This window comes from Paenibacillus sp. (assembly GCF_031177825.1).
Lineage (GTDB): Bacteria > Bacillota > Bacilli > Paenibacillales > YIM-B00363 > Paenibacillus_AE.
This window is the reverse complement of sequence record NZ_JAPSKE010000001.1, coordinates 401,204-445,138: the sequence shown is the minus strand read 5'-3', so window position 1 is coordinate 445,138 and position 43,935 is coordinate 401,204. Positions and strand designations below refer to the sequence as shown.

Genomic DNA, 43,935 nt, shown 5'->3' with positions numbered 1-43,935 from the left:
GCCCCCCTCAAGATGAGATTTCCCTGCTTGAAGACCCCATGTAGACGACGTGGTTGATAGGTTCGGGGTGGAAGCGCAGCAATGCGTGCAGCTGACGAATACTAATCGGTCGAGGACTTATCCAAATGTACCCCACAAAGTGAAGCGAGGCGCTGTAGCGTATTCCGATTACTTTGCGGGGACCCCAAAACATGCTTCGGACATGTATCATCGTTTCGCATCCAGTTTTCAGGGAGCAACCGCACCGTATGCGGACGTGGCTCAGTGGTAGAGCATCGCCTTGCCAAGGCGAGGGTCGTGGGTTCGAATCCCATCGTCCGCTTCAATCCGAAATAATCGAAACCTTGAATGGAGACATTCAAGGTTTTTTTGTTGTTTGGAGGACGAGCCTCTGTTACAATGAGCCGAGCGATAAGAACGGAGGGAACCAAATCATGGATTTCGTCAGGTGGGGCATCATCGGCTGCGGGAACGTAACGGAGGTCAAGAGCGGCCCCGCGCTGCAGAAGGCCGAAGGCTCCGCGTTGGTCGCAGTCATGCGCCGGAACGGCGACTTGGCGCGCGATTACGCCGAACGGCACGGCGTGCCGAGATGGTACGACGACGCGGACCGGCTGATCGAAGATCCGGAGGTCGATGCCGTATATGTGGCTACGCCTCCTTCGTCCCATATGGAATATGTATTGAAAGCCGCCAGCGCCGGCAAACCGGTATATGTCGAGAAGCCTATGGCGATGAACGAAGCGGAATGCAGAACGATGGTCGAAGCGTGCGAAGCGGCGAACGTTCCTTTATTCGTGGCATACTATCGGAGGAAGCAGCCCCGTTTTCTCAAAGTGAAGGAACTAATCGAACAAGGGGCGATCGGAGAAGTTCGCTCCGTGGCGACGGTCCAATTCGCGCCGCCTCCGACGTCGGACGCAAGAGAATCTTGGAGACTGCAGCCGGAGATCGGGGGCGGGGGGCTTTTTCCCGACTTGGCCAGTCATTCGCTCGATTTGCTCGATTATTTGCTCGGTCCCATCGGGAGCGTCTCCGGACATGCGACGAACCAAGGCGGACGTTATGCGGCAGAGGATACGGTAACGGCTTCCTATGTGTTCGAATCCGGAGCGCACGGCGTAGGCTCTTGGTGCTTCGAGGCGGGAGTCGCGGAAGACCGAAACGAGATCGTCGGCACTCGCGGGAAGATCGAGTATGCCACGTTCCGCAACGATCCCGTTCGATTGACGACGTCGGCCGGAACGGAGGAGTGGAGGATCGAACAACCGATGCATGTTCAGCAGCCTCTTATCCAAAGCATCGTAGACGAGTTGAGAGGAACGGGAGGACCTTGCCCCAGCACGGGACGCACGGCCCTGCGCACGAATCGCGTGATGGATGCGATTCTAGAAACCTATTATCGAAAATAGGAGAAAACCGGGATTTTTCGGTCTATGGCAACTGGTTGCTGCAGGAATAAATTGATATACTAATACTTGGTTACCTACTATTTCATAAAGGACGACTTTCTTTGCCAATGGACAAGCCATTAATACTATTGGTGGATGACGACCGCGCGGTTAAACATCTGCTGTCGGAGACGCTGGAAATCGAAGGCTACCTTGTGATGACGGCCGGGAACGGCATCGATGCGCTTACATTAATCGGTGAGTATACATTCGATCTCATTCTCCTCGATATTATGATGCCCGGGATGGACGGTCTCGAGGTGTGCCAACGAATCCGAGATCAATATCCAGGGCCGATCGTGCTGATTAGCGGCCGCGATCGGAACGCGGATAAGGTGATCGGACTCAGCGTCGGCGCCGACGATTACATCACGAAGCCGTTCGAAATCGAAGAAGTCGTCTCTCGCGTGAAGGCGCATCTTCGCAGAGAGCAGCGTTCCCGATCGGCACGGAAGTCGACGGAAGCCGTCATGTCTTTCGACAACGGCGCCTTACTCATTCACAAAGATACCTATGAGGTGTACTTGAATCAAGAACGCGTGGAGCTCTCCACGAAGGAATTCCAGATATTGTCGTATTTGGCCGAGCAGGAAGGCCGCGTCGTCTCGAGAGAAGAAGTGTATGAATCGATCTGGGGCGAGCAGGATTCTGGGGATATTCACACGGTAACGGTTCATATTAAGAACCTAAGGTCGAAAATCGATACCCAGAACCGGTACATTAAGACAGTGTGGGGATCCGGTTACAAGTTCGCCGGCGATAAAGACTAATATTCACCTCGTTCTCTATTCTTTAGTCGAGGATAGGGAATGGGGTGTCTTTATGTTCGGGAGACGTTATGAGTAAGTATATCGAGATGTTCATTCAACAATTCGGCCAGCGCATCCGCGATTCGCTTCCGCGGGACGCTTCGGTTTCCGAGGCGGAGCTGTATCGGCTCGTTCACACGGCCAAGGGCACGGCCGGAACCGTCGGAGTGCCCGAGTGTCGGATATCGCGGGCGAATTGTTGGCATTGTTGAACGAAGACGGGAGTCGAACGTTCACCGTAACGGAAGCGGAGCTGTTGTTGGCGCCTCTCCTGCACGCGGCGAGCGGAAGCGTCGTCGCCGCGACGATGGAAGCTCGACTGATCAGCGATTTCAACGAAGTCAATATTTCGCTGTACGAGGATGGAGATGCGTTCTTGGCCACGACTGGCATAAGAACGAGGCGCCTTGTCTGGTCGTATTGGATTGGAATATGCCGCGGCTCAACGGAATGGAAGTGCTTCGCCAAATTCGGCGGCGAGACGAGAAGCATCGCTATAGCATTCTAATACTTACCGGCATCGAAGACGACTTGGAGGTCGCGAAGGCGCTGGAGGCCGGGGTCGACGACTACTTGACGAAACCGTTCGGTATGGCGGGCTGGAAGCCCGCGTTCGCAAGATTGCTGCAGAAACGATGAGCCTATCTCCTTTCTTTCGTCGAGACGCTTTGCGTCGTCGCAGCCGCGATCCTGCTTGGATTGTACGGTTACTTGGTGTACGCGAAGATGCGGTATGCCAAGGCGAGCCGGTTCGTCGCGGAGCGGCTGAGATGCGTTCGATTCGGAACAAAAATGGATCTGCAGGAAGGAGCGATTGAGATGAATAACATTACGGCGGAAGCGGAAGTTTGGGCGAAGGAGAAGCTCGGCGGGGACAGCAGCGGACATGACTGGTGGCATATCGAGCGGGTACGCCGCATGGCGCTGCGCCTCGCCGCGGCGACGGGGGCGAACGCGTTCGTCTGCGAGATGGCGGCGCTGCTGCATGATCTGGCGGACGAGAAGCTGTTCGGCGACGAGGAAAGCTGCTTGCGGGACATTCGAAGCTGGCTGGCGGAGCGGACCGTCGCCGAACCGGATGCGGAGCATATCGTCGACATCATCGCGAATCTGGGTTTTAAGGGCGGCGGACGGTCCGGCTTGACGACGCTCGAGGGGCGGGTCGTGCAGGACGCCGACAGGCTGGATGCGCTCGGCGCCGTGGGCATCGCTCGTACGTTCGCCTACTCCGGCTGGAAGGGGCAGCCGATGCACGATCCTTCGCTGCCGGTGCGAACGTCGATGACGGCGGAGGAATATCGGACGGGGAAGAGCAGCGCGTACAATCATTTTCACGAGAAGCTGTTGAAGTTGAAGGAACTTATGAATACGGACGAGGCCCGGCGGATCGCCGAGGATCGGCACCGGTATATGGAATCGTTCCTACTTCGGTTCGAAGCCGAATGGAACGGAACCGATGCGTGGTAAACTATAGACCTCTTCGCCGAAGGACGGCGGGGGGGTCTTTCGCTTGTTCCGGAGGAGGCTGTCAAGTGGAAATTGCTTCGGCAAGATGGTATGTTATGGGGGAGTACGGATTCGGGAAGGGGACCCTGACATAGATGAAAGCGAGTACGATGACGACGAGTACGGAGCTGGAGGATCGCGCGATTCTCGTCAGCCTCGTGACGGGCAACGAAACCGACGATCTTATCCGGTATTCGATGGAAGAGCTCGTTCGGCTGGCGGAGACGGCCGGGGTCGAGGTACTCGACACGGCGGTGCAGAAACGCGAGAAGGCGGACAGCAAATGGTTTATCGGTAAGGGGAAGGTCGAGGAGGTGCGCGATCGGCTCCGGGAATTGAACGGGACGACGGTCATCTTCAATCAGGAGCTCTCCGGCGGCCAAGTACGCAATCTGGAAGAATTCCTGGACGCGAAGATCGTCGATCGGACGCAGCTCATCCTCGATATCTTCGCGCAGCGGGCGAAGACGAGGGAGGGCATTCTTCAGGTCGAGCTGGCGCAGCTTAGTTATTTGCTCCCGCGGTTGTCCGGGCATGGGAAGAACTTGTCTCGACTCGGAGGAGGCATCGGCACGAGAGGTCCCGGCGAGACGAAGCTGGAGACCGATCGCCGTCATATCCGGAACCGGATCACGGATTTGCGCAGGCAGCTCGACGAGGTGACGCGGCACCGGAAGCTGCATCGCGAGCGCCGGAAGAAGAGCGGCGTGTACCAAGTGGCGCTTGTAGGCTATACGAATGCCGGGAAGTCGACGCTGCTCAATCGGATGACGAAGTCGGACGTCTACGCGGAAAACAAGCTGTTCGCGACGCTCGATCCGACGTCCCGCAGCATGCCGCTGCCGTCCGTCGGCGAAGTCGTATTGACGGATACGGTCGGTTTCATTCAGCAGCTGCCGCATGATCTCGTAGCCGCGTTCCGCGCGACGCTCGAAGAGGTGTTGGAGGCGGACCTGATCTTGCATGTCGTCGACGCTTCGTCTTCGATGCGCGAGGAGCATATCCGGGTCGTCGACGGCGTCTTGGAGGAGCTCGGCGCGCAAGGCAAAGAGACGGTCATGATTTACAACAAGATCGACTTGTGTACGCCGGCCGAGCGGGAGATGATTCCGACGGGCGAGGATACGCTCGCGATCTCGGCGATGAACGACGATCAACTCGAGGCGTTGAAGGACGTACTCGAACGTCGCTTGATGGGGGAGATCGTGACGATGCGATTCCCGATCGAGCGCGGCGACTTGATCGCGCTGGCCTATCGCGTCAGCGACGTCCTGGAATCGGTGACGGAGGACGAGGCGGTCGTATTGAAGGCCAAGCTGCAATCGAAGGCCTATGCGTTGTACGCGTCACGTTTGGAGCCTTATATCGTAAAATAAGTCCTTTTACGGAATGTTGATGGGAGATTAACGTACATGATGGAGTTACATCCAAGGCTTCAAGACGCCGTCGCTTCGGCGGAACGGGTGGCGGAGCCGAGGTTACGGGAAATCGATCGATTGATCGATGCGAATCAATGGAAGACGATTCAAGCGTTTCAGAAATATAAGGTAAGCGATTTTCACTTCAGCGGTTCGACCGGCTACGGGTATAACGACCGCGGGCGGGAGACGTTGGACGAGGTGTACGCGGAGGTGTTCGGGGCGGAGGCCGGGTTGGTCCGGCCTCACTTCGCTACGGGGACGCATACGATCGCAACCGCGTTGTTCGGCGTTCTTCGTCCCGGAGACGAGCTTCTGTTCATTACAGGATCGCCGTACGACACGCTGCATAAGGTCATCGGCGCGGAAGGGGACGGGACGGGCAGTCTCCGCGATTGGGGCGTTCGCTGCACGATCGTGCCGCTCGGGGCGGACGGGCGCGTCGACTGGGATGCGGTGGAGGCGGCGTGGTCCCCTTCCGTGAAGGTCGTCGCGATGCAGCGTTCTAGAGGATACGAGTGGCGGGCTTCCTTCACGGTGGATGAGCTCGGGGAGATGACGCGCCGCGTCAAAGCGATGAACCCGAACGTGATCGCTTTCCTCGATAATTGTTACGGAGAGTTTACGGAAGAGCGGGAGCCGACCGAGGTCGGGGTCGATCTGATGGCAGGTTCTTTGATCAAGAACCCGGGGGGCGGTCTTGCGCCGACGGGCGGATATATCGTAGGACGGAAGCGTCTCGTCGAATTGGCGGCCTACCGGTTGACGGCGCCGGGCATCGGCGCGGAGGTCGGTTCGATGCTCGGCACGACGCGGGCGATATACCAAGGGCTGTTTCTCGCGCCTCACGCGGTCGGTCAGGCGCTTAAGGGCGCCGTGTTCGCGGCGGCGCTGTTCGAAGCGCTGGGCTTCGTCACGAACCCGAAGCGGGACGATCCGCGTTCGGACATCATCCAAGCGGTGCGGTTCGACAAGGCGTCGCAGCTGATCGCCTTCGTGCAAAGCGTGCAGCGGGCCTCCGCGGTAGACGCCCACGTCGTCCCGGAGCCGTGGGATATGCCGGGCTACGAGCATCCGGTCATCATGGCCGCGGGCACGTTTATCCAAGGCGGCAGCCTGGAATTAAGCGCGGACGCGCCGATTCGCGAACCTTACACGGCGTACATGCAAGGCGGGTTGACCTTCTCTCATGTGAAAATAGGTGTCGTTTCCGCTGTACAACGAATGATGGAAGAAAGAATCTTGTAAATTTTTATAACATATAACCTAACATTGATTGACAACTATCCGTCATTTCGTTTAAAATGTACAGTAGCACTTATAAACACTGGAAGGTTGATGTATAATGGGTGATGAAATTCGCCGAAATATGGCATTGTTTCCCATCGGAATCGTTATGAAGCTGACCGATTTGACGGCGAGACAAATCCGTTATTACGAACAGCATGAACTCATTATGCCGGCAAGAACTTCAGGGAACCAGCGCCTGTTTTCTTTTAACGATGTGGAACGTTTGTTGGAGATCAAGTCTCTTATCGAGAAGGGCGTCAATATCGCGGGAATCAAGCAGGTGCTGTCCCCGGTCAACAAGGAGTCGGACGACGCGACGGTGCTCAACGAGCATACGGAGGTCAAGCGGCGCGAGCTGACCGACAAGCAGCTTCATAAGATGCTCAAGCAGCAGCTGCTCGGCGGAAACCGAAGAGGGCAGGTGTCGCTCATCCAAGGCGAGCTGTCGCGGTTTTTCAATCCATAGAGGGAAGAAGACGTCGAAAGACGTTTTTCTTTTGACGATGCAAATCAGTTGGCGAATTATATTTGATGGGAGAGATCGCTTTGGGTTACACGAAAGACGATATTATGCGGATCGCGAAAGAAGAGAACGTGCGCTTCATCCGTTTGCAATTCACGGACTTGCTGGGCGTTATCAAAAACGTGGAAATTCCGGTCAGCCAGCTGGAGAAGGCGCTCGATAACAAGATGATGTTCGACGGTTCCTCCATCGAAGGATACGTGCGGATCGAAGAATCCGATATGTACTTGTACCCGGACTTGGACACATGGGTCATCTTCCCTTGGGTGACGGAAGATCGCGTCGCCCGTCTCATTTGCGATATTTACATGCCGGACGGCACGCCGTTCGCGGGCGACCCGCGCGGTATTCTGAAGCGCGCGCTTCGCGACGCCCAGGAGCTCGGATATACGGCGATGAACGTCGGTCCGGAGCCGGAGTTTTTCTTGTTCAAGACGGACGAGAAGGGCAATCCGACGCTCGAGACGAACGACCAGGGCGGATACTTCGACCTCGCGCCTACGGATCTCGGCGAGAACTGCCGCCGCGAAATCGTCCTGGTGCTCGAGAAGATGGGCTTCGAAATCGAAGCGTCCCACCATGAAGTCGCTCCGGGGCAACACGAAATCGACTTCAAATATTCCGACGCGGTTCATGCGGCCGACCAAATCCAGACGTTCAAGCTCGTCGTCAAGACGATCGCGCGCAAGTACAACTTGCACGCCTCGTTCATGCCGAAGCCGCTGTTCGGGATGAATGGATCGGGCATGCACTGCCACCAGTCGTTGTTCCAGGGGGACACGAACGCGTTCTACGACGAGAGCGACCGCTTGGGCCTCAGCGCTACGGCTCGCCACTACATGGCCGGCGTATTGCGTCACGCGCGAGGCTTCGCGGCGATCACGAATCCGACCGTCAACTCGTATAAGCGACTCGTTCCGGGATACGAAGCGCCGGTGTACGTGGCTTGGTCGGCGAGCAACCGCTCCCCGATGATCCGCATTCCGGCGTCGCGCGGTCTCAGCACGCGGGTCGAGGTGCGCAACCCGGATCCGGCGGCGAACCCGTATCTGGCGATGGCGGTCATGTTGGCGTCCGGTCTCGACGGCATTCGCAACAAGCTGTCGCTGCCTGCGCCGGTCGATCGGAACATCTACGTCATGAGCGAAGACGAACGGGAATCCGCGGGCATTCCGAGCCTGCCGGAAAACCTGAAGGAGGCGCTCGACGAGCTGCTCGGCGACGAAGTCGTGTGCGACGCGCTCGGCGATCACGCGCTTGCGCACTTCGTGGAGTTGAAGGAGATCGAGTGGGATATGTACCGCACCCAGGTGCATCAGTGGGAGCGGGATCAGTACTTGACTTTGTATTAAGTTTGACGAAACCGACCGCGAACGATCGCGGTCGGTCTTTTTGTGTTTGGGTCGAAATGTAGATATGCAGGTTCGGGCGGTACTGCCCCTTCGGAAGCGAACAATAGATGTATTTTCGCAGGTTATGCGAAGTTCGGGGGATGCCGAGGAGGAAATAACTGCAGATTGCAGGCGGTGAGCCGCCAATATGCCACTAGGCTTCTAGGGGGCCTGAAAGAAAGAAAGAACCCGGCGCATGCTGCGCCGGGTTCTTGGTCTTAGTGTAGCTCGCGGAAGATGCCGATGACCTTGCCGAGAACGGTCACGTGATTGTAGCGAAGCGGCTCCATCGTCGGATTCTCCGGTTGGAGGCGAATATGGTCTCGCTCCTTGTAGAACGTCTTGACGGTAGCTTCGTCGTCTTCGGTCATCGCTACGACGATGTCGCCGTTGGAAGCCGTCTGCTGTTGACGCACGATCACGTAGTCGCCGTCGAAGATGCCGACGTCGATCATGCTTTCGCCGACGACGGAGAGCATGAACACTTCATCGTCGCGAACCATGTGCGACGGAAGAGGGAAATATTCTTCGACGTTCTCGACGGCGGTAATCGGCAGGCCGGCGGTCACCTTGCCGACGAGCGGCACGCGGGATACCGCGAGGCGAACCATCTGACGTTCGTCTTCGTCGCCGAGCAGCTCGATCGCGCGAGGCTTCGTCGGGTCTCTGCGAATGAAGCCCTTCTTCTCGAGTCGGTCGAGATGGCCGTGAACGGTGGAACTGGACGCGAGGCCGACGGCTTCGCCGATCTCCCGTACGGAAGGCGGGTAACCCTTCTCGCGAACTTCGCTTCTAATGAATTCGAGAATTGCTTGTTGCCGGTTCGACAGCTTCGTCAAGTTCGATCACTCCAAGGAATGGTAATTAATTACGAGAAGTATAACACAGAACCGGAGTTCGTACAAACATAAGTTCGAATCGCTTCGCGAAGGAGCTAAGACTTCGGAATGTCGTTCGTTCGGCGGAGGAGGGGGAAGGAACGGAAGACGACGATCGACCGCTGGTAGAGCGCCGCGTTGACGAAGTAACGAAGCGCTTCATCTAAAGGTTAGGTACGGAGAGGAATCGGAAAGGCGACACGAAAAAAAAGGAGAACAAAAGTTCTTAGTTTCCGTTGACACAAACGAGTGTTCGTGTTATTTTGATATCAGAACAAATGTTTCGGAACAAACGTTTGGAGGACGATATCGATGAGAACGAACACATACAGACAGCGGAACGGCAAGCAACAAGCAAGGAAGAAGTTTTTCGTACGGTTGATGATGTTTCTCGCGTTGATCGGATTCAGCGCTACGTCGGGCGTCATGCTTCACGCCAGCGCCAACCAAGAAGACAACGCTGCCGCGGTAACGACGATTGCCGAATCGGCCGCTGAGGCTAGCGTTCTTGATACAGGTTCGATCCTGTGCGTAGAACCCGGGGACACGCTATGGAAGATCGCGAAGGCGTACGGTCCCGACGACGTTTCCGTGAAGTCGTACGTGCAGAGCATTATCGAAGCGAACGATCTGGATTCCGCCAGCCTTCAAGTGGGACAAGTGTTGAGACTCCCTTAATACGAAAATCGGAACGCCGCCCGCCGGATATTCGGCAGGCGGCGTTGTTCGTTTTGCGCCTTGACTTGCCTCTTCCTCCTATGTTTAAGTAATTGAAGAAAGGAGTAGGTCATCATGATATCCGCACGCGTGCAACGCATTAACGAGCTGGCGAGAAAGCAGAAATCCGTCGGACTGACGGCGGAGGAGAAACTGGAACAAGCCGAGTTGCGCAAACAATATATCGACAACTTGAAGGCCTCGCTCCGGCAGCAGCTGGATTCGATCGAATTCGTAGACGACGAAGAGAAGAAGGACTGAGACGTATGTCCCGAAAATGGGAACGCATGGTGGAGAAAAACTCCAAACGGATGAATCAAGACCGATTGAAAAAAGGGCAGGCGCCGATCGGCGCGAAAGACGGCCAAGAGCGAATCAAGGGGAGAAGCTGGGTGTTCCCGTTGGTGTTGGCTTCCGCCGGCATTCTCTTCGCGTTCACGATGCCGCAAGCGAACGCCGGAGACACGTTGTATCAGATCACCGTCGGGCTGTATTTGCTTCTGGCGTTGTTTCACTTCTTCGTGCGGCGGCCGTACCTTAAGGTCGGGAAGAACGAGCTCGGCTGGAGAACGTATGCCGGGGACCGGTCCGTCGCGGCGCAGGACATCGCATCGATTCACATCGGCGACCATCGCTCGACCGTGATGCTGAAGGACGGGAAGACGAAGCGCTCGTTCTCCAAAGCTTATCATTTGTATCCGATGAAACGAATCAACGAGGCGCTGACGCAATTCGCGGCCGCTCACCACATTCCGCTGAACGGAGCGGAGAAGGAGACCGTAGGAGCATGAAGAAGAAGGCCGTACTTTTCGATTTGGACGATACGTTGTTATGGGACGACCGATCGGTGCAAGAGGCGTTCGACGCGACGTGCCGCGAGGCGGCGGAAGCGGTCGGCGTAGACCCGAAGGCGCTCGAGTTGTCCGTGCGGAAGGAGGCCCGCGCGCTGTACGAGGGCTACGAGACGTTCCCGTTCACGCAGATGATCGGCATCAACCCGTTCGAAGGGCTGTGGGGCAACTTCCGCGAAGGCGAGGCTTCGGAGTTCCGGACGATGGAACGGCTCATGCCGAAATATCGCGCCGACGCGTGGACGCGCGGCTTGCTTGCGTTAGGCGTCGACGATCCGGAGCTCGGCGCCCGGTTGGGCGAACGGTTCCCGGCGATTCGCCGAAGTCTCGCTTACCTCTACGAAGAGACGTACGAGGTGTTGGACGAGCTCCGCGGGAACGCGAAGCTGCTGCTGCTGACGAACGGCTCGCCGGACCTGCAGAAGGAGAAGCTCGCCGGCGTCCCCGAATTGGCCCCCTACTTCGATCATATCGTCATCTCCGGCGATTTCGGCCGAGGGAAGCCGGATCCGGGCATCTTCCGCCATGCGCTGTCGCTGCTAGAGGTCGAACCGGAGGACGCGATCATGGTCGGCGACAAGCTGACGACGGATATTCTCGGTTCGAGCCGCGTCGGGATGGACAATATTTGGATCAACCATCACGGCGCTTCGATCGGCGAACATACGGCGCCGAAGCATACGGTCGCGAGATTGCGAGACATCCTTGCCATTATTCGATAACGTTCTTATCGGTGCCGCGGAGCGCATATCCGCGGCCTTTCTTATGAACCGAACGCCTCCGCCCGGCATACGCTGTAAGAACCACTAGGCGAAAGCGGAGGAGGTTCGCTCGGCATGAACGACGTATGGAAAGATCGGCGGTTCCGGAACGGGTGGAAGTCGTTCGAAGGCATGATCCGGCGCAAAATTCAGTCGGTGCGGAATACGCCGTCGGCAAGGAACGAATACGAGTGGGACCGGCTCATGGGGGAGGCGCTGGCGTACTTGGAACGGCACCGCGCCTCGGGGTACACGTGGGAATGCTTCGAGACGTTCAAGTCGGTCATCGTCCGGGTGACGCTGCCGTCGGACGGCGTAGACAAGCTGCCCCGGCTTCGCTTGGACGATCGAGCGCTGACGCTGACCGGCATTCCGGGGAAGCTGGACGAGACGATCGAGCTGCCGGCGGCGGTCGTGCCGAAGAAGCCGCGCGCCGGATATGCGAACGGCGTCGTGGAAATTCGGCTCCGCAAGAAGACGGCTGTGAAGCCGACGCGACGCGTGCGCTGCAGCGCGAAAAAATCCCCTTCCGGCCGATAAGCGGGAAGGGGATTGTTCCTTTTTCGCAGCGATATTATGCTTTCTGGAATGCGGGATCCGCGAACGGGTGGGCGATCCAGCCTTCCGTCTCGATGAACAAGCGAACGGCGACGATCTGGCGATTCTCCATCAACGTGAAGAAGTGCGGTTTATGCTCCGGCACCGAGATGACGTCGCCGGCCTCGAGCTCGACGTCGAAGTAGCCGACGTCGTCCGTGCCTTTGATAATGAAGATGCCCTTGCCCGCCGTAATCGCGCGCACTTCGTCTTCCGTGTGCGTGTGGACGTTCTCGAACTTCTTGAGCAGCTCCTCCAGGTTCGGCGTCGCGTCGGACAATGCGACGATGTCCCATGTGCGGTAGCCGCGGCGGGCCGCGAGATCGCGAATTTCCTCGTCGAACGTCGACAAGATTTCCGCTTTCTCCTCGTCGCTCAGCACGAATTTATCTTGAAGATGCGCCGGCAGTTTAGCGGGGTTCCAATGCTCGTACAATACTTCTTGGCTGCTCAGGAACGCGCGGACGTTCTCTTCGCCCGTGATGCGTTCTTCCGTGTTTCGAATGCGAATTTCCGCCATCCGAATCCCTCTTTTCTTATTGGAGTTGTTATTTATAATGATTCTAAAGAGTGAAGCGATGAATCGTATTATAGAATATTTTAACCTCTCTGTCATCGGTTTTGTCAAATAACTTTTCCAAATCCGAGTAATTTGCTACACTATGTTAAATCGGCAAGGGGAGTGGGGTCTGGCTGTGACGAAGACGATATTAGAACAACAATTGGAAAAGAAGATCTTAATCATAGACGGCGCTATGGGAACGATGATTCAACAGGCGGACGTAACGGCGGACGACTTCGGCGGAGACGAGTTCGAAGGGTGCAACGAGCTGCTCTGCGTAACGCGTCCGGACCTCATCCGCGGCATTCATGAAGCGTACTTCGCCGCTGGAGCGGATTTGGTAGAGACGAACAGCTTCGGTTCGACGAGCGTCGTCTTGGCGGAATACGACATTCCGCACCGGGCGCGGGAGCTGAACTTGGCCGCGGCTCGTCTCGCGAAAGAAGCGGCGGACAAGTACTCTACGCCGGAATGGCCGCGATTCGTCGCGGGGGCGATGGGACCGACGACGAAGACGCTGTCGGTGACGGGGGGCGTGACGTTCGAGGGCCTCGTGGAGTCGTATTACGAGCAGGCGCTGGCGCTCATCGAAGGCGGCGTCGACGCGCTGCTGCTCGAGACGAGCCAAGACACGCTGAACGTGAAGGCGGGCTGCATCGGCATTCGCAAGGCGTTCGAGACGGCGGGGAAGGAGCTGCCGATCATGCTGTCCGGTACGATCGAGCCGATGGGCACGACGCTGGCGGGGCAGCCGATCGAATCGTTCCTCGTCTCGCTCGAGCACGTGAAGCCGATTTCCGTCGGTCTGAACTGCGCGACGGGTCCGGAGTTCATGAAGGATCATATTCGCACGCTGTCGTCGCTGACGGACGCGGCGGTATCCTGCTATCCGAACGCAGGCCTGCCGGACGAGAACGGGAACTACCACGAGTCGCCGGAGTCGCTCGCGAAGAAGCTCGCCGGCTTCGCGGAGCAGGGCTGGCTGAACGTCGCGGGCGGCTGCTGCGGCACGACGCCGGACCATATTCGTGCGATCGCCGAACATCTGGCGGCGTACGCGCCGCGTCCGCGCGACGGACAGCATCCTCCGGCCGTCTCCGGCATCGAGACGGTGTACTTAGAAGCGGATAACAAGCCGCTGATGGTAGGCGAACGGACGAACGTGATCGGTTCGCGGAAGTTCAAACGTCTGATTTTCGAAGGAAAGTATGAAGAGGCGTCCGAGATCGCGCGCGCGCAAGTGAAGAGCGGGGCGCATATCGTCGACGTGAACCTCGAGGACACGGAGCTGGACGAGAAGAAGGCCATGGCCGAATTCCTGCAGCTCGTGACGAAGAAGGTCAAGGTGCCGCTCATGCTCGACTCGACGAACCATGAGGTACTCGAGGTCGGCCTGAAATATTCGCAGGGCAAGGCGATTATTAACTCCATCAACATGGAGGACGGCATGGAACGGTTCGACCGCGTCGTGCCGCTCATTCATAAATACGGCGCAGCCGTCGTCGTCGGTCTTATCGACGAGAAGGGCATGGCGGTATGGCCGGAGGATAAGCTGCGCGTGGCGCGCCGGTCGTACGATATTTTGACGACGCGCTACGGCGTAAATCCGCGGGATATCATCTTCGACCCGAACGTGTTCCCGGTCGGCTCCGGCGACCCGCAGTACGTCGGTTCGGCGGCGGCTACGGTCGAAGGCATTCGGCTGATCTCCGAGGAGTTCCCGGAATGCTCGACGATTCTCGGCATCAGCAACGTGTCGTTCGGCTTGCCGCCGGCGGGGCGCGAGGTGCTGAACTCCGTCTTCCTGTATCATAATACGAAGGCGGGGCTCGGCTACGCGATCGTCAATACGGAGAAGCTCGAGCGTTATGCGTCGATTCCGGAGGAGGAGCGCAAGCTCGCGGAAGATCTGATTTTCCATACGAGCGACGAGACGCTTGCGGCGTTCGTGGAGTTTTTCCGCGAGAAGAAGGTCGAGAAGAAGGAGAAGACGAGCAATCTGTCGCTCGAGGAGCGATTGTCGTCCTATATCGTTGAAGGCACGAAGGAAGGGCTGATTCCGGACCTCGACGAAGCGCTGACGAAATACGCGCCGCTGGAAATCATCAATGGTCCGCTTATGGCGGGCATGGACGAGGTCGGCCGGCTGTTCAACGCCAACGAGCTGATCGTCGCGGAGGTGCTGCAGAGTGCCGAAGCGATGAAAGCCGCCGTCTCCCATCTCGAGCCTTACATGGAGAAGTCGGAGTCGAGCGTCAAGGGCACGATCATGCTCGCGACGGTGAAGGGCGACGTACACGATATCGGGAAAAACCTCGTCGAGATCATCCTGACGAACAACGGTTACCGCATTATTAATCTCGGCATCAAGGTGCCGCCGGAGCAGCTGATCGAGGCGTACCGTCGCGATAAGCCGGACGCGATCGGACTGTCCGGCCTGCTCGTGAAGTCCGCGCAGCAGATGGTGACGACTGCGCAGGATCTGAAGTCGGCCGGCGTCGACGTGCCGATTCTCGTCGGCGGCGCCGCGCTGTCGCGGAAGTTCACGAAGACGCGCATCGCGCCGGAGTACGAGGGTCTGGTGCTGTACGCGAAGGACGCGATGGACGGGCTCGATCTCGCGAACCGGATCATGAATTCGGAGGAGCGGGAGCGTCTCGTACAAGAGCTGCGCGAGGCGAAGGAGTCGGACGTGAAGGAATCGGGCCGGAAGGAAAAGGCGGTCGACACGGGTCCGAAGGTGTCGAACGTCTCCCGCGACGTCCCGGTTCAGGTGCCGAAGGATACCGACCGTCACGTGCTTCGCGACTATCCGGTTTCGCATCTGCTGCCGTACGTCAACATGCAGATGTTGCTCGGTCACCATCTGGGTCTGAAGGGCAAGGTCGCGTCGCTGCTCGAGGCGCGCGATCCGAAGGCGACCCAGTTGAAGAGCGTCGTCGACGAGCTGTTCGAAGACGGCATCAAGAACGGCACGCTGAAGGCGAACGCGGTGTACCGGTTCTTCCCGGCGCAATCGCGAGGGGACGACGTCATCGTATACGATCCGGACGATACGTCCCGCGTCCTGCAGACGTTCACGTTCCCTCGACAGGACGTCGAGCCGTATTTATGCCTTGCGGACTACCTGAAATCCGTGGAGAGCGGCGAGATGGACTACGTCGGCTTCCTCGTCGTGACGGCGGGCGCCGGCATCCGCGCCAGAGCCGAGTCGTATAAGGAGCGCGGCGAATACTTGCTTTCGCACGCCGTGCAGGCGGTCGCGCTCGAGACGGCCGAGGCGTTCGCGGAACGCGTGCACCAGATGATGCGCGACGTATGGGGAATTCCGGATCCGGCGAACCTAACGATACAAGGGCTGTTCGGCGCGAAGTACCGCGGACAGCGGTTCTCCTTCGGGTATCCTGCCTGTCCGAACCTGGAAGATCAAGCGCCGTTGTTCGAGCTGCTGCAGCCGGGCGATATCGGCGTCGAGCTGACGGACAGCTTCATGATGGAGCCGGAAGCGTCCGTGTCGGCGATCGTCTTCGCGCATCCGGAAGCCCGATACTTTAACGTAGATAAGGCGGAGTAACGTGGAATTGTATTTTCTTGGCACGGGGGCGGGCATGCCGACGCGGGGGCGGAACGTCACGTCGGTCGCCCTGAATCTGATGCCGGAACGCGGCACGGTATGGCTGTTCGACGCGGGGGAGGGCACGCAGCACCAGATGCTGCGCTCCCCGATCAAGCCGGGGAAGCTGGAATTTATTTTTATAACGCATCTGCATGGCGATCATCTGTACGGTTTGCCGGGGCTGATGACGAGCCGATCGTACCAAGGCGGGGACGAGCCGCTCACCGTGTTCGGGCCTCCGGGCGTGCGGCGGTTCGTCGAGACGGCGTTCGAGGTGAGCGGCGCGCATCTCGATTACGAGGTTCGGATCCGAGAATTCGAGGAGGGCGTCGTGTTCGAGGACGAGCAGTTCCGCGTGACGGCGGCCAAGCTCGAGCATCGGATCGATTCGTACGGCTTCCGGGTCGCGGAACGGGACACGCCGGGCGCGCTCGACAGCGCGAGGCTGGCGGCGGAGGGGTTCCGTCCCGGCCCGGACTATGCGCGCCTGAAGCGCGGCGAGACGGTGACGATGCCCGACGGCCGCACGATCGACGGCGGCGCGTATCTCGGGCCGGCGCTGAAGGGACGCACGGTCGCCGTCTTCGGCGACACGCGGCCTTGCGGGAGCGAGCTCGAGCTCGCGCGCGGGGCGGACGTGCTCGTACACGAGGCGACGTATATGCACGAGAAGGCGGACAACGCCCACAAGTATTACCACACGACCGCGACGCAAGCCGCGGCTTTGGCCGCCGAAGCCGGCGTCGGGGCGCTGATCCTGACGCATCTGTCGTCGCGCTACCAAGACGAAGCGGTGCACAGGCTGCTCGAGGAAGCGCGGGCGATTTTCCCTCGCTCCCACGTGGCGGAGGACTTTTGGTCATATGCGATCCCGAGACGAGCGGAATAGCAGCGTCAATAGGCGAACCCTCGCTAGGAAGGAGCTCCTTCCTAGCGAGGGTTCGTCTTTTTCCGTATTCGATATGCTGCGTCGAAACCTTACTCCGTCCGTACCGCCGTGCCGCTCACCGTCACCATCAGCATGCCTTCCCGCACGACCTCGTAATCGATGTCGATGCCGACGACCGCGTTGGCGCCGACGCTTCGCGCGTATTGCTGCATCTCTTGGATCGCGATCTCCCGGGCTTCCTTCAGCTTCTGCTCGTATGCGCCGGAACGGCCGCCGACGATGTCGGTGATGGAAGCGAACAAGTCGCGCACGATGTTCGCGCCCATAATCGCTTCGCCGTTCACGATGCCGAGATAATCGGTAATGCGCTTGCCTTCGATCGTATTCGTCGTCGTAATGATCATAGAAAGGATCCTCCTTCAGGTTGAACCGCTTGATGGATAATACGGTTCCCCGTCGAACGGCGTTTCATTTCTTTACCAGAAAAAAGATCAACCCCATGAATCAATTCAACCGTGGATTTCCGCCCGCGAAACCCGTATACTGACAATACACAACGAGACGATTCCCAAGGTGACTCCATGCGAGTTGCCTTGTTTGTTTTCAAGGAGGTGTCGGAGGGAGATGCAAGAGTTTTGGTTCGCCGCCGCATTGGCGTTCGCCGGCGTGCCCTTAGGCTTGGCGGCGGAAGCATGGGCGGCTCGATCGATCCGTCGCAAGGCGCCGGTCGCGGCCCGATCGCGGCGGCGCTGGCCTGCCGCGGCGGCCGCTTCGGGGGCGTGCGGGTGGGCCGGTTGGCGGTACGGCTTCGGCGACGCCGAATGGATCGCGGCCGTATTGCTCGTCTTCGTACTGGTCGCCGTTACGATTACGGATCTTCGCGCCATGCTCATTCCGAACGCGATCGTCCTGCCTGCCGCGGGCGTCGCGATGCTGTTCCGCGTCCTCTGGCATCCTCTGCCGCTATGGCACTACGCCGCCGGAGCCGCCGTCGGCTTCGGGCTCCTGTATGCATTGTCCGCGCTTAGCAAAGGCGGTATCGGCGGCGGCGACGTGAAACTATATCTCTTCGTGGGGCTCGTCTGCGGTCTGCAGGACACGCTGTTGTCGTTGCTCCTGGCGAGCTTCGCGGGGGCGGCCTTCGGCGTCGCGGGTTTGCTGAACGGTCGACGAACCGGGCGACGGACCGGGCCGATCCCCTTCGGGCCTTTCATCGCCGGGGGCGCTATCGCAGCGATGTCGAACGGCGAATCGTGGATGCGCTTAATACTTTTGTAATCTTTACGTAAGCGGGAGATAAGGGTTGGATTGTATGCTATGAACGGATACGGGCCGACACGAGCGGGGAGGCGAGCGCGCTGTATAAAATATTGCTTGCGGATGACGAACGCAACATTCTGGACGTCTGCGAAAAATATTTATCCCGCGAAGGATTCACGGTATTAACGGCCGAGGACGGGGAAGACGCGATTCGACAATGGGAGTCGCACGCCCCCGATCTGATCGTGCTGGATATTATGATGCCGCGCAAGGACGGATGGCAGGTGTGCAGGGAGATTCGGGACCGCGAGGACGTGCCGATCATCCTATTGACGGCGCGGGGGGAGGAGATCGATCGATTAACGGGGCTAACGATGGGGGCGGACGATTTCGTCACGAAGCCGTTCAGTCCGCGCGAGCTCGTGCTGCGGATCAAGAACGTCCTCCGGCGTCTCCGGCAAGCCGAGCGGAACGCCGCGAGCGCCGGGCCGAAGGAAGGGGCGCGCCTTCGGTTCGAAGGACTCGAGATCGATCTGGTCGCCAGGAAGGTGAAGGTCTACGGAAACGACGCGGAGTTGACTTTGAAAGAATTCGAGCTGCTATGGCTGCTTGCGAGTCACCCCGGACAAGTGTTTTCCCGCAACCACCTGCTCAATAAGGTGTGGGACTCCGACTTCTTCGGCGATACGACGACGGTGACGGTACATATTCGCCGCCTCCGGGAGAAGATCGAACGGAACGCCTCGCAGCCTCGGTTTATTAAGACCGTATGGGGCATCGGTTATAAATTCGAGGGGGGAGACGGAACGAATGAGAGAGCGAATTGAACGCTACACGTCGAAAATGGGAATGAAGCTTCGGCGCATCCACGTTTGGAACGCCTGGCTGGTCGCCCTGTTGGCCGTCTCCGGCATCGTGCTGTACTTGCCGTCTCTGCGCGGCGCGACGGCGCCGATCCGGGTAGCGTTGAAGCAAGGCCATATTTGGGCCGGCGTCGCCTCGATCGCGCTGCTTCTCCTCTACGCGCCGTTCCTTAAAAAGCATGCGGCCCAGCTGCGGACGAAGCTTCCGCAGGCAAGCAATCTGGCGATCGTGTTGATTCTGCTCGTCGGATGGAGCGTCTCCGGCATCGTGCTTTGGCTCGAACGATCGGTTCCGCCGGCGTGGACCTCGGCCGCGCTGCTGGCGCACGGTCTGTTGACTTGGGTCGGCGTTCCTTACGCGATCTTCCATTCGGCGACGCGCAGCCGTTGGGTGCGCGAACGCCGATCGGCCGCCCGGGATGCGGCGAGGGAAGCCGACGCCGAAGCGGAGCGCAGCTACAGCCGGTACGACGGATCGCGCAGGCGCCTGCTGAAGGCGGGAATCGCGGCGGCGGCCGCGGTCGTCCTCGGGCCTGCGGCATATCGGCTGTGGAAGCGTCTAGACGACCGGGGAGGCGTTACCGTGGACGAGATCGCCGCGGTGGCGGTCGAGTCGCCGCCGGGCGGACAGCAGCTGCTGACGCCGGCCCCGGATTCGAATCCGCCGATCGGCGGAGGAGCGGAGGGCAGCTTCCGGATCTATACCGTGACGCCGATCCCGAAGTTCGATCCGTCCGCGTGGACGTTCTCGGTGAACGGGCTCGTGGACCGTTCGCTCTCATGGGATTGGGAGGCGTTCGCGAAGCTCGCGAGGAAGGTGCAGGTGAGCGACTTTCATTGCGTAACCGGATGGTCGGTGTATCATGCGACGTGGGAGGGCATCCCGCTGAAGGAGCTCCTCGCGCTGGCCGGCGTTCGGCCGACGGCCAAATCCGTGAAGTTCTACTCGGGGGACGGCGTATATACGGATGCGCTGACGCTTACGCAAGCGGAGATGGCCGACGTCATGGTCGCGGCGCTGATCGACGGCCGCCCCATTCCGGAGGACCTAGGGGGACCGGTTCGGTTGATCGTGCCGCGGATGTACGCCTATAAGTCGGTCAAATGGCTGCAATCGATCGAGCTGATCGACCGCGACCACATCGGCTATTGGGAAGAGCGCGGATACGATGTGGACGCGTGGGTTCCGGGGGCGGAGCGAACATGAAACGTTCGGGAATGAAGCTGAGAGGGTATTTGTGGATCGCCGGAGGGGCGAGCATATTATTGCTGCTCGCTTGCCTTCTCTTCGCTTATATGAAGATGCTCTTGTCGTTCGAGACGACGCTGCTGCTGACGGGATTCGCGCTGGCGGCGGGCGTCGTCTCGCTGTTGTTGCACGCGGCGTTGACCCGTCCGATCCATACGTCGTTAGCCGCGTTGTCGAAGCAATCCAAGGAGCTGGCGGCGGGTCGCTTCCATGCTCGGGCGCCTCTGCTCGGACCGGCGGAATTTCGAGAGCTGGCCGGCGCGATGAACGACATGGCCGAAGCGTTGTCGGACAGCTTCGAGCAGGTACGGCGTGCGGAACAGTCGCGGAGAGAGTTAGTCGCCAACGTATCGCACGATCTGCGCACGCCGCTGGCGTCGATCCAATCGTTCGTCGAAGCGTTGCAAGACGACGTCATCCAGGATGAAGCGACGTTCCGGCGGTACCTGGAGACGATTCGGCTGGAGACGAGCCGGCTCGGGGGGATGATCGACGACTTGTTTCAGTTGTCCAGGTTGGATTCAGGAGCGCTGAAGTATGAGCCGGCGACGTTATTCGTCGACGACCTGTTGATCGATCTGTTGCAATCGCACGCCGTGCTGCTTGACGAGAAGCGCATCGAGGTGCGGACCCAGGTCGCCGAACGGATGCCGACCGTCGAGGGGATGCCGGAGCTGCTGACCCGAGCCCTGTCGAACTTGCTGACGAACGCGATCCGGTATTCGCCGGAGGGCGGCGAAATTCGCATCGCGGCCGCGCTCGACGAGGACGGCGTCCGCATTTCGGTAGAGGACCAGGGGCCAGGCGTCCCGGCGGAGCGGCGGGAGCGGCTGTTCGAACGGTTCTACCGTCCCGATAAGTCGCGCAGCCGGGCGCAGGGCGGCGCCGGGCTCGGGCTGGCGATCGTGGCGTCTATCGCGAAGCTGCACGACGGGGAAGCCGGCGTCGAGTCGGCGGACGGCGGGGGGAGCCGGTTCTGGATCGCTTGGCCGACGAAGCGGAAGGACGTACCGTCGGGCGTCGAAGTTGTAAGTCTTTCGTAAGATTTTCGTAGGAACGAGGTAAGATTTGTCTTGTATCGTGTTCCTCGGAGGCAAATCCCGAATCGAGGAGGAAGATGCAAGATGAAAAGAGGGAGAAACCGGAAGCTCGCTGCGGCGGCCGTGTTGGCCATGGCGCTGCCCGCGGCGGGGGCGTTCGCGGCGGAGGACATGACGATGAAGGACATGGCGGACATGGCGGACATGACGGAAATGCCGGCGATGAAGGACATGGGAAGCGTTCCGCTTCGAAAGACCGCCGAGATGCTCGGGTATGTCGTGCACTGGGATGCTGCGGCGAATACCGTGACGCTTACGTATCAGGGCATGGAATCGAGCCTGAAGGGCAAGATCGTTGTGCTGACGCTGAGCAACGGGATCATTACGGTGAACGGCGAGAACCGGATGGAAAAGTACGACGTCACGGTCGACGAAGGCGTGACGCACGTCGCCCCCCGACTCATCGACGATGTTCTGCGTCCGTCCATGTAGAATGCGCACCGGAAGCCGACCGCGCCCTTAACGGCGGTTCGGCTTTTCTTTGGTTTCATAGTTCTTCGATTCTTGGGAACACTACCCACGATAAATACCGAAACTAGGGAGGATCCCATTCGCATGTCATTGAATCGATACGATATGGCCGTTATCGAACAAGCGCTTCGGGAGGCAATCAATCAAGGGGCGGACTACCATAAGATTTCTACGTACCAGACTGTGCTTGGCAAGCTGCAAGGGGCGTACGAAGCCGGATCCGCGAGCCGGACGACGATGGCGCAGGACGACGGATTTCGCTACGATTACGACGATTCGGCCGATATGCAGGCGTAAGGTCGGGGAACTTTTCCCGGGAAACCGCAGGAAGCGACACGAGCCATCCGCGAATCGACAAGTTTTCTAACAATTTCGACAAGTCGGAAATTTCATGGGACGAGGCGCCGCACCGAACGCAACGAGGAATGCCGAAGTTCGCCCGCCGACGTCCCGATCGTCATGCAAGGCGCGAAAATGATAACGGAGCTGCCCCCGAAGGATCGAAAGGAAGGCCGATAAGGCCTTTTTCTGTTTTCCCGCTTCCCAGGCGAACGTATATTCTGTAGAATAGGGTGTATGTATCGACTGGCGAGGAGAACGAACGCATGAACCGATTAACCGGCAAAGTATCCTCTATGGAGGAGCTGCTTGAACTTATACGATCGAAGAAAGAAATTATGGAAAACGTGACCGAATGGCGCACCATTCCCCCGCGCGAAGCGAAATTCTCCGATTTCCCGACGGAGCTCCGCCCGGAAATTCGCGCCGCGCTCGAGGCGAAGGGCATCACGAAGCTTTATACGCACCAGGCGTCCGCCTTCCGCGAAATCGCGGCGGGCCGCCACGTCGTCACGGTGACGCCGACCGCCTCCGGCAAGACGATGACGTACAATTTGCCTGTCATGCAGCAGCTGCTCGAGGACGACAGCTCGCGGGCGCTCTACTTGTTCCCGACGAAGGCGCTCGCGCAGGACCAGGTCGCCGAGCTGCAGGAGACGGTCGAGCGGATGGGCGTCGAGATCAAGGCGCATACGTACGACGGGGATACGCCGCCGACGGTGCGGACCGCCATTCGCAACGCGGGCCACATCGTCGTGACGAACCCGGACATGCTGCACAGCGCGATCCTGCCGCATCACACGAAGTGGGTGAAGCTGTTCGAGAACGTTAAGTTTATCGTCATCGACGAGGTGCATTCGTACCGGGGCGTGTTCGGCAGCCATGTGGCGAACGTCATCCGCCGATTGAAGCGCATCTGCAAGTTCTACGGCTCGAACCCGCAGTTCATCTGCGCTTCGGCGACGATCGCGAATCCGAAGGAACACGCGGAGCGGCTCATCGGCGAATCGGTCGCGCTCGTCGACGACAACGGCGCGCCGGCGGGGGAGAAGCATTTCGTGTTTTACAATCCCCCCGTCGTCAACCGGCAGCTCGGCATCCGAAAGTCGAGCGTGCTCGAATCGCAGCGGCTCGCGGCGCTGCTGCTGAAGCAGGGCATCCAGACGATCGTGTTCGCGCGCAGCCGCGTGCGGGTCGAGCTGCTGCTTACATACCTGCAGGACCTTGTGAAGCACGAGCTCGGCACGATGTCGATCCGCGGCTACCGGGGCGGCTATTTGCCGAAGCAGCGCCGCGAGATCGAGCGGGGGCTGCGCAGCGGCGACATCCGCGGCGTCGTCTCGACGAACGCGCTCGAGCTCGGCATCGATATCGGACAGCTGCAGGCTTGCGTGTTGAACGGCTTCCCCGGCACGATCGCGAGCACGTGGCAGCAATCCGGCCGGGCCGGGAGGCGCCACGAGACGGCGGTCACGTTCTTAGTGGCGAGCAGCAATCCGCTCGACCAGTACGTTATCCAGAATCCGGATTTCTTCTTCGAGCGATCGCCCGAGCAGGCGCGCATTCATCCGGATAATTTGCTTATTTTGCTCGATCACGTCAAGTGCGCGGCGTACGAGCTGCCTTTTCAACAAGGGGATACGTTCGGCGAGGAGCGGCTTGAGGATCTGCTCGAGTTTCTGGTCGAGGAGAGGGTGCTGCATCAGAACGGGGGCAAGTATTATTGGATGGAGCAGAACTTCCCCGCGAACAACATCTCGCTGCGGACGGCGGCGCAGGAGAACATCATCATCGTCGATATGACGAAGCCGGAACACAAGGTGATCGGGGAGGTCGACCGGTTCAGCGCCCAGACGCTCGTGCACGAGGAAGCGATCTATATTCACGAAGGCGTGCAGTTCCAGGTCGAGAAGCTCGATTACGAGGAGAAGAAGGCATACGTGCGCGAGGTCGACGTCGACTATTTCACGGACGCGAATCTCGCGGTCGATCTGAAGATTTTGCATGCGGACCGGGAGCGTTCCGGCGGCGCGGGGCATACGACGAATTACGGCGAAGTGACGGTGAACGCGCGGGCGACGATCTTTAAGAAGATTAAGCTCCGCACCCACGAAAATATCGGCGCCGGACCGATCCATCTGCCGGAAGAGGAACTGCATACGAGCTCGTATTGGATTACGCTCGCCGACGAGCTCGGCGGCTTCCGGTCGGCGAACGACCTGCAGTACGCGCTGCTCGGGCTCGCGAACGTCATGATTCACATCGCGCCGCTGTATTTGATGTGCGACCCGTTCGACATTCGCGTCGTGCCGCAGGTGAAGGCGGTGCAGTCGAAGCTGCCGACGATCTTCTTCTACGACCGCTATCCCGGCGGCGTAGGCTTAAGCGAGCGGCTGTACGAGTCGCATCGGGAGCTGCTCGCCGAGGCGCGGCGCATCATCTCCGGCTGCTCTTGTTTAAGCGGCTGTCCGGCGTGCGTCGGGCCGATCGAGGAGGTCGGCCTGCTCGGCAAGTCGCTCGCGCTCGAGCTTGTCGACCGGCTGGCGGCGGACGTATGAGCGGGCGGCTGCGCGAACGGCTCGGCCGGCTGACGGGGAGCGGCGAGCGATCGAAGCCGGCCGAGGAGTCGGCCTCGGCCGAACCGGGAGCGGCGTCGCAGGAGCCCGAAGCCGCCGACTGGGCGAAGCTCGGCTTCGCGCTGCGGTCCGGTCCGGGCGGCGTCTGTTTGACCCGCGACGTGCGATATGGGGCGTCGCATCGGCACGGCCGTTTCGCCGTGAGCGAGTTCGCCTCCGCCGGCGCCGCCCTGACCCGGCTCGATCCGGCGGGGCGGGTCGTCGAGCCGGAGAAGCTGCTGTTTCTCGATACGGAGACGACGGGGCTCGGTCAAGGCGCGGGCAACGTGCCGTTCCTGATCGGCATCGGTTGGTGGACGTCGGACGGATTTACGGTGCGGCAATGGTTGATCCGCCATCCGGGCGAGGAGGCGGCGATGCTCGCGATGCTGTCCGAGAAGCTGCCCGCATTCACCCACCTAGTCACTTATAACGGTCGGACGTTCGACTGGCCGCTCGTGAAAAACCGGTACGTTCTGCAGCGGCTGGCCGTGCCGAAGGATCCGGCGCATTTCGACTTCCTGTACCCGTCCCGGAGTCTGTGGCGGACGACGATGCCGTCGGTGCGGCTCGGCGCGGTCGAGGAAGCGAAGCTGGGCGTGTTCCGCGAGGACGACGTTCCGGGCTCGATGGCGCCGGCGTTGTATTTCCAATACCTCGCCGAACGCGACTGCTCCGTGCTCGAAGGCGTCGTTCGGCATAACGAGACGGATATCGTGACGCTGTTGACGCTGGCGATTCACTTCGGCACGCTGCTTCGGGACGGCGGCGTCCCGCTCGACGGGTTGTCCGCCGCGGAGCTGCTGCGTCTCGGCCTCTGGTACGAGCGTCTAAGCTTCGAATCGGAAGCGTGCGGCGCGATCGATGCGCTTGCCGGACGCCCGGCGGAGGAGGCGGCGCCGCATTGGCACGAGGCGGCGGCGTTCTATAAGCGGCGCAAGCGCTGGGAGGACGCGATTCGCCTATGGCGGGCGGTCGCGGAAGGCGGGCGTCTCTGGTCGGCGCTCGACCCGTACGTCGAGCTCGCGATCGCGTACGAGCATCGCTTGAAGGACGCCGACGCGGCGCTCTATTGGACGGACGAGGCGATGCGGACGGCGGAGCGACGATTGTCGCTCTCGCGCGCCGGCGACGACGGTAAACTGCGGGAGCAGCTGGCCGAGCTGCGGAAGCGCAAGGAGCGCCTGGCCCGCAAGCGCGGCGCGTTGTTTTGATAGAGGAAGCGATCGTCCGGCACGGGCCGGGGGATCGCTTCTTTGCGTTGGGGCGCGCTTTCCGCTGAAGATCGTCTCCCCCGAAATGCGCCCCCTCTCATAGCATAAAATGCCACCGCGGCAGGCAATCTAAGCCAAACGGAGCAACACCCGAGGGGAGGAGAACCGCTTGCCTGAATTGCCGGAGATGGAAACCTATAAAAACCTTTTAACCGAGCGGATCGCGGGGAAAACGGTCCGCGCCGCCGAAGTGACGCGCGAAAAGACGATCAACGTGCCGGTCGACGCCTTCAAGGCGCGGGTAGAGGGGCGCAAGCTCGAACGCGTCGATCGGCGCGCCAAGATGCTATTATTCCGCCTGGACGGAGGCGACGCGCTCGCGCTGCACCTGATGCTAGGCGGTTCGATGTTTTACGGAACGCCGGAGGAGGCGCCGGACCGGACCGCGCAGGTGATCCTTAGCTTCGTCGATGACGACCGCCGCCTGTATTTCCATGGCCTCCGGCTCGGGTATTTGCATATTTACGATCCGACGGACCTCGACGCGAAGCTAAAGAAGCTCGGGCCGGATCCGCTCGACCCGCGCTTCGGACCGAACGAGCTCGCGGCGGCGCTTCGCCGCTCGCGAGGCGCGATCAAGTTCGCGCTCACGGATCAGACCGTCATCGCCGGCATCGGCAACTGCTACGCCGACGAGATGTGCTTCGCCGCCGGCATCGACCCGCTCAGCAAGCTGGCGGACGTGTCCGACGCGCAGCTGCAAACCCTCTATACGGCCATGCATTCGACGCTGGCGGAGGCGATGCGGTACGGCGGATACATGGAGACGCCGCTCTTCGCCGGAGACGCGCTCACCGGCGGCTACAACGACCGCTGCAAGGTGTACGACCGCGGCGGCGAACCGTGCTTCCGCTGCGGTACGCCGATTACGAAAACCGAAAGCAACGGGCGCAAGGTGTTTTTTTGCGAACGATGCCAGCGGCAAGGAGGCGAGAGCGGTGACTCGAACGGCGACGCGGCTGAAGCACGTCGGCTGTCATATCAGCATTAAACACGGCTACTCGGGCGCCGCGCAGACCGCTGCGGCGATCGGTGCGACGTCGTTTCAATATTTTCCGAAAAATCCGCGTGGACTGTCGGTCAAAGATTTCAGCGCCTCCGACGCCGCCGCGTGCGCTGCGCTCTGTCGCGAGCATGGCATTCGCAGCATCGCGCACACGACGTACGCGACGAACTTGGCTGCGGAAGGCGCGCTGCGGGAGCCGACGATCCGGTCGCTGCGCAACGATCTCGAGATCGCGGAGGCGTGCGGCTCGGACGGCGTCGTCGTCCACTTCGGCAAGTGGAAGGGAGGCGGCGATCCGCTGGAGGGCTACAAAGTCATCATCGCCGCTTTGAACGAGACGCTGCAGGATTGGCGAGGGAGCGCCAAGCTGCTTATCGAAAACCAAGCCGGCGAAGGGACGGCGATCGGAACGACGCTGGAGGAGCTCGTCAGCATTCGGCAGCTGTCCGCCTATCCGGAGAAAATCGGGTTCTGCCTAGATACATGCCACTTCTTCGCCAGCGGCGTCTGGACCGGCGCCAATTGGCAGGAGCTCTACGAAGCGGGAAGCAAACTCGGCTATTGGAGGCATCTGATGGCGCTGCACCTGAACGACTCCGTCTACCCGACGGGCTCTCGCAGAGATCGTCACGCCAACATCGGCGGCGGCGCGATCGGCGCGAGAGCGCTCGCCGAGGCGCTTGCAACGCCGGAGCTTGCCGGCTTGCCGGTCGTATTGGAGACGCCGGTGCCGATGCAATCCTCCCACCAAGCGGAGATCGAGTTCGTTCGGTCGCTCGTATAAACCGGCGCCATTCGCTTGCAATTCCGCGGCGCGAGCGATACACTTCCCTACGAAGAAGCATGTACGGGAGGAACTCATCTATGATTCGATTGTCGAACGTTTCGTTCATTCGCGAGGGACGCAGCATTCTGACGGATATTTCGTGGCAGGTGGAGAAAGGACAGCATTGGGCGCTGCTCGGGCGGAACGGCTCGGGCAAGACGACGCTGCTCGAAATCATAAGCGGGTATCAATTCCCGTCGACAGGAGCCGTGGAGGTGCTTGGAGCGAGATACGGCCAGGTCGACCTGCGAGAGCAGCGCAAGCGGCTCGGTTACATCAGCCAATCGCTGTTCGAGAAGCTGACGCCGCGCGACCCGCTCTGGGAAGCGGTGGCGACGGGCGCATACGCGCATCTCCGCTTCTACGAAAAGATCGACCCGGAGGTGCGCGACCGGGCGATGGCGCGTCTGCAGCAATTCGGCTTGGAACGTCTCGCGGACAATCCGATCGGTACGCTGTCGCAGGGCGAGCGGAAAAAAGCGATGCTCGCGCGGGCGCTGATGGGCGAGCCGGAGTTGATCGTGTTGGACGAGCCGTGTTCGGGTTTGGATTTGTACCAACGGGAGAACTACCTCGAGGTCGTCGAACAGATCTCGAAGGAAGCCGCGCTTCTGTACGTGACGCATCATATGGAAGAAATCGTGCCGGCGCTCACGCACGTCGCGCTGCTGCGCGAAGGGAAGTTGACCGCGGCCGGACCGAAGCGGGACGTGCTGACGGCAACGCTGATCGAAGAGGCGTACGACGTGCAGGTAACGCTGGATTGGGAGGAGGAGCGTCCTTGGATTCGAGTGAAACGAACGTAACCGCTACGACCGACGAAACGACGCAGACGGGAAGCGTCTGGATCGGAACGTCGAACCGCGGCTTCGGCAAGCTGGCGGCGAGCGAGCTGCAGCGTCTGTTCGAGAAGGCGAAGACGCAATCGCTGTCGCCCGGCGACGTCTTCCGCTTCGAGGTCGACGCGGATCGCGAGGAAGCCGCGCGGCGGATTCGAGAGAAGCCGCCGATCTTCCTGCGGCATATGCAGCCCGTCCATCGGACGGTGCCGATCGAAGACGCGGAAAGGGCGCTGGCCGCGATCCGCGCCGTCGTCGCGGAGCTCGACGCGCCGCTGCGCGGCAAGAAGGTCGCGGTGCAGGCGCGGAAGGCGGAAGCCCCGCAGACGCCGAAGGCGGAGCTTGCGCCGATCGACGTGAAGCGTTGCGTCGACGAAGCGCTCGTCGCGACGCATGGCGCCATTCCGGTCGTACAGGACATGGAGTACGTCATCTCGGTGTATCTCGCCCGGGAGACGGCGTACGTCGGGTGGTCGAAGCCGGAGGACAACCTGTCGACGTGGTCGGGGGGCGCGGTGCATTTTCGAAAAGAGGACGGGGACATCTCCCGCGCGAAGTTCAAGCTGATGGAAGCGGAGCAGTCGTTCGGCATCGACTTCGGTTCGTTCCACAGCGCGCTCGACATCGGGGCCGCGCCCGGGGGCTGGTCTTCGTTCCTTCTGGAGAAGGGGCTCCGCGTGACGGCGATCGATCCGGCGGACATGCACCCTTCGCTGCATCGCGAGCACGGCTTCACGTATTTGCGCAAAAACGCGGCCGACGTCACGTTCCCGGAAGACTCCTTCGATTTGCTCGTGTGCGATATGAGCTGGGATCCGCTGCGCATGGCCGAGCTCGTGAAGCGTCTGCTTCCCGCCGTGTCGCGCGACGGACTTGTACTCACGACCGTCAAGCTGATGCACGGCAAGGCGTTCGCGACGCTGCGCGAGGTGGAGCGGATCATGGAGCCCGAGGCGGAGCTCGTCGCGACGAAGCAGCTGTTCCACAACCGGGAAGAATTGACGTGCCGCTGGCGAAGAACGACGTAAAAACATAGACACCCGCGTCCCCGTTCGGGCTTGAATGGTGGATGAGGGTGTTTTTGTTTTGGCATGATTATACAAAGCTTTGACTTTGACATATAGTTTGATTTTGAAGTATATTGGACTTCAGGTAAGATGAAAGTCTTCTGCCGACAAGATTGCTGTGAAGGAGAGGATGAACGTATGCCTTCGGAGAAGAGAAGAGCGATTCGCATGGACGTGTTGAACGACCTGCATCGCGCATCTAAGCTGGATCGATCGAAGCGCAGGACGTTCCCGGTTTCCGTGGAGTTCGACGATCCGGAGACGTTTTTCGCGTTGGAATATTTGGCGGAGAAGAAGCTGGTGTACTTCAAGCAGACGCACCCGGATTATTATGTCGCCAAGATTACGCCGCTCGGGAAGTCGTACCTCGAGCTGGAGCACGGGTCGCGGAAGGAAGCGGCCTGCAGGTAAGAAGCACGAAGGGATTGACGGTTCAGGACGACCGTTTTATACTAGGAAGCAGCAGACCAGCATGCGGGGTTCCCGTATGCCGGTCTGCTATTTTTTTGCGGAAAGAAGGGAGAATGATGGACGAAGAAATACGGGACGGCCCGTTCCGCTCGGGAGACGTCGCCGCCGGCCGATACCGGATCGTGCGGCGGATCGGCGAAGGGGGTATGGGACGCGTCTATTTGGCCGAAGATTTGCGGCTCTCGGGTCAGCGTTGGGCGGTCAAGTGGGTGCCGGTCGACGCGGCGTTCCCCTCCCAGCCGGAGAAGGAAGCGGCGATCATGACGTCGCTCCGCCATCCGTCGCTGCCCCGGATCGTCGATTATTTCGGCGCCGGGGAGGAAGGCGTCTGCATCGTGATGGACTATCTCGAAGGCGAGACGCTGCTGCAGCGGTCGGCCGCGCACGATCATGCGCTGCCTTGGACGACGGTCGTTCATTACGGCGCGCAGCTATGCGATTTGCTCGATTATTTGCATTCGCTCGACAGCCCGATCGTGTTTCGGGATATGAAGCCGTCCAACGTCATCGTCGGACCGGACGACGCGGTGCGGTTGATCGACTTCGGCATCGCGCGCACGTACAAGGAAGGCAAGGCTTCGGACACGGTGCACGTCGGTTCGGTCGGGTTCGCCGCTCCCGAGCTGCTGGCGAATCGCCAGACGGATCACCGGGCGGACCTGTATTCCTTGGGAAGCTTGCTCTATTATTTGTTAAGCGGAGGACAGTTTTATAACTTTACGAAAAAGCCGATCGAAGCGGTCGCCGACGCGATTCCGCCGGAGCTTGCCGCCGCGCTTCATCGCCTGCTCGCGGACGAGCCGTCGCGCCGGTTCCCGGACGCCAAGACGGCGAAGGCGTCGCTTCTCGCGTCCGGCCCGAGACCCGTCGCCGGCGGGACGAGCGCGCCTTCCGACGAGGGGACGGGACATGCGGCGTCCGGCAGACGGACGGTCGTCGCCGTGTACGGGTTGTTCCCGAAGGTCGGAGCTACGTTCACGGCGGTGGCGATCGCGAAGCTGCTCGCCGAGCGAAACCTCTATACGACATATATGGGGTTTCCGTGGGCCGCCGGCGACGCGTTCCTCCGCATGGTGTCGGCTACGAGAGACGGCGAAAGCGAATGGCGCGAGGACCGGCTGGCCTGGCGGCTCGCTCCGGACGAGGAGGGGCAGGGGGACTTCGACGCCGCCCGGTTGTACAAGCTATTGTTCGAGACGAAGGGAGACGTCGCGGTATTCGACGTGTCGTCCAAGGCGAACCCGGAAGCGGTCGAAGCGCTGCTGCGCGTATCGGACGAGGTCGTCGCGGTCGTCTCGCCCGATCCGGGGGGGTTGCGATCGAGCGTCGCCGTCGACAACTGGCGTCGGTTGAACGCTTGCGCCGGCGACGGAAGGATCGAATGGGTCGCGAACCGGATGCCGTCCGGGGTACGGTTGAACGATTTTTACAAGCTGTTTTCCATTAAACCCGCGGGGACGATCCGCGAGTTCTCGTATGACCGGATGATCGGGTCGATGTGGAACGGCAGATTTCTGTGCGACGAGACGGATGTGCGCGAGGAATTGTCGGACGCGCTGCAGCCGCTGCTGCGGAAGCTCGCTCCCGGCAAGGAGAAGGAATCGGGCTTCCGAGCGTCCGCGAAAAGATGGCTTGCCAACAAATGGCCGATCGACTATAATAAAAACAAATTTCATCCATAGGTTGACATGCGGAAGCACCGCTGACCCTAACAGGTCTGCGCGTGCTTTTTTTGTTGTCTACGGGGGGAGGAGGGGGCATGAAGCGAACGATTCTCTTGTACGATCCGGACCGGGAATACGCGGAGCGGATCGCGGATTACGCGAGGAACAGTTATTTTCGGAAGGAGGTCGAGGTGACGGTGTGCACGCGTCCCGAGCTGTTCGCGGAATGGCTAAGGGACGGACGATTCGACGTCTTCGTCGCCGCGGCCTCGGCCGCGGACGAGATCCCTGGCGTCGATCGCCTTCCAGGGCCCGTCGTTTGGCTCGGCGAGGAAGACGGGCGCGGCGATTCCGTCGTCGGAACGGCGTTGTGCAAATACGAAGCCGCACCGAAGCTGCTGCGGGCGTGGTTGGAACGGGCGGCGGGGAATTCCGCGGTCGGGAACGGGGGGAAGAGGGCTTCGATCGTCGGCGTATGGTCCGCCGCCGGCGGCGTCGGCAAGACGAGGATTATCGCCTGTTTGGCCGAGGCATGGGGCAGGAGGGGCGTAAGAACGTTCGTTGCGGGATTCGATCCCGGCGGCTGGCGGGAGGAAGCGTCGGCGGGCCGCGATGTGAGCGAATGGCTGTATGCGATCAAATCCGGTCGCCCGATCGGAGAAGAGCCGATTGCCGCCGCCGGCGGCGAGACGTCGTACGGCTTCTCCCCCGCCAGCTCGTATCGGGAATGGGCGAGCGTCGGTCGCCGGGAGGCGGAGGCGCTGCTCGAAGCCGCGGCGCTCGACGTCGGCGACGGGATCGTTCTCGCGGACGGGGGGACGGGCTGGTCCCCATGGGCGGAAGTCGTCTGGGGACGGAGCGACGAACTTTTATGCGTTTCCTCGGAAGAGCCGGCGTGTCTAGAAAAGACGGAGAAGTGGCTGAACGATTGGCCGGAGTGGGAGGAGCGCGGCGCGTTCCGAGCCAAGACGCGCTTCGCGATCAATCGATGTCTGAACCGGACGGGTCCGGAATCTTACGGGTGGACGCGGGAGGCGTTCCGGCTGCCGTACGTGCCCGAATGGAAGCAGGACGCCGCCCGGCGGGATCCTTCGTTTCAAGCCGCGGGGGAACGTCTCGCCGAGGAGGTGAGGGCGCGATGCGAGGCGCGGTGAGCATGGAGGAAGCCGCGCTCGAGCTGCGCGAGACGATTCGAAGCGACCTCGATTACGCGGCGATCTATACGGACGAAGCGCTGCGCTCGCTCGTCTTGCGCCGCGTGGCGGCAGCCGGGAGAGAACGGAGATGGACGTCCGACGAGCGGATGTGGATCGCCGAACGGGTGCTTGCGTCGTTCCGGGGGCTGGATATCCTGGAGCCTCTTCTGGCCGATTCGGAAGTGACGGAAATCATGGTAAACGGACACGAGGAGATTTTCTACGAGAAAGGGGGACGATTAAATCGGTATCCGCATCGATTCGAGAGCAGGGAGCGGCTGGAAGACATCATTCAGTCGATCGTCTCGAAGGTGAATCGGACGGTGAACGAGGCTTCGCCGATCGTGGACGCGCGACTGCCGGACGGCTCCCGCGTGAATGCGGTACTGCCGCCCGTCGCGTTGAAAGGGCCGACGCTCACGATTCGGAAGTTTCCCGAAACCCCGGTCACGATGGACCGGCTCGTCGAGTGGGGAGCGATTACGCCGGAGGCCGCATCCTTCCTGCAAGACGCCGTGCGGGAGAAGCGGAACATCTTCATCAGCGGAGGCACCGGGTCCGGCAAGACGACGATGTTGAACGTGCTGGCCCAGTCGATTCCGGACGGCGAACGCGTGATCACGATCGAGGATTCGGCGGAGCTGCAGCTTCCGACGTTGAGTAACGTCGTCGCGCTGGAGACGCGTACGGCGAATACGGAAGGCAAGGGAGAAATTACGATCCGCCAGCTGCTGCGGGCCGCGCTGCGAATGCGTCCGAATCGAATCGTCGTCGGCGAGGTGCGCGGAGCGGAAGCGCTGGACATGTTGCAGGCGATGAATACGGGGCATGAAGGCTCGTTGTCTACCGGTCACGCGAATACGGTGAAGGATATGCTCGGCCGCCTCGAGACGATGGCGATCGGCGGCTCGGAGCTGCCGATCGGCGTCATCCGGCAGCAGATCGCGTCGGCGCTGCATTTGATCGTTCACGTATCCAGGATGGCCGATTACAGCCGCAAAGTGACGGAGATTACCGCCGTCGACGGTCTGGCGAACGGCGAGTACCTGCTCCGCAAGATCTACGTCCGGGAGAGCGAGGGAAGCGGCGCCGGACAGCTGCGGTTTCTTCAAGAGCGGGGAAGGAGGGGATCCGATGTATAGGACGTTCCGGAAGCAATGGGATGAAATTCCCTCGGTCTATCGACCCGGGAGCGTTAGGGTCGCGATGGCGTGTATCGGTTATTCCGGCGTCTATGCGTTTATCGGGTGGCTGTTTTTCGAGCATGTCGTCGGCGCCGCGGCGCTCGCCGTCGTCGGGCTTCGGGCGGCTGTCGGACGCTCGGGCGCGTTCGCGGAGCGGCGGAAACGGGAGGCGGCTTCCCAGTTCGAGCAGATGCTGTTTTCGATGACGTCCTCCCTTCAGGCGGGGAAGTCGGTAGAGAACGCCTTCCGAACGGCGGAAGACGATTTGAAGCGAATGTACGAAGGCAGTCGGACGGTATTGCTCGATCAGCTCGAGCGGTTGAACCGGAAGGTAGAGAACGGGACGCCGACGGAACGCGCCGTGCAGGAATTCCAACGCGTCCTCTCGATCGGGGAAATCGACGACTGGGCCGATATGTTCTGTACCTGCAAGAGAACCGGAGGCGATTTGGTGCGCGTGACGAGGCAGACGTCCCGTTCGGTGGTCGAGAAGATGACGATGGAACGGGAGCTGTCGGTGCTGATCGCCGGGAAGCGGTTCGAAGCCAAAGCGTTATCCGTCGTGCCGTTCCTGATCGTAGCGATGTTTCGGTACGGCTCGCCGGAGTACATGGAAGCTCTCTACCGCGGACAAGGTCGATTGGTGATGATCGCCGCGTTGGCGCTGCTCGGCGTCGGCAAGTTCGCCGCGGACAGACTGACGCGGATCGAGGGTTGACCGATGGCGGCGATCTGGATTGTCGCCGTGGTTATCTCCGGTTTCCTTACATACCGTCGGGAGAAGTTCGGGGAAGCGGCCGCGCGCTGCTTGCCGCGCAGGCATTCGGCTGTAACTCGCATCGTCTATATCGTCGCGGAAGCGTGGCTTAGGCGTTGCGGAGCGTATCCGAAGCTGGCGATCCACCTGCCGCAGCTGCTTCGGTATAGCGCGATGGTGCAAGATCGGTCCGAAGCGACGGACCCGGCATACGCGTGGACGGTTCGAACCTTCGCCGCGACGGCGATCGCCGCATTCGCCGCCGTGTTCTCTTATCTTGCGAAGGCGGACGGCGCCGTCGTTCTATTCTTCGCGGTGCTGACGGTCGCCGCTCCGGCGGTCTTGTGGAGAGAACTGAAGAAGAAGGTCGAAGGAAGGCAGCGCGCTTTCGTCGCCGAGCTGCCGACGTTCTTGCATAAGCTGTCGCTGCTGTTGGCGGCCGGGGAAGCGATTCACCGCGCATGGCAGCGAGCCGGCACGGTCGGGCCGGACAAAGAAACCCATCCGTTATATACGGAGCTAGCAAGGACGAATCAGGACATCGCGCAAGGCGTGCCGTTCCCGAAGGCGCTGGAGGACATGCATCGCCGCTGCGGATATCACGAAGTGAGCGCGCTCATTTCGACCGTGTTAATGAATTATAAGCGGGGCGGCGAGGCGTTCGCTCTGGCGCTGCAAGACGCTTCCCGTCATATGATGGAGAAGAAGCACGCCGTCGTAAGAACGCAGGGGGAGGAAGCGTCGACCAAGCTGCTGTTCCCGATGCTGCTGATGTTGTGCGCGGTCATGCTGATCGTCGCGGCCCCCGCCGTCATGTTAATGAATTGAAAATCGGAGGAGGAACATTTATGAAACAAGTCATTGCAGCCCGTTGGCGCGCGTTTTGGAAGGAAGAGGAAGGGATCGGTACGCTGGAGATGCTGCTGATCATCGCGGTCATCCTCGTCGTTGCGATCGCGTTTCGGAAGTGGATTATGGAATGGATCAACGGGCTGTTCGAGAACACGAACGACAACGTCACCGATACGCTTAATGAAAATACGATCGTTCTTCCGTAACAGCCGCCTGATTAAGGACGAAGCCGGCAGCTACAGCCTCGAAGCCGCTTTGGTGGCGCCGATCTCGGCGTTGCTGGTCGCCGGCGTCGCGTTCCTGTTGATCGCGTCGGCGCAATCCAGCTTGACGTATATTACGGCGAACGAGTCGTCGGAGCGCGTCTCTCAGCACTGGAACAACAGCTACAAGCACCCGGTTACCGGCATGTTTTCGACGTTCCGGCACGACCCTTTGTTTTGGCGATGGAACCAGGATAGCTCCAGCGCTTGGTTGTGGGGGGACGAAGCAGGAGCTGCCGCTTCGCACGTGCGGCTTCCCGCGGGAGATTCATCCGGCGACTCCGTCTTAAGCCGGAAGCTGAGCGGAGGGGCGGCAGGGTGGCCGGCCGCTTATCGGGGAGCCGGTTCGTTTCGCGGGATCGGGTGGAATCGATCGGTAGCGGTGGAAGCGGCGGTTCCGCTGTCTTTGCCCGGCGGTTTCGGATTGCCGAGCGCGGCTGGGGGCAGTTCTTCGAAGTCGATCGCGGAGCCCGCCGAGTTCATCCGGAACGTCGAGCTCGCGCTCGGCTACGTTCCAGCGCTTAAGGCGGTTCTCGAAGGCGACAAAGTCAGAAATCTCGTCTCGCCTTGGGTGGACAAACCCGACATCGTGCCGGATGTCGATCGTACGCTCTCCTTCCGGCATCATTCGGACGCGGTGAAGTACTTGCGGACGCTCGTCCGAGGGCATGAACGGCGGATCGGCACCGAAGAGACGGGGAAGTGGCGATTAATCGACGCGATGGACAAACAAGAGGTCGCGCACCAAACGTACATCGGCCCGAAGCAGCCTAACAAAGACGTGCGGGATCAATTGATGAAGGACGCGGAGCTCATTCGCAAAGGCAAGGTGAAAGGGGTCGTCTGGCATTTCTTCCGGAGGACGGGAGACGCGACGGCCGGACCGTCGCCCGCCTTGAAGAAGCTGCTGCAAGACAACGGCATCGTATTCGTTATCCATTCGTAAGGAGGCAAGGCCTATGTTTCCGACGGGGAACGAGCGGGGCGGCATGACGTTGTTCGCGCTCGTCACGCTGTCCGCGCTGTTCATCGTCGCCATCGTGCTGGCGGACGTCGTGCGCGCGAGAATGACGGCGATGGACGCGGAAGGAGATGCGAGGCGGGCGGGGAGGACGTTGCTGGCAAGCTTTGAACCAAGCTTATTGAAGTACGGACTGTTCGGCGCCTCGGAGAGCGAATCGAGGACGAAATCGGCCGAGGCGGTGGTCGCCGAGACGAGCCGGGAACAATCGAAGGGTTCCGCTTTTCGCTTTTACGACGCTAGCGACGGATTTCGAAGGAATTTCGCGATCGAGCCGCTGTACCATCTCGGGGATCATCGCGTGTTCCGACGACAGATTCTGGAACGAATGAAATATATCGCTCCGATCGAGTTCGGCATCGAGGTGACGGAGAAGCTGTTCAAAGCCAAGCCGCAAATCGCGGCCGCCAAGCAATACGCGGAGCTGTCGCAGCAGCTGCAGGCGATTGTGAATAAGCGCGAAGCCGCGTTGGATCGAGCGTGGACGACCGCGCAATCGTTGGCGGGAGCGGCGGGCGGGGCCGGCGGGTCGCTGCAGTCGCTGATGAATCGACTTCACGAATCGCTGGAGGAAGCGGAGAACGCGAACCGCGACGTCTCCAAGCAGTTGAATGCGCCGGCGCCGCGGGCGCCGAACGGACCCGAAACGATGTTCCCCCATGTTACCGTATACCCTCCCGACTTTTTCGTGACGTACCGGGTCGGAGCGGGAACCGTCGCCTCGATGCACGAGGCGTTGGCCGCGGCGTCGGCCGAAGCGGCGGCCGTCCCGAAGGAGCAGGCAGGAGCCGCCTTCGAACGGGTCGAACGATTTCGCGAAGATTTACGGCGGTACGTCTCGGAGTGGCTTGGCGCTCGGCGCGCATTCGAGACGAAGAGAGCTCAGGAGGGGAACGAAATCCGACGGTTGGAAGCGAATCAGCGGCAAGCCGCCGAGACGCAACTGAACCGAAGGCGGGATAATTGGAAGGATTTATGCACGGTCGAGACGACGGCGGATTACTTGACTTTGATCGGGCCGGACGGCTTATTCGAAAAATATCGCGCATATAACGAGCATTCCGCTGCAGGGGGCATCGAACCGGAGCTCGACGCGAAAGACGCGGAGTCGTTCCTGACCTCGGCGGTGCGCTTCACGAATGCGATCGGCGAATTGACCGGCGAGCTGTTGGACGAGACGTTCGCGAACGAATACGCGATCATGCATTTCACGTACCGGACGGACGATAAACCGAAATATCCCGTAAAGATAGGGACGAATATCGGCGACCGAGCCTCCCATCGGTTAAGAGGCCAGGAAGCGGAATTCATCCTATACGGACTGCCGAGCTGCCATATGAACTTAACGGCGATGCATACCGAGCTGTTCGTGCTGCGAACCGGACTTCGGACGATGGAGGAGCTGTTGAAGCCTGAGACGGGCGCGAAGGCGGCGACTCCGTGGCTCGCTTTGCTCACGGCGCTCGCGCAAGGGGCGAAAGCCGCGAACGACGACGTCGATGTATTGCTATCGGGCGAGGCGGTCGAACTTCCGTTCGTTCCGGGAGCGACGATGGATTATCGGGATCATCTGCGATTGTTTTACTTGCTGCACAGCCGAGACGAGTCGACGTTATCCCGGATGCAGGCGCTGATCGAGTTGAATACGGGCATCGACCTGATGCGTCGGTATACGGCGGTGCGAGTCCGAACGGAATCGGCGCCGTCCCTCTCGGTCATTCCGGCGGCTCGGAAGGAAACGGAAGTGGTCGTATCTTACTGAAACGGGCGAGGTTGGCGATGAACGAAAGCGGATCGATCGCGTTGGAAGCGGCGTTCGCTCTGCCTCTTCTGCTTTGCATCGGAGTTGCGTTGTCTTGGCTGCTGCTGACGGCGCGGACGGAGTCGTTGGTAAGAGAAGCGGTGGACGAGGCGGTCAGGACGACCGCGGCGCACGCGTATCCGCTCGATTTGTTGGCGCGCGTCTACCATGAGAGCGACTACGTAAGAAATATCGAAAATCAGGTCGGGCGGTTCCTGCCTTATTCGGTGAAGGCGATGTTCCAAGAACGGAAACAGAGCGGAGGTTCCGGGGAGGCGGAAGCGGTCGAACGGGCGTGGAGCGAATCCGACTTTCATCGCGCGTGGGCCGAGCCGTTCGTGATGTCGTTCGTCGATCGAGGCGCGGACGGAGAACCCCTGCTCGATTCGGAGCGGCTCGTCGTCAAATCGACTTTGATTCCTACATTCGTCTCGGAGGACACGAGCTATTTCGGCCTGTCCGTGGAATATCGCATGACGCTGCCGATCCCGTTCTTCTCTCCGGAAATCGTTTTTCGCGCCGCGGCGATGGAACGCTGCTGGGTTGGCGAGAAGCTGGGGGGACAAACATGACGACGGTGGAGATCGGATTATTGTTGTTCACGGGATTGACGTTCGGTTGGGATTTGCGCGCTAGGAAAATTCCCAACCTTCTTGTCGGATTCGGCTTCTTGCTTGCGGCCGCGCTGCACGTCTTCTCGCCGGACGGGAGCGGATGGTCGCTTCCGGCGCTTGGAGCCGTTGCGGGATTGAGCTGCGGCCTTCCGCTTTATTTCGCGGGAGCGATCGGAGCCGGCGACGCGAAGTGGTTCGCCGCCGCGGGCGCCTTCGCCGGTTGGAAAGGGGCGGCGGCGATCGCTTGCGCGTCCGTACTGGCCGGGGGCGTCGCCGCGCTCTGCTTGTTGGCGGCGTCGCGATCGTTCCGCCGACGCTTCGCGGAGGTGATCGCCGGTTGTTACGTGCGTACCGGCTGGGAGCGGTTCAACGTACCGGAGGAGGGCCGCACTACGTTGCCGTTTCTGCTTTGCGCCGGGCCGGCCGTCTGCGGATACGTACTTATGGTGTAAGGGAAAGACTGCCAAGTTTATGGGAGGGACGCGGATGGCGGTGTGGGAGGAGGTCGGACTTCGCGCGAATATCGACCCGGACAAGGGTACCGAAATCGTAGTTTGCGGAAGGGACGGATTGAAACCGGATCAGACGATCCGCATGCAGATCGGCATGCTCGAGCGCAACGCGCTCGCCGGAACGATCGCTTTACGGCAAGAGACGCGCGACGGCGTCGTGTCGTTTCGATATTCGGTCGCCGGACATCGCCGGCTGCGCACCGCGTTGCGAGCGGAGTCGCTTCGAGAGGAGCAATGGGACGGCTTGCTTGCCGCGATGCTCCTGTCGATTCGCGAAGGTGCCGACTATTGCATTCGGGAGACGGAGTACATGCTGGATCCCGATTGGATCTGGGTGCGGCGCGACGTGCGGGACGTTCGCTTCATGGCGGTGCCGGTCGCGGGCATCGGTTCGCCGGAACGTTCATGGAAGCAATGGAAGAACGTGTTCGTCTTCTTCGTCGAATGCGGACTTCCGGATCGTTGGCGGGATCGACTGCGTCCTACCCGATGGGATCCGGCCACCTTCAGTCATCGATTATGGATGGACGAAGTTTCCGGCGGTCCCGAAGAGCCCGGCGCCTTAGCGCCGAGCCAAGCCCTCCGAACGGAGGGAATCGAAAGCGATTCGGACAATCGATATCGAGTCAAGCCGCCGGTCGACATCCGCGAAAACAGCGTCATCGGTCAAGCGATCCGCGAGGCCGACGACGGGGAGACGATGCGATTCTCCCCGTCTCGTATGACTTCGAGAGAATGGGTACGTCTTCTGGCCGCGACCGTCTGTTGCATCGTCTTCGTATGGAATCCTTCGTTGCCAACGCTCGTAATCGCCTGTCTCGGCTGCGTTCCGCTAGGGATTACGTTATACCGGAGGTACGTTCGCGAGAAGGAGGCGGAAGACTCGGGGGAGACTGGATCGACGATCCCGGAAGCTTCGTTCGTACCGGTAGCGGCCGCGGCCGACGGAACTCGCAAGGAACCGGATCCGCTCGAGCCGGACCGTCTCGAGCATCGGACCGTGTTGCTGGCGGACGCGCAGCAAACCGCGCTGTTATCCGATCTGAAACCGGAGCGGTCCGCGAGTCTCGAGATTTCTTTTGAGTCCGGCGACCGCGTCGAGACGATTTCGCTCGGCGGCGGTCCGCTGCGTTTCGGCCGCGGACCGGAAGGCGTCGACGTCTTGGTCGATCATGCGGCCGCATCGCGCGTCCATATGGTATTCGATTACACGGACGGGCGTCTCGGCGCGTGCGATCTAGGATCGACGAACGGCACGTACTATATGGATCGATTGATGACGCCGCATGAACGGTACGAGCTGTTGGACGGCGATTTGCTGCGTTTGCCCGGGGCCGTGATCCGGGTCATAACGATCGAAGGAATGCGATGAGGCGCGAACCGCGTTTTGCCGGCATATCGGCAGGAGGCGGTTTTTTTCGTTCGCAGAAGTTTTCCCCCCAGAGGAGGGGAAGTTCTCATTCCCGTCGGCGGCATTTCCCTTCGATCGGACACCTCATGGAACGTAAAGATCTCAATGGAATTATCCTTACCGGCTCCGCAACATTGCGGCGACGCTTTTCCATTTGATATGCTAAGAGATACACCTTTTGAATGTGAAGCGGGGAGTCGAAATTAATTTGGACACTTGGGAAGGATTAGCTCGGCGCATCCTTCGAGAAGGTTGGTATGTGCCTTCCGCTCGTTTCGAGCCGGCCGACGGCGATATCGCGGCCCGCGCGCGGTGGGCGCCGTTCTGGGCGGCGCCGGGGCTCGCGGAGGCGGAGGCCGCGTTTCCGCTGCCGGTCGACCGCGAGGCGATCGAGCGGTACGTCGACGCGGCCGTGCGGGCGAGCCTTTCGCCGGAGCGGCGAGAGGAGTCGTTCCGCGACCTTCACCCGCGGTACGGCGTGCCGCATACGCCCCTTGAGAAGTGGGCGTACGGTCTGCTGCAGGGCGAAGGGGAACCTCCCGCGCTGCCGGATTGGCTCGCGGACGACGTCGCGGAATGGCATCGCGCGACGGAGCGCGAGGCGGCCGTAGTTCACGTTCGCGCGGCGTTCGCGCTGCTCGAGCCGGAGACGGCCGACGGGACGTGGCGGCTCGTGCCGGGGCTGCAAGCCGCGGACGACGAGCGGCTGTTCGTGCCCGCCCGCGACGTGTGGCGGCGGACGGAACGCGACCCGCGCTTCGGCGGTCGCACGTTCGAAGGCGCACAAGAGCGGCTGGCGCGGGGCATCGCCGAGGCGGCGGAGCGGTTTCCGCCGCTGACGCGCGTCCGCCCGGCGGACGCCGGCTGCGCCTTGACGGAGGCGGAGGCGCTCGACTTCTTGGAAGCGGGGGCGGACGCGCTGGAGCGGCTCGGCTTCGGTACGGTGCTGCCGGAATGGTGGGAAGCGCCGTCGCCGCTCGAGGCGGCGGTGCACTATCGCGAACCGACGCCGAACGCGAGCTATGCTTCGGCCCCGTTCGAAGACGCATCCGGCGCTGCGCCGGCGATCGGCTTCGACACGCTCATGTCGTACCGCAAGGAGCTGCTGCTCGGCGGGAAGCCGATCTCCGAGGCGGAGTGGCGTCGCTTGACGGAGCGGGATACGGCGCTGTTGTTCCGCGAAGGCCGCTGGCTCAGGCTGCGGGCGGCGGACCGGCGCGCGGGGGCGCGCTTCTTCCGCGACCCGCTCGAGGGCGAAGCGACCGCGGCGGGAGCGCTCCGGGCTGCGCTCGCCGTCGATGCGGCGGCGCCCGCGGACGAAGCGGCCGTGCCGATTCGCCGCTGGAGCGGCGATGCGCGGCTCGAGCGCCTCGTGTCGGGACTGCGCGACGCGAGCGGCGGGGCCGCCGCAGCGTCCGTCGAGCCGCCGGCGGCGCTGCAGGGCGAGCTGCGCGATTATCAGCGGCGCGGCTTCGCCTGGCTCGCTCGGATGCGCGAGCTCGGCCTCGGCGCGTGCCTCGCGGACGATATGGGACTCGGGAAGACGGTCCAGTGGATCGCTTACGCGCTTCATGTCGTCGCGCGGCGCGACCCGCGGAACCTTCGGCGGCCGCTGCTGCTCGTCTGTCCGACGTCCGTCCTCGGCAACTGGCAGCGCGAGCTGGAGCGGTTCGCCCCGAGCCTGGCCGTGTACTTCCATTACGGGCCGGAGCGAGCGCGCGTCTCGGCGGCGTTCCGCCAGACGGCAGGCGCGGCCGACGTCGTGCTCACTTCCTATACGACGGCGCTTCGCGATCGCAAGCTGCTCGGGGCGACGCTCTGGGACGCGGTGACGCTGGACGAAGCGCAATACGTGAAAAACTCGGGCGCGCAGCTGACGCGGTTCGTCCGCACGCTGCCGTCCGTTCATCGAATCGCCTTGACCGGCACGCCGGTCGAGAACCGTCTGTCCGACCTATGGTCGATCTTCGAATTTCTGAACCCGGGCTACCTAGGCAGCGAGCGGGCGTTCCGCAAAACGT

The 43,935-nt window shown here is 61.0% G+C and carries 45 protein-coding genes, 1 tRNA gene and 1 rRNA gene (1 of these 47 running past the window's edge); 44 read left to right on the top strand and 3 right to left on the bottom strand.

Annotation, left to right across the window (positions count from 1 at the left end; translation table 11 throughout):
* The 12 genes from RIN49_RS02060 to glnA form a co-directional block, all read left to right on the top strand.
* A 23S ribosomal RNA gene (locus tag RIN49_RS02060) occupies positions 1–125 on the top strand; the annotation flags it as partial.
* Between the two features lie 125 nt (positions 126–250).
* Positions 251–322: transfer RNA gene (locus tag RIN49_RS02055), tRNA-Gly, on the top strand.
* Positions 323–434: 112 nt separating this feature from the next.
* Positions 435–1,412, top strand: a complete 978-nt coding sequence (locus tag RIN49_RS02050) for a Gfo/Idh/MocA family protein (protein WP_309118488.1) — start codon at positions 435–437, stop codon at positions 1,410–1,412.
* A 107-nt stretch (positions 1,413–1,519) separates the two neighbouring features.
* A complete protein-coding gene (locus tag RIN49_RS02045) occupies positions 1,520–2,221 on the top strand; it encodes a response regulator transcription factor (protein ID WP_309118487.1) in 702 nt (233 codons plus the stop codon).
* Between the two features lie 68 nt (positions 2,222–2,289).
* Positions 2,290–2,472: an Hpt domain-containing protein gene (locus RIN49_RS02040; protein WP_309118486.1), complete on the top strand. Its 183-nt coding sequence runs from the start codon at positions 2,290–2,292 to the stop codon at positions 2,470–2,472.
* On the top strand, positions 2,436–2,768 hold the full coding sequence (locus tag RIN49_RS02035; RefSeq protein ID WP_309118510.1) for a hypothetical protein: 333 nt from the start codon (positions 2,436–2,438) through the stop codon (positions 2,766–2,768). Before RIN49_RS02040 ends, RIN49_RS02035 begins: the two co-directional genes overlap by 37 nt.
* The gene (locus tag RIN49_RS02030; RefSeq protein WP_309118508.1) at positions 2,693–2,899 is read left to right on the top strand and encodes a response regulator; all 207 of its coding nucleotides are present in this window, start codon (positions 2,693–2,695) and stop codon (positions 2,897–2,899) included. Before RIN49_RS02035 ends, RIN49_RS02030 begins: the two co-directional genes overlap by 76 nt.
* Before the next feature lie 180 nt (positions 2,900–3,079).
* The gene (locus RIN49_RS02025) at positions 3,080–3,727 is read left to right on the top strand and encodes an HD domain-containing protein (RefSeq protein ID WP_309118485.1); all 648 of its coding nucleotides are present in this window, start codon (positions 3,080–3,082) and stop codon (positions 3,725–3,727) included.
* A 134-nt stretch (positions 3,728–3,861) separates the two neighbouring features.
* Positions 3,862–5,142: a GTPase HflX gene (gene hflX, locus RIN49_RS02020; protein WP_309118484.1), complete on the top strand. Its 1,281-nt coding sequence runs from the start codon at positions 3,862–3,864 to the stop codon at positions 5,140–5,142.
* A 39-nt stretch (positions 5,143–5,181) separates the two neighbouring features.
* Entirely contained in the window at positions 5,182–6,432 is a 1,251-nt protein-coding gene (locus RIN49_RS02015; RefSeq protein WP_309118507.1) for a methionine gamma-lyase family protein, read from the top strand.
* Positions 6,433–6,529: 97 nt separating this feature from the next.
* Complete coding sequence (locus tag RIN49_RS02010; RefSeq protein ID WP_138196277.1) at positions 6,530–6,940, top strand: MerR family transcriptional regulator; 411 nt, start codon at positions 6,530–6,532, stop codon at positions 6,938–6,940.
* Between the two features lie 80 nt (positions 6,941–7,020).
* Positions 7,021–8,349 (top strand): type I glutamate--ammonia ligase, encoded by a 1,329-nt coding sequence (glnA, locus tag RIN49_RS02005; protein ID WP_309118483.1) that lies wholly within the window; start codon positions 7,021–7,023, stop codon positions 8,347–8,349.
* A gap of 257 nt (positions 8,350–8,606) precedes the next feature.
* Here glnA and lexA read toward each other — a convergent pair whose 3' ends face one another.
* A complete protein-coding gene (gene lexA, locus RIN49_RS02000; RefSeq protein ID WP_309118482.1) occupies positions 8,607–9,227 on the bottom strand; it encodes a transcriptional repressor LexA in 621 nt (206 codons plus the stop codon).
* Between the two features lie 351 nt (positions 9,228–9,578).
* On the opposite strand from lexA, the gene RIN49_RS01995 reads away from it, so the two are divergent.
* The 5 genes from RIN49_RS01995 (at position 9,579) to RIN49_RS01975 (ending at position 12,135) form a co-directional block, all read left to right on the top strand.
* The gene (locus RIN49_RS01995; protein ID WP_309118481.1) at positions 9,579–9,944 is read left to right on the top strand and encodes a LysM peptidoglycan-binding domain-containing protein; all 366 of its coding nucleotides are present in this window, start codon (positions 9,579–9,581) and stop codon (positions 9,942–9,944) included.
* A 114-nt stretch (positions 9,945–10,058) separates the two neighbouring features.
* A complete protein-coding gene (locus RIN49_RS01990) occupies positions 10,059–10,244 on the top strand; it encodes a DUF896 domain-containing protein (RefSeq protein ID WP_375295196.1) in 186 nt (61 codons plus the stop codon).
* 5 nt (positions 10,245–10,249) lie between these two features.
* The gene (locus tag RIN49_RS01985) at positions 10,250–10,774 is read left to right on the top strand and encodes a hypothetical protein (protein ID WP_309118480.1); all 525 of its coding nucleotides are present in this window, start codon (positions 10,250–10,252) and stop codon (positions 10,772–10,774) included.
* Entirely contained in the window at positions 10,771–11,556 is a 786-nt protein-coding gene (locus RIN49_RS01980; protein ID WP_309118479.1) for an HAD family hydrolase, read from the top strand. The genes RIN49_RS01985 and RIN49_RS01980 overlap by 4 nt, the downstream gene beginning before the upstream one ends.
* 114 nt (positions 11,557–11,670) lie before the next feature.
* The gene (locus RIN49_RS01975; RefSeq protein WP_309118478.1) at positions 11,671–12,135 is read left to right on the top strand and encodes an Hsp20/alpha crystallin family protein; all 465 of its coding nucleotides are present in this window, start codon (positions 11,671–11,673) and stop codon (positions 12,133–12,135) included.
* Positions 12,136–12,169: 34 nt separating this feature from the next.
* On the opposite strand, the gene RIN49_RS01970 is transcribed toward RIN49_RS01975, so the two are convergent.
* Complete coding sequence (locus RIN49_RS01970; RefSeq protein ID WP_309118477.1) at positions 12,170–12,712, bottom strand: 1,2-dihydroxy-3-keto-5-methylthiopentene dioxygenase; 543 nt, start codon at positions 12,710–12,712, stop codon at positions 12,170–12,172.
* 235 nt (positions 12,713–12,947) lie between these two features.
* Between RIN49_RS01970 and metH the strand changes: the two genes are divergently transcribed.
* Together metH and rnz are read left to right on the top strand one after the other, a co-directional pair.
* Positions 12,948–16,328 (top strand): methionine synthase, encoded by a 3,381-nt coding sequence (gene metH / locus RIN49_RS01965; RefSeq protein ID WP_375295199.1) that lies wholly within the window; start codon positions 12,948–12,950, stop codon positions 16,326–16,328.
* Between the two features lies 1 nt (position 16,329).
* Positions 16,330–17,259 (top strand): ribonuclease Z, encoded by a 930-nt coding sequence (gene rnz / locus RIN49_RS01960; protein WP_309118475.1) that lies wholly within the window; start codon positions 16,330–16,332, stop codon positions 17,257–17,259.
* 89 nt (positions 17,260–17,348) lie between these two features.
* Here the strand turns inward: rnz and RIN49_RS01955 are convergent, their stop codons facing one another.
* On the bottom strand, positions 17,349–17,663 hold the full coding sequence (locus RIN49_RS01955; RefSeq protein WP_309118474.1) for a heavy metal-binding domain-containing protein: 315 nt from the start codon (positions 17,661–17,663) through the stop codon (positions 17,349–17,351).
* A gap of 220 nt (positions 17,664–17,883) precedes the next feature.
* Between RIN49_RS01955 and RIN49_RS01950 the strand changes: the two genes are divergently transcribed.
* The 25 genes from RIN49_RS01950 to RIN49_RS01830 all read left to right on the top strand — a co-directional run.
* Positions 17,884–18,537 carry a prepilin peptidase gene (locus RIN49_RS01950; RefSeq protein WP_309118473.1) on the top strand — a complete coding sequence of 218 codons (654 nt, stop codon included), beginning with the start codon at positions 17,884–17,886 and terminating at the stop codon, positions 18,535–18,537.
* An 89-nt stretch (positions 18,538–18,626) separates the two neighbouring features.
* On the top strand, positions 18,627–19,346 hold the full coding sequence (locus tag RIN49_RS01945) for a response regulator transcription factor (protein ID WP_309118505.1): 720 nt from the start codon (positions 18,627–18,629) through the stop codon (positions 19,344–19,346).
* Positions 19,330–20,589, top strand: a complete 1,260-nt coding sequence (locus RIN49_RS01940; RefSeq protein WP_309118472.1) for a molybdopterin-dependent oxidoreductase — start codon at positions 19,330–19,332, stop codon at positions 20,587–20,589. Before RIN49_RS01945 ends, RIN49_RS01940 begins: the two co-directional genes overlap by 17 nt.
* Entirely contained in the window at positions 20,586–21,674 is a 1,089-nt protein-coding gene (locus RIN49_RS01935) for a sensor histidine kinase (RefSeq protein WP_309118471.1), read from the top strand. The genes RIN49_RS01940 and RIN49_RS01935 overlap by 4 nt, the downstream gene beginning before the upstream one ends.
* 81 nt (positions 21,675–21,755) lie before the next feature.
* On the top strand, positions 21,756–22,163 hold the full coding sequence (locus RIN49_RS01930) for a stalk domain-containing protein (RefSeq protein ID WP_309118470.1): 408 nt from the start codon (positions 21,756–21,758) through the stop codon (positions 22,161–22,163).
* Positions 22,164–22,286: 123 nt separating this feature from the next.
* Positions 22,287–22,499: a hypothetical protein gene (locus RIN49_RS01925; RefSeq protein WP_309118469.1), complete on the top strand. Its 213-nt coding sequence runs from the start codon at positions 22,287–22,289 to the stop codon at positions 22,497–22,499.
* Between the two features lie 308 nt (positions 22,500–22,807).
* Positions 22,808–25,099 carry a DEAD/DEAH box helicase gene (locus RIN49_RS01920; RefSeq protein ID WP_309118468.1) on the top strand — a complete coding sequence of 764 codons (2,292 nt, stop codon included), beginning with the start codon at positions 22,808–22,810 and terminating at the stop codon, positions 25,097–25,099.
* The gene (locus RIN49_RS01915; protein ID WP_309118467.1) at positions 25,096–26,370 is read left to right on the top strand and encodes a ribonuclease H-like domain-containing protein; all 1,275 of its coding nucleotides are present in this window, start codon (positions 25,096–25,098) and stop codon (positions 26,368–26,370) included. Before RIN49_RS01920 ends, RIN49_RS01915 begins: the two co-directional genes overlap by 4 nt.
* A 169-nt stretch (positions 26,371–26,539) precedes the next feature.
* Complete coding sequence (gene mutM, locus RIN49_RS01910) at positions 26,540–27,421, top strand: bifunctional DNA-formamidopyrimidine glycosylase/DNA-(apurinic or apyrimidinic site) lyase (protein ID WP_309118466.1); 882 nt, start codon at positions 26,540–26,542, stop codon at positions 27,419–27,421.
* On the top strand, positions 27,369–28,220 hold the full coding sequence (locus RIN49_RS01905; protein ID WP_309118465.1) for a deoxyribonuclease IV: 852 nt from the start codon (positions 27,369–27,371) through the stop codon (positions 28,218–28,220). Before mutM ends, RIN49_RS01905 begins: the two co-directional genes overlap by 53 nt.
* An 80-nt stretch (positions 28,221–28,300) precedes the next feature.
* A complete protein-coding gene (locus RIN49_RS01900; protein WP_309118464.1) occupies positions 28,301–29,068 on the top strand; it encodes an ABC transporter ATP-binding protein in 768 nt (255 codons plus the stop codon).
* Positions 29,044–30,129 carry an SAM-dependent methyltransferase gene (locus RIN49_RS01895; protein ID WP_309118463.1) on the top strand — a complete coding sequence of 362 codons (1,086 nt, stop codon included), beginning with the start codon at positions 29,044–29,046 and terminating at the stop codon, positions 30,127–30,129. Before RIN49_RS01900 ends, RIN49_RS01895 begins: the two co-directional genes overlap by 25 nt.
* Positions 30,130–30,306: 177 nt before the next feature.
* Complete coding sequence (locus RIN49_RS01890; protein ID WP_309118462.1) at positions 30,307–30,579, top strand: hypothetical protein; 273 nt, start codon at positions 30,307–30,309, stop codon at positions 30,577–30,579.
* A gap of 116 nt (positions 30,580–30,695) precedes the next feature.
* On the top strand, positions 30,696–32,321 hold the full coding sequence (locus RIN49_RS01885; protein WP_309118461.1) for a serine/threonine protein kinase: 1,626 nt from the start codon (positions 30,696–30,698) through the stop codon (positions 32,319–32,321).
* A gap of 77 nt (positions 32,322–32,398) precedes the next feature.
* Positions 32,399–33,457 carry a hypothetical protein gene (locus tag RIN49_RS01880; protein WP_309118460.1) on the top strand — a complete coding sequence of 353 codons (1,059 nt, stop codon included), beginning with the start codon at positions 32,399–32,401 and terminating at the stop codon, positions 33,455–33,457.
* Positions 33,442–34,641 (top strand): TadA family conjugal transfer-associated ATPase, encoded by a 1,200-nt coding sequence (locus RIN49_RS01875; protein WP_309118459.1) that lies wholly within the window; start codon positions 33,442–33,444, stop codon positions 34,639–34,641. The genes RIN49_RS01880 and RIN49_RS01875 overlap by 16 nt, the downstream gene beginning before the upstream one ends.
* Positions 34,634–35,401, top strand: a complete 768-nt coding sequence (locus RIN49_RS01870) for a type II secretion system F family protein (protein ID WP_309118458.1) — start codon at positions 34,634–34,636, stop codon at positions 35,399–35,401. The genes RIN49_RS01875 and RIN49_RS01870 overlap by 8 nt, the downstream gene beginning before the upstream one ends.
* Before the next feature lie 3 nt (positions 35,402–35,404).
* The gene (locus tag RIN49_RS01865) at positions 35,405–36,268 is read left to right on the top strand and encodes a type II secretion system F family protein (RefSeq protein ID WP_309118457.1); all 864 of its coding nucleotides are present in this window, start codon (positions 35,405–35,407) and stop codon (positions 36,266–36,268) included.
* A 20-nt stretch (positions 36,269–36,288) separates the two neighbouring features.
* Entirely contained in the window at positions 36,289–36,498 is a 210-nt protein-coding gene (locus RIN49_RS01860; RefSeq protein WP_309118456.1) for a Flp1 family type IVb pilin, read from the top strand.
* A complete protein-coding gene (locus tag RIN49_RS01855) occupies positions 36,473–37,501 on the top strand; it encodes a TadE/TadG family type IV pilus assembly protein (protein WP_309118455.1) in 1,029 nt (342 codons plus the stop codon). The genes RIN49_RS01860 and RIN49_RS01855 overlap by 26 nt, the downstream gene beginning before the upstream one ends.
* Before the next feature lie 13 nt (positions 37,502–37,514).
* Entirely contained in the window at positions 37,515–39,338 is a 1,824-nt protein-coding gene (locus RIN49_RS01850; protein WP_309118454.1) for a hypothetical protein, read from the top strand.
* Positions 39,339–39,355: 17 nt separating this feature from the next.
* On the top strand, positions 39,356–39,949 hold the full coding sequence (locus RIN49_RS01845; RefSeq protein WP_309118453.1) for a hypothetical protein: 594 nt from the start codon (positions 39,356–39,358) through the stop codon (positions 39,947–39,949).
* Positions 39,946–40,443: a prepilin peptidase gene (locus RIN49_RS01840; protein WP_309118452.1), complete on the top strand. Its 498-nt coding sequence runs from the start codon at positions 39,946–39,948 to the stop codon at positions 40,441–40,443. The genes RIN49_RS01845 and RIN49_RS01840 overlap by 4 nt, the downstream gene beginning before the upstream one ends.
* A gap of 34 nt (positions 40,444–40,477) precedes the next feature.
* Positions 40,478–41,875, top strand: a complete 1,398-nt coding sequence (locus tag RIN49_RS01835) for a DUF6382 and FHA domain-containing protein (RefSeq protein ID WP_309118451.1) — start codon at positions 40,478–40,480, stop codon at positions 41,873–41,875.
* A 298-nt stretch (positions 41,876–42,173) separates the two neighbouring features.
* On the top strand, positions 42,174–43,935 hold the 5' portion of the coding sequence (locus RIN49_RS01830; protein ID WP_309118450.1) for a DEAD/DEAH box helicase. 884 nt of this gene lie beyond the right edge of the window; only the first 1,762 of its 2,646 coding nucleotides appear in the window; its start codon is at positions 42,174–42,176; its stop codon lies beyond the right edge, outside the window.

Coding starts and splice junctions, on each gene's coding strand:
- RIN49_RS02050 (WP_309118488.1), top strand. CDS start 435: ATGGATTTCGTCAGGTGGGGCATCATCGGCTGCGGGAACGTAACGGAG.
- RIN49_RS02045 (WP_309118487.1), top strand. CDS start 1,520: ATGGACAAGCCATTAATACTATTGGTGGATGACGACCGCGCGGTTAAA.
- RIN49_RS02040 (WP_309118486.1), top strand. CDS start 2,290: ATGAGTAAGTATATCGAGATGTTCATTCAACAATTCGGCCAGCGCATC.
- RIN49_RS02030 (WP_309118508.1), top strand. CDS start 2,693: ATGCCGCGGCTCAACGGAATGGAAGTGCTTCGCCAAATTCGGCGGCGA.
- RIN49_RS02025 (WP_309118485.1), top strand. CDS start 3,080: ATGAATAACATTACGGCGGAAGCGGAAGTTTGGGCGAAGGAGAAGCTC.
- hflX (WP_309118484.1), top strand. CDS start 3,862: ATGAAAGCGAGTACGATGACGACGAGTACGGAGCTGGAGGATCGCGCG.
- RIN49_RS02015 (WP_309118507.1), top strand. CDS start 5,182: ATGGAGTTACATCCAAGGCTTCAAGACGCCGTCGCTTCGGCGGAACGG.
- RIN49_RS02010 (WP_138196277.1), top strand. CDS start 6,530: ATGGGTGATGAAATTCGCCGAAATATGGCATTGTTTCCCATCGGAATC.
- RIN49_RS01995 (WP_309118481.1), top strand. CDS start 9,579: ATGAGAACGAACACATACAGACAGCGGAACGGCAAGCAACAAGCAAGG.
- RIN49_RS01990 (WP_375295196.1), top strand. CDS start 10,059: ATGATATCCGCACGCGTGCAACGCATTAACGAGCTGGCGAGAAAGCAG.
- RIN49_RS01985 (WP_309118480.1), top strand. CDS start 10,250: ATGTCCCGAAAATGGGAACGCATGGTGGAGAAAAACTCCAAACGGATG.
- RIN49_RS01980 (WP_309118479.1), top strand. CDS start 10,771: ATGAAGAAGAAGGCCGTACTTTTCGATTTGGACGATACGTTGTTATGG.
- RIN49_RS01975 (WP_309118478.1), top strand. CDS start 11,671: ATGAACGACGTATGGAAAGATCGGCGGTTCCGGAACGGGTGGAAGTCG.
- RIN49_RS01970 (WP_309118477.1), bottom strand. CDS start 12,712: ATGGCGGAAATTCGCATTCGAAACACGGAAGAACGCATCACGGGCGAA.
- metH (WP_375295199.1), top strand. CDS start 12,948: ATGGGAACGATGATTCAACAGGCGGACGTAACGGCGGACGACTTCGGC.
- RIN49_RS01955 (WP_309118474.1), bottom strand. CDS start 17,663: ATGATCATTACGACGACGAATACGATCGAAGGCAAGCGCATTACCGAT.
- RIN49_RS01950 (WP_309118473.1), top strand. CDS start 17,884: ATGCAAGAGTTTTGGTTCGCCGCCGCATTGGCGTTCGCCGGCGTGCCC.
- RIN49_RS01940 (WP_309118472.1), top strand. CDS start 19,330: ATGAGAGAGCGAATTGAACGCTACACGTCGAAAATGGGAATGAAGCTT.
- RIN49_RS01935 (WP_309118471.1), top strand. CDS start 20,586: ATGAAACGTTCGGGAATGAAGCTGAGAGGGTATTTGTGGATCGCCGGA.
- RIN49_RS01930 (WP_309118470.1), top strand. CDS start 21,756: ATGAAAAGAGGGAGAAACCGGAAGCTCGCTGCGGCGGCCGTGTTGGCC.
- RIN49_RS01925 (WP_309118469.1), top strand. CDS start 22,287: ATGTCATTGAATCGATACGATATGGCCGTTATCGAACAAGCGCTTCGG.
- RIN49_RS01920 (WP_309118468.1), top strand. CDS start 22,808: ATGAACCGATTAACCGGCAAAGTATCCTCTATGGAGGAGCTGCTTGAA.
- RIN49_RS01915 (WP_309118467.1), top strand. CDS start 25,096: ATGAGCGGGCGGCTGCGCGAACGGCTCGGCCGGCTGACGGGGAGCGGC.
- RIN49_RS01900 (WP_309118464.1), top strand. CDS start 28,301: ATGATTCGATTGTCGAACGTTTCGTTCATTCGCGAGGGACGCAGCATT.
- RIN49_RS01890 (WP_309118462.1), top strand. CDS start 30,307: ATGCCTTCGGAGAAGAGAAGAGCGATTCGCATGGACGTGTTGAACGAC.
- RIN49_RS01885 (WP_309118461.1), top strand. CDS start 30,696: ATGGACGAAGAAATACGGGACGGCCCGTTCCGCTCGGGAGACGTCGCC.
- RIN49_RS01880 (WP_309118460.1), top strand. CDS start 32,399: ATGAAGCGAACGATTCTCTTGTACGATCCGGACCGGGAATACGCGGAG.
- RIN49_RS01875 (WP_309118459.1), top strand. CDS start 33,442: ATGCGAGGCGCGGTGAGCATGGAGGAAGCCGCGCTCGAGCTGCGCGAG.
- RIN49_RS01870 (WP_309118458.1), top strand. CDS start 34,634: ATGTATAGGACGTTCCGGAAGCAATGGGATGAAATTCCCTCGGTCTAT.
- RIN49_RS01865 (WP_309118457.1), top strand. CDS start 35,405: ATGGCGGCGATCTGGATTGTCGCCGTGGTTATCTCCGGTTTCCTTACA.
- RIN49_RS01860 (WP_309118456.1), top strand. CDS start 36,289: ATGAAACAAGTCATTGCAGCCCGTTGGCGCGCGTTTTGGAAGGAAGAG.
- RIN49_RS01855 (WP_309118455.1), top strand. CDS start 36,473: ATGAAAATACGATCGTTCTTCCGTAACAGCCGCCTGATTAAGGACGAA.
- RIN49_RS01850 (WP_309118454.1), top strand. CDS start 37,515: ATGTTTCCGACGGGGAACGAGCGGGGCGGCATGACGTTGTTCGCGCTC.
- RIN49_RS01845 (WP_309118453.1), top strand. CDS start 39,356: ATGAACGAAAGCGGATCGATCGCGTTGGAAGCGGCGTTCGCTCTGCCT.
- RIN49_RS01840 (WP_309118452.1), top strand. CDS start 39,946: ATGACGACGGTGGAGATCGGATTATTGTTGTTCACGGGATTGACGTTC.
- RIN49_RS01835 (WP_309118451.1), top strand. CDS start 40,478: ATGGCGGTGTGGGAGGAGGTCGGACTTCGCGCGAATATCGACCCGGAC.